The following is a 56,471-nucleotide window of genomic DNA, read 5'->3' as shown; positions in this document are numbered from 1 at the left end:
AGGTCGAAGGGGTCTGTCTTTGGCCATCGAGATCCGGCGAATCGATCGCCTCCCGAAACTGCCCTCACCCCGCCCTTCGGGCCGCCGCCAGGGCCAGGTAGATGAAGGGGGTGTCCAGGGCGGCTATCAGGATCTTTATGACGTACTGGCCTGCCATCATCTGGAGGAGGACGGAGTTTGGTACAAGGCCGTAGAAGGCGAGGGTGATGAAGATCAGGGTATCGATCGCCTGGGAGGCCATCGTCGAGGCGTTGTTCCGAAGCCAGAGGCGTCTGCCCCCTGTCCTATCCTTCCAGAAGCCATAAGCCCAGACGTCGTGATGCTGGCTCGCCAGATAGGCTATCATGGATGCGGCTATAACGCGAGGAGCGAACCCGAATACGGCATCAAAGGAGCTGGCGAGCGCCGGGTCCATGACTGGAGAGGCAGACCACCGTACGGCGATCAGGACCGAGAGGAGCATCACCATGTTGGCGAGAAACCCCGTCCAGACGGCGAGCCTCGCCTTCTCCTTTCCGAAGAGCTCGCTCAATATGTCCGTCAGGAGGAATGTGGAGGCGTAGACGAGGACCGCCGCCGGGGCGATGAAGGGGCCGAAGGCGATCGTCTTTGCTGCCAGGAGGTTGGCGAGGACCGTCAGGGAGGCGAAGACTCCGACGGCGATCTCGACCCCGAACCTCGCTGCTAAGATGGCGGTGATGGTCACCGTCGCCAGGGTCGCTGCGGCCCAGAGGGCGGAGGTGGGGTCCACGACCTACCTCTCGGAGCCTGCCAGGGCGAAGTAGGCGAGGAGAGCCTCCAGCTGGATTCGCTCGTTGGCGCCTTCCGTCATCCGGAAGTCTATCTCTCCGATCCTGTCCATCAGCCTCACCGACGTGGTGGCGGAGAGGTCGTCGGAGTCCATGAGGCTCATCATCTGCCGGTGGATCTGGATTATGACATCCTCTCCCGAGAGCCCCTGGACCAGGAGGAGGTCGTCGAGGAGGCTTCGGGCCTGGGTGAACTTCCCGGCTAAGGCCGCAGCCAGAAGCTCTCTGATCTCCTCGGGCCTGGCGGTGGCGGTGATCTGGTAGATCGTCTCCTCCGTCACCGTCCCCTCCATCAGGGAAGCCGCCTGGAGGGCGTTGATCGCCTTTCTCATATCGCCCCTGGCGACGTAGACTATCGCTCCCATCCCGCCTTCCGTCACCTCTACCCCCTCCGCCTCTGCGATCTTCTTCATCCTCTCGCCGACGGCCTCGTCGGATAAAGAACGAAACCGATAGACAGCGCACCTCGACTGGATCGGCTCGATGATCTTGGAGGAGTAGTTGCAGGATAGGACGAACCTGCAGATGGAGCTGTACCTTTCCATCGTCCTCCGCAGGGCGGACTGGGCGTCGCTCGTCAGGGCGTCGGCCTCGTCGAGGAATATCACCTTGAACTCGGCGCCGCCGAGGGGGGCCGTCCGCGCGAAGTCCTTGACCTTGTGGCGGACGACGTCGATACCCCGCTCGTCGCTGGCGTTAAGCTCGATGAAGTTTCCCCGCCACTCTTGGCCGTAGAGCTCCCTCACCATGCTGATGGCGGCGGCGGTCTTGCCGACGCCAGGGGGGCCCGAGAAGAGGAGGTGGGGGACGTTTCGGCTCCTGACGTAGGATTTGAGCCTCTTGACTATCTCCTCCTGGCCGACCACGTCCTCCAGGCTCACTGGCCTGTACTTCTCGATCCAGATCTCCTCTTTGATCCCGCATCCCTCCTTCATGACGACCTGGCCCCTATCTCTATATCAAATTTCCCGCCACGCCGGAAAACAGAACCGACAAAGCCTAAATAGGACGTTATCAATGCCCTACCCGTTGTTGGAGGACTAGGATGATCTCTGAGGTGGCAAGCCAATACGACGCAAAAGAGGTAGAGGGAAGGGTTCGGAAGTTCTGGGAAGACCGCGGCATCTACGCCCTAGCCAGGACGATGAGGACCGGCGGCAGAAAGTTCTTCTTCGTCGACGGGCCGCCCTACACCACCGGGAGAATCCACCTCGGGACCGCCTGGAACAAGATCATCAAGGACTCCATCCTCCGCTACCGTTCGATGAACGGCTTCGAGATCAAGGATAGGGCTGGCTGGGATATGCACGGCCTTCCCATAGAGGTGAAGGTGGAAGAGCACCTTGGCTTCAAGAGCAAGAAGGATATCGAGACCTACGGCGTCGACCGGTTCATCGATAAGTGCAAGGAGTTCGCCCTCAGCCAGAAAGACCAGATGACCGAGCAGTTCAGGACCCTGGGGGCCTGGCTCAACTGGGAGGACCCCTACATGACCCTCAAGGACGAGTACCTGGAGGCCGCCTGGTGGACCCTCAAGAGGGCGAACGAGAGGAACCTTCTGGAGCGGGGATTCCGGGTCGTCAACTGGTGTCCCCGGTGCGAGACCGCCATCGCCGACGCCGAGGTGGAGTACTGGGAGGAGACCGACCCCTCCATCTACGTCAAGTTTCCGATCATTGGCGAAGAGAATACCTTCATGATGATCTGGACGACGACCCCCTGGACGATCCCCGCCAACGTCGGCGTAGCCGTCCACCCCGACTTCGAGTACTCTCGGGTCCGGGCGTGGAAGGACGACCCCGAGGAGGCCGAGATCCTGATCATGGCTTCGCCCCTGGTTGAAAATGTCCTCCGGGAGGGGCGGTACAAAGATTATGAGGTACTGGAGAGGTTCGCAGGGACGCAGCTTGAGGGGCTCCGTTACCAGCACCCCCTCGCCGACCTGATCCCGGCCCAGAGAGATATCGAGCACACCGTCCACCTCGCTGACTTCGTCACCGCCGAGAATACCGGGTCGGTTCACATAGCCCCGGGCCACGGCCTCGAGGACTTCGAGCTGGGGGTCGCCGAGGGGATGGCCATCTTCTGCCCCGTCGGCGAGGACGGCCGCTATACAAAAGAGGCGGGGGAGAAGTACGCCGGAAAGTACGTCCGGGCGGCGAATAGAGAGGTGGACGAGGACCTCGCCGACCGGGGCCTCCTCCTCGCCGAGGGCGAGATCGTCCACAGGTACGGCCACTGTTGGAGGTGCAAGACCCCCATCATCTACATCGCCACCCCCCAGTGGTTCCTCAAGATCTCAGAGATCAGAGACGATATGCTCGATGAGATCGCTAAGGTGAAGTGGTACCCCGACTGGGCCGGGTCCGCCCGGTTCAGGGACTGGGTCAGCGGCGCCCGGGACTGGTGCATCTCCCGGCAGAGGTACTGGGGGATACCGCTTCCCATCTGGATCTGCCCCGAATGTGAAAAGATGGAGGTGATGGGCTCCATGGAGGAGCTGAGCCAGCGGAGCGGCACCGTCGTATCCGACCTCCACCGGCCCGCCGTCGACTTCGTCACCCTCAAATGCCCCTGCGGCGGCGTTATGCGCCGGGTCCCCGACGTCTTCGACGTCTGGTTTGACAGCGCCGTCGCCTCCTGGGCGACCCTCGACTACCCCAGGGACAAAGATCAGATCAAAGAGTGGTGGCCCGCCGACTTCATCACCGAGGGGCACGACCAGACCCGGGGCTGGTTCTACTCCCAGCTGGGGGCGAGCATGGTCTCCTTCGGCGTCGCCCCTTACAGGTCCGTCCTGATGCACGGCTTCACCCTGGACGATAAAGGCAAGAAGATGAGCAAGAGCATAGGAAACGTCGTCTCCCCCGAAGAGGTCGTCGGGAAGTACGGGGCCGACACCCTCCGGCTCTACGTCCTATCCTCCAACGCCCCCTGGGAGGACATCCACTTCAGCTGGGAGGAGGTGGCGAACACCCACAGGATGCTGAACATCCTCTGGAACGCCTATCGCTTCCCCCTCCCCTACATGATCCTGGACGGCTTCGACCCGGCGAAGACCCCCCTCGATAAATTCCGAAATGGCCTCAGGCCCGAGGACCGGTGGATCCTCTCCAGGGCGAACACCCTCGCCGTCGAGGTCGAGACGAGCATGGGTTCCTACCAGCTCCAGAGGGCTACCAGGGCCATCGCCGACTTCGTCCTGGAGGACCTATCACGGTGGTACATCCAGCTCGTCCGGCCCCGGACCTGGATCGAGACCGACGACCCCGACAAGCTCGCCGCCTACGCCGCCATCTTCGAGGTGATGGCGACCCTGGCGAAGGTCCTCGCCCCCTTCGCCCCCTTCACTGCGGAGACGATCTACCAGAACCTGGTGAGGGGGACCGACCCTGGGGCACCGGAGTCGGTCCACCTCTGCGACTGGCATAGGCCGCGCGACGACCTCATCGACCCCGGACTCGAAGAGGAGATGGCCCTGGTGCGAGAGGTGGTGGAGGCGGTATCCAACGCCCGCCAGAAGGGAGGGCGCAAGCTGAGGTGGCCGGTCTCGGAGGTGATGATCTCCCCATCGAAGGAGATTCCGGATCTCGAAGATCTCCTGGGAGTTCTCAAGAGCCAGACCAACTGCAAGAGGGTGACGGTCATGAACGTCGGCGAAAAGCCGCCGATGGAGATCGCCACAAACCCCGTCCCCAAGAAGATCGGACCCGCCTTCAAGGGCGAGGCCCAGAAGGTCATTCAGGCGATCAAAGAGGCGGACCCGACGAAGGTGAAAGAGGCGATAGATCTCGCAGGCTGCTCCCTGGGACCCTATGCCATCGCTCCCGATATGGTGGAGTTCATCGAGAAGATCCCCGAGAACCTGGTGGCAGCCGACTTCTCCAGGGGGAACGTCTACGTCGACATCACCCTCACCGAGGAGCTGAAGGCCGAAGGGTACGCGAGAGAGATCGTGAGAAGGATCCAGGACATGAGAAAGGAGCTGGACCTCCGGGTCGAGGAGAAGATCGAGGCCTCCGTCAGGGTGGAGGACGATGGAGTTTTGAAGCTCGTCGAGGCGATGAAAGATCACATAGCGGGCGAAGTTCGGGCGATCCGTCTTGAGATGGGTTGCGCCCTGGAGGTCGGAGGGTCCCTCGTCAAGGACTGGTCTGTTGAAGATGTGGAGATGGCGATAGGCATCTCCCGCGGATAATAAATATATAAGATCAGATTCATTGGTGGTAGTATGGATGAAGAAGTGCTCTCGCCTCCCCTGATGGTCAAGGTGAAGGGCGTCTACGCCGTCCACGCTGGGGGCGACATGGTCGCCCCAGTCGTCCTTCTGGAGGACGAGGCTTCGAGGCTCGTTCCGGTCTTCGTGGGCCTCGCAGAGGCGATCTCTATACACCAGGCCCTATCAGGGCAGGTCTCCCCCCGCCCCACCACCCATGATCTCTTCGTCTCCACCCTGGAGAGCCTGGGGGCGAGGATCGGGGGGGTTCTCATCGACGACCTCGACGGTGGCGTCTATTACGCCCGCCTCTCGGTATCCATCGACTCCGTAGAGAGGGAGGTGGACGCCAGGCCCAGCGACGGCATGGCCCTCGCCCTCCGCTCGGGGGCGCCCATAACCATCCGGGAGAAGGTCATAATCGAATCTTCGATGGAGAGAAAGGACCTCGACGACCTGAAGGGGATCGAGGACTATCTCTGAGCCACTGTCTTCTTCATCAGCCGTCTGCTTTTTTTTGGAGACCCTCATCCTCAAAATAAAACCATGGGAAAACGTTTAATACCTTCCTTCTACAAGAATTATCAGTCCTCATCAGGGGGAGGGCATACAGTTTAATCCGAAAAATCACGATGGTTCGCACGTCCGGACTCGAAATACTGGCATAGATGCATATCGCGACCTATGCGAAGGGGGTACATCTTGCCGAAGAATAAGGGAGAGGATCGTGTATGGCCGTATTTGAGGTAAGACCATGAGGCGTCAATCGACCATCTATCTGACCTGCACGTTGCTGGTCTTGAGCGCAAGCTTCGTTCTACCCTTCTCATCCGCTTTGGCCCAGGGTTACGGCCAGGACGAAACGGTAATAAGGTGGCAATATCGTCCGGAGGAGCCGATAATCCAGGTGGGCTTCGGAGGCGAGATCCTTCCTATGGGAGCCCAGAACGCCACAAAATCCATCAAGATTCCGGGGCTTGAAAACAGGATCATACCTGGGGAGCCGGTCGTCCCCTTCAGAACCGCTAGGATACTGATCCCCTTCGGAGAGGTGGTCCAGGATATAAAGGTCCTCCCCGGAGAGAAGAAGAACCTGGGCAAAATCCTTATCGAGCCAGGCCAGGATCCTCTTCCCATCAGCTTTTCGGGAGATCATGCTTACACCCCCATAAACGAGACGACCTATGGATCGATGGAGCCTTACCCCAGAGACGTCTACTCTGTGATCGGGGTCCAGGAGAAGAAAGGTTATAAAATTCTTTTTATAAATATATACCCCATCATGTACATCCCCAAGACCAAGGATACCTATTACTTCGGCACCTTCGACCTGGAGGTGAAGACGAGGCCTCAAGAGACCCTGGACCGGGGGCTCTATAGAGGCCTTCCGGGGGACTCTGAGCAGATAACGAGGATGGTGGACAACCCCGGCGAGGTCTCTACCTACTCCCGGGATCTGGCGCCGACGGGGTCGTCTCCCCTCCTGGACGGAGCTTACGATTACGTCATAATAACAAGCAGGGCCCTTAAGAACGCCCCCGTTTCCCACAATTTCACAGACCTCGTCAGTTGGAAGAGCTCCAAGGGCGTCGTCTCGACGATCGTCGCCGTCGAGGACATATACGCCACTTACCCCGGCTCCGACGAGCAGGAGAAGATCAGAAGCTTCATACGGGACGCCTATCTCAACAACGGTATCACCTACGTACTTCTGGGCGGCGACGCCGACGGCGGCAGATCCGGCGGCGGAGGCTGGAACAACATCGTCCCCGCCAGGGGTCTTTGGGCCTGGGATTACGAGGCGAGCCCTCCCCACATCCCCTCGGACCTCTACTACGCCTGCCTCGACGGAAATTACGACTACAACGGCAACGGCATCTACGGCGAGCCCGGAGACGGTCCCGGAGGCGGAGAGGTGGATCTCTTGGCCGAGGTCTACGTCGGAAGGGCTCCCGTCGACTCTTATGCCGAGCTGTCCAACTTCGTCCGAAAGACGATCGCCTACGAATCGAGCGTAAGAGATCCTTACCTTCAGGAGGTCTGGATGGTAGGCGAGTATCTGGGGTTCGGAGGGGTCAGCGACTGGGGCGGAAACTGCCTCGACGAGATAAAAGACGGGTCCGGATCCAGCGGATACGATACGAAGGGGTTCACCGACGACTACCGGAGGTCCACCCTCTACGAAAGGGACGGCTCATGGGATAAGTCGGAGCTGATGGAGATAATCGACGGCAACGTCCACATCATAAACCATCTCGGCCACGCCAACGTGGGAAACGCCATGAAGATGAAGGCTGGGGACGTGGGCGGCCTAAAGAACGATCGTTACTTCTTCGGCTACAGCCAGGGATGTTACGCCGGGTCCTTCGACAATCGAGACCCCGATTCCATATACTCGCCCACCGACTCCATTCTGGAGCACTTCGTTACAGAGCCTCACGGGGCCTTCGCCTTCATCGGCAACTCTCGGTATGGCTGGGGGAGGAGATCCACCACCGATGGGCCGTCCCAGAGGTATCACCGGCAGTTTTGGGATGGGGTGTTCGCAGAGGGGATCGAGAATATAGGCCGGGCTCTCCAGTACTCCAAAGAGGCAAACCTCGGTTCCATCGACAGTACGAGCGACGGAAACGTCATGAGGTTCTGCTATTATCAGTTGAACCTCCTGGGAGACCCCGAGACCTCCTTCCATAAGCCCGTCAGAACCGAGCGTAAGATTGAGATCTCGGAGATGGATCTGCCCAGTTACGCGAAGCCTGATGAGCCGATAGAGGCGACTGTAGTCGTCGAGAACAGGGGCGTTGCTGGTGAAGAGAACGTCGTGGTCCAGCTCCTGGAGGGAGGGATCGTCCGGGACTCAGGAACGATCCCGTACCTCGACAGCGGCTCATCCGCACCCGTCGGCCTTAGATGGTCTGGGTCTCTACAGGGTAGGTACACCCTGGAGGCGCGGGCTCTGATCCCCGAGGTCGAGGAGGGTGAGGACGCGAAGGGATGGGAGAGGGATATCGAGGTGATCGAGGGGAGGACCCCTATACTCCTGGTCGATGACGATGAGGGGGCAGAGTACGAGACATATTACGAGAGGTCGCTGCAAGCAGCTGGTTACAGCTACGTGAAGGTCGAGGGTCCGCCGACCAAGAGCGGGCTATTATCCTTCGACTGCGTCGTATGGCTGACGGGCCGGGACTTTACGACCACCCTCACCAGGGATGACCAGGCGAACCTCGCCGCCTACCTCGACGCCGGAGGAAGCCTCTTTTTGTCCGGCCAGGATATCGGCTTCAACATCCACGACACCGACTTCTTCAGGGATTACCTCCATGTAGAGTACGTTAAGGACAATACTGGAATTTACGACCTGGAGGGCGTCCCCGGTGACCCCATATCCGACGGGATGACCATCGAGATCGTGGGAGGGGGCGGAGGCGACAATCAGTACTGGCCGAGCGAGATCGTCCCGGTCACAGCTTTTGCGAGGGAGGTCTTCACCTACAAAAATGACGGGTGCGCTGCTGTGATGGTCGATGCCGGCACCTACAGGGTGGTCTACTTCGCCTTCGGGTTTGAGGCGATAAACACCTCCTCGGATCGGGACGAGGTCATGAGCCGGGTCTTATCGGCGCTGATGGGGCCGATGGTAACCTCGTCCGGGATATCCGAGACCGGCGAAGATAAACCGGGCAAGAGAGCTGGACCTGCCAGCCTTCATGAATTTAGCGGCATGGCTGAAGCCATCCCCCCCTTCCAGGGGGTGGACTTCGAGATGGAGATGCCCTTTGAGGATATCTCCCTCAAATTCGACGAGTTGGAGCCGCTTGAATATCCGGAGTTTGTTGAAGGCGGTTTCGATCTCCCGGAGATGGGATCTGGGGTTAAGAGGAGGTGAGCGATATGGTGGAAAAAAGGGGGAAGGCCGATATGATATGCAGGCTCCTTCCGGCATTGATCTTGACGGCGGCGATATCCATCGCCGGGGCTCTTGCGGCCACCGTCACCGTTGGCGGCGAAGGCTGCGACTATGCCAGCGTTCAGAAGGCCGTCGAAGAGGCGAATCCAGGGGATACCATCACCGTCCTGAGCGGGACGTATAAAGGGAACGTTCTTGTGGACAAGAGCATAGTCATCCGCGGAAGGGATACTGGGTCAGGAAAGCCGGTCATCGAAGGGACGGGGGCGGGAAGCACCATGACCGTCTCGGCAGATCGGGTCACCCTCGAGGGGCTGGTTGTAAAGAACGGCGGGTTTGGGAAGGCGGGGATCGAGGTGATCTCGAATAAGAACTTCATAAGGAACAACGTCATTTCAGATAATCGGTGGTACGGTATATACCTTTCCAACTCCGGCGAGAACGTCATATCCGGAAACTCCGTCACAAAGAACAAGTACGGGATCTGGATCCCGGCAGGGTCTGACGGGAACAGGATATCAGAGAATGATCTGTCGAAGAACGCCAACGCCAACGCCGTCGATGCCGGGGTCAACCGATGGGAGAAGAACGGCTACGATGACCTCGGCGAGGCGGAGACGAGCTACAGGATCTCCGGCGGGTCCAACGTGGACCCCGCTCCAAGAGCCGTGAGGCCGGAACCTGCGGAGGAGACGAAGACCTCGACTATTACAGTGAAGATCACCATACCCAGGCCGATAATCGGATCTTAGATGCTGAGGGCGGGGTAGCGCTAGCTCTCTTTCAAACCATCCAGAAAGCTTACTACCCTCCTCCGGATCATCCTCCACCCCACCCCGAACCCGGTCTCCACACCAAACGTCACTTGCACTTCAGACATCGCCTCCACCCCCCAAATATCAAAGATATCGGGTCGATCCCACCCCCACCTCCAACGCACCTTTTTATAATCCTCCCGCCTAGAGTTTCGACCCTGAGCTGGAGATGATGCCAAGGATGCTTACCGTCACCTTTCTCGGAACCGCAGGTTCCCTTCCCACCCCCAACAGAAGCCCCTCTGCAGTTCTGATCAACCGCGAGGGGGAGCTGATCCTCTTCGACTGCGGCGAGGGGACCCAGCGGCAGATGATGCGGGCGAAGACGGGGATGATGAACCTGGACTACATCTTCATAACCCACCTTCACGCCGACCACATCCTGGGGATACCGGGGCTTCTGGAGACGATGGCCTTCCAGGGGAGAAGAGAGCCGGTAACCATCGCCGGACCCGTCCGGACCGCCGAGGCGGTGGAGCTCTTCGGCAGGCTCTGCTACTACTCTCGGAGGCTTCCTGTGAGGGCTCTGGAGCTGGAGGCGGGGGATATCGTGAGGATGGATGGATACGAGGTTGAGGCGGTCAGGACCGCCCACAGCGTCCCAAGCCTCGGTTACTGCCTTCGGGAAGACGCGAGGCCGGGGAGGTTCCGCCGCGATAGGGCCGTCGACCTCGGCGTTCCGCCGGGCCCTCTATTCGGGAGGCTCCAGAGGGGCGATACAGTGGGGGTGGGAGGACGGATCGTAAGGCCTGAAGAGGTTATGGGCCCCGCCAGGCCGGGAAGAAAGATCGTCTACACCGGGGATACGAGGCCAGTCCCTGAAATCGAGGAGGCGAGCAGGGGGGCGGACCTTCTCATCCACGACGGGTCTCTCGACGACGGTATGGCCGACTGGGCTCTTGAGACGATGCACTCCACCGCCGGCGAGGCGGCGCTTCTGGCCAAAAGGGCAGAAGCTAAGATGCTCGTCATCACCCACATCAGCTCCCGATACTCCGATGAACCGGGGCCCCTCCTCGGCGACGCCCGGCGTCACTATCCTGATGCTCTGGTGGCCGAGGACCTCATGAAGATAGATGTGAAGCTGAGAGATCGATGATCCAGGGGATGAAAACCAGCCCGGACTTCACCTTTCTTGATCCCCGGCTGACCGCCTCATCGCCCTCAACCTCTCCTCGCTCATAGCCTCCCGGAGCCCCTCTGCCGTCTCGTCGTCTCTCCCAGCAAGGGCGCTCTCCAGGGATGAGGCCAGGTTATCCAGGGCGTAGCGGACCCGTCCGACGTCCATATTCCTCCTCTCGGAGTTCACCCCGGCCTCAAAGAGGCGCTCGATCTGGTCGCCGGGGAGGCCCAGGGCCTCCGCAGCGCTGACGGCCCGGCCGTACATCTCACTGGATACATAATAGTCGAGCCCCTCCCTGTATAGCCTCTCAGAATCCTCTCGACGCCCGGCCTTCCTGGCGATGAGGGCTGCCCAGAGGAAGTCTCCCTCTTCGATGGCGATCTTCACCGCCCTATCTACCCTCCCCGAGTCTTTAGCAAGGGAGATGGCGAGCTCCGTCTCACCGGCGCCGATCAATATCTCAATGCCCCGCTCCACCAGCTCGTCATCGAGGTCCCTGAGGTTCTCGGTGAGGTAGTGGACCTGGTCGTCCCTGCTCATCTTCTCAAAATCTTCTATTGGAATCTTGCTCAAAGTCATCACCAGATCAGCGTTCTCTTCACTCTACCAGGTCGAAGATCTTCGCGAAGTCAACCCTTGCGGTGTTGTCGATGGTGAGAGGGGTGATTGAGATCTTTCCATCCTGGTAGACTGCCCGGACGTCGGTCCCCTTCCGCTCGGTGCAGACGAGGTCGCCGTCGATCCAGTAGTAGGGCCTCCCCCTAGGGTCTGCCCTCTCCTGCACCCTCGTCTTGAAGATCTTTCTCGCGAGCCTTGTCACCACCACCTCCGTATCCTCGGTGGCGTCGACGGGGACGTTTATGTTCAGTATGTCCACCCCTTCAGGAAGCCCCCTATCCAGGACGTTCTTCGCCACCTTGCGGACCATCATCGCTGCCACGTCGAACTGGTAGGCGTGATCGTTTCTGCTATCGAACTTGTCCCCCTGGTCTACGACCTGGACCGAGGCTGTGATCGCCGGAACACCGTAGCTCGCCGCCTCCAGGGCCGCCCCGATCGTCCCGCTGGTGGTGACGGTGTCGGTGCTGATGTTCTCGCCGATGTTTATCCCCGAAACGGCGAGGTCGGGGAGCTCTCCTTTCATCAACCAGAAGATTCCCATGATCACCGAGTCGGTGGGCGTCCCGGAGACCTCGTACGCCTCGACGCCGTCCAGGTTTATCTTGTTGTACCTCAGGGGCTCGAAGATCGATATCGACCTTCCGACGCCGGACCTCTGGCCAGAGGGGGCAGCGACCAGGATCTTCCCCAGCCCCGCCACCCCCCGGATCGCGGCCCTGATCCCCGAGGAGTGGACGCCGTCGTCGTTGGTAACCAGAATGCGGTTCATCGATAGGATATCTGGGACCGGAGGTATAAAAATAGAGCGACTTCGCAGCGGCTCTCAGAAAATCACCCACAAAGGTTCAAAGCTGCTCATCGGGGGGGTCAGATCGTCGAAGGTAGATGGTTACCTGGGTAATTGGGACCGAGTCGAAAGTATGGGGCTTTCTGGCCACCACCTCCATCCTGAAATTTTATCTCGACTCATGATTTAAGTGGCTACAGGGCTTGCCCATAATATCGATCTGTCCAGTCTCTTCGCTTATGAGATGCGATTTAATTTTGACGATCATATTCACACGCTCTTGACCCTCACTTTTGTTTGAACCTGAAAGGGGCATTTTTAATATATAAGTCCTATTAGTAATCTAAAAATTAATTTTTTAATTTTTAATTAATTATATTAAATAATTATATATAAATTTTATAAAAAATTTTAATATTAAATATAAAAGTTTTTTTATTAACTATACAGTTAAGGTTATGTTATAACAAATACTTAACGCTATAATTAATTTTAATATTATTATTAATATTTGCAATTTAACAAAATCTGGGTTAGAATGTTCAATTTATAAGATATACTTTATATTGATTTGAGAATTCAGCCATCGAGAAATTGTTAATTGTAATTTTATAAATTACTAAATCGGACAGAAAATATGGGGTTTCTATCCTGATTATCTATTTATAAAAATGACTCTAATTAGGAAGCATCTCAGAATAGTTCTTACAAACTATAGGTTTAATTCTGTTTTAGGCTTGATCTCCGTTTCAAAGACATATTTTTCCCCGTTAACCATCATGGTACGCGACGAGGGGGATAAATTCACATAAACTATGTAACGAGGCAGTTTTCAAAGATGGTTCAAAATCGCGGCCGATAAGCATATACACATACTATCTACGAATCAATCACCCCATCGTTGAATCCCGACAGCTTACAGCCCGGCTGACAATTTCTAATGATCCATTTCACCTAGGGCCGCATCTTATAACTCGGGACGAAACAATCTTGTATCAATAAACTGTTATATAAATGATTAAATTTTATGAATTCGTGTTAATTTCAGAGTACAAAATTTCATTACAATTTATAAAAATACATTTATATCTTTTATTGTTTATTTTATATATATAATTTATACTGATTAGTTAATTTAATAATTTATTTTAATTTTTAAAGATAATTTTATAAATTTATACCTAATCTAAATTAAAAAATGTTAATTAAAAATATAAAAATTTCAATAAGAAAATCTAGAAAACTTACACATCGCGATGTTTATATACTATAAAAACCATCACAATATTTATATACTATAAAAATTATATATTACTATAAGTTCTTATTGGTCTGGGCTTTCCGCGAGGCCTATCGTACGCAGATGATCGACATCATAGATCGGGCGTCCATAAGCGGCCTTGGCCATGGCTGGCAAATGATGGATATGGACGATGATGGATATAACGGGCTTGAAATCCGGAAGAGGCCGGTCGAGGGACTTGGCTAAGAGGTGCCAGGTCTCGATCTGAAGCTGGCGCTTCTTGCGGAGGGGAAAGACCGGCTACTCCGGCCCTGATGCAGTGGTCTCGGGGATGTTGGGCCACCGGGATCGACGAAAATTTCGGGGGCGTCACCGGGAAGGCCATCTTTGCGGCCTTCGTCTGGGGACCAGCGGGACTGGGCAGGGCGGCGGTGAAGCTGGGCCGGCAAAGCTCCCATCCTCCCCTCCGCACCGCCGCGAGCGCCGGGGGTGGCCGCAGTGGCCGGATTGGACGCGGGCGGAAAGGAGGCGAAGAGATGTATAATCTCTCGGAGAAATTTATGAGCCATGAACCTCCTCAGCTGGGCCAACCAAAAGATTGGAAAGTTTACATGTGTCGACATGGCGCTGACTAAGTTGAGCGTCGCCCGCCTTCACGCTGATGATCGCAAAGCTTTGGCCGCCTCTCCTGAGCCTCGAGTGGCACTGGTACGCCCTCGTCTTCGCCATACTGGCGATAGTCCCGTTGTGGAACTTCTGGAGAGCTTAGAGTCTGGCTCAACAGGAAGAAAATGGTATGGAGTCGAAAAGAGTATGAAGTCTCAAGGCGTATGGAGTCTCCCATGAGCGCTGAGCTGAAACGAGCCCTCCTGGAACGGTGCCGGACTATGGAGATCCCTCTGGTGGGGGTCGCCCCCATCGACCGGTGGGAGGAGCCTCCCTTCGAGCCCTGGATTCCCGAGGAGTTCTGGCCCCAGGCCGTATACCCCGAGGCGAGGTCCGTCGTCGTCATCGGCCTACCCATCACCCTGCCGGCCCTGGAGACCACCCCCTCTATATGGTATCGGGAGCTCTATCGGACCGTCAACATCCTCCTCGATCAGTACACCTACCGGATCTCAAACTTCCTCAACGACCGGGGGTTCCCATCGGTCTTCGTACCCCGGGACGGGTACGCCGACGTTCAGGCTCTGCTGAAGAACCCGGTCGCCTTCTTCTCCCACCGGCACGCTGCATACCTCGCTGGCCTGGGAACCTTCGGGGTGAACAACGTCCTTCTGACTAAGGAGTACGGCCCCCGGGTCCGCTTCGGCTCCCTCTTCACCGCGGCGGAGCTTCCGGCCGACCCCCTCCTGGATGACGACCTCTGCACCCGGTGCATGAGGTGCGTTCAGATCTGTCCCGCTCAGGCGATTGACGACCGGGACTACCCGGCAGGCATCACAAATAGAAGTGCCTGCACCGCCTACAGCGCTGTGCTCGCCAAGAGGGGGCTCTCTCCCTGCGGAGTCTGCATCAAGGTATGCCCCGTCGGCGAGGATCGGAAGCTCTTCGACAGGATGGACCCCTCTATCTACTCCAGAGGCGAAGGGGCCACGAATGAGGAGCTTCACCGATCCTGGGAGCACGTCCGAAGCTACGGAAGGAAGTGAAAGGCCTTTTGAAAGGCCTTTATAGTTTCGCCGAGCCATTTAAGGATGCAAAATCAATTGAGAGGATCTACTTATGCAGACATTCCTCCCCTATCCCGACTTCCGGAGGTCCGCCGAGGTCCTGGACAGACAGCGGCTTGGAAAGCAGAGGTCTGAAGCCCTCGTCCTCCTCCGGATCTGCCGTGACGGCAAAAGCCGGTGGAAAAACCACCCCATCTGGAAGATGTGGGCGAAGAACCCTGAAGCTCTCGCCCTCTACGGCGTCGTCATCTGCGAGGAGTGGACGAGACGGGGTTATCGGGACACCTGCAAGGAGAAGATCCTCGCCGCCAACCGCGAGATGGGGGGCGCGCAGCTCCCGGAGCTGCGCCGGAGGTACGAATCGAGGGAGGAGGGCTTCCTACCCTCGTGGTTTGGGTCCGAGGAGTTTCACGCCTCCCACCGGTCCAACCTCCTCCGGAAAGACCCCGACCACTACTCCGCCTTCGGCTGGACTGAGCCGGACGACCTCTGCTACCGCTGGCCTGTACCGGAGGAAGAGGAGGGCGATTGAAGAGGGGGCGGGCTTCGCCCCGCCCCCGAACCCCATCAGCATCTGACGATCCTCTGAGTATCTGATGATACTCCAAGTATCTGTCGATCCTCCCAGTACCTTATGATCTTCTCATCATCTGACGATCCTATCAAACTCCTCCTGGCTGAGGATCGCAGGGGTGTACTCTCCCCCCCGCTCTTCCAGGGCTCTGACGAAGGTCCGAAGGTGCTTCTCCGACCCCACCATGAGACCTCCATAGACCGACATCAGATCGGGCTCGAGAGTCCCCTCGATCTCCATCGAGAGGTCGTGGACGGAGGCCTCCTCCACTTGGGCAGCTGCCCTGAGGGCTGCCTCGGGGCTGTCGGCTCCGGCGAGGAGGTCTTCATACATCCTCTGGAGGGCCTCGTCGGCGTAGACGCCGGGGTCCTCCTGCGGGGCGGGAATGCCGCGCCTATTCATGAGGGTCAGTATCGAGGCGATGTGGATCTTCTCGGAGCCGGCGACGTTTAAAAAGACAGGAAGTCTCGTCATCTTATAAAACTCCATGTAGAGGTCCCTTGCCATCCTCTCCTCCTCCAGGATGAACGCCATCCCATCGAGTTCCGCGACGGAGAGGGGGGCGATGGCGGACGGCCCCGCCGTCTCATCTCCGAGGCGTAGGATCCCTTCGGCCCGGGCGACGTCGTGGATCTCGTTTAAGTCTTCCGACCTTGAGATCGACCAGATTATAGGGAGATCCTCACCGGGGGTTATCGCCCTGTCGAATTCGTCGCCGGTGTCGAGCCTCCTCTTGAACTCTATCACCGTCACCCCATCCCTCTCCAGGCCGCCGAACTGGAGGATGTCGTCGGTTCCGCCGAGATCTACATCAGGGAAGTGGGGGCCGAAGAAGTCGATGATGTACTGGTCCTCGACGACCGCGTCCTTACCGTCGACGCGGCCGATGACGACGTCAGCGCCCTTCTTCCACTCCTGGGGATCAAAACCTACGGCCATCCAGCCCGTAGTCTCCCCCCGGAGGGCCATGTAGAGGTTTTCTTTGTCGGCCCTCCAGAAGACCTCCAGGTCTCCCCCCGGATAGCCGAGCCCCACGGGGCCTATGAGGAGGGCGTATCCGGAGTACTCGCCTTCGGCGATGATCCCGTCGGGGTTCCACGCCCCCGGCTCCGCCGGGACCTCTGCCTCCTCCACCGCCTCCGTGCCGGGCCCCTCTCTCTCCACGCACCCGGAGAGGATGAGGAGGGCGGTCAAGAGAATTAATGGCAATAGCTTCATTGTACCGGCATTTCGCATTAACGGTTTGAACGCTCATTAATTTTCCTGCTATCGATTTTTTGAGAATAGATATCAATCGACTCTGTATAGAGATCAAATAAGGCCAGCTTCATAAAGACTAAGAATATAATTATTAAATTTTTATAATATACTGAATTGTTAATATCGTGTTGACAAATTCTAGTAAAATTATTTTAAACAAAATTTAAGTTAAACGTTTGAATTTATGCACATTTTGGCAAGCAATAAATTCTTAATTTTGCATAGCCTTACTGCGGAATGCCGGATTGTAAACACCCATCATTATTTCATGATAGAACCCATATCAAGATGTCGATCTACATCTCTTTATTGATCGTTCTCCCCGAAAAGATGTTTAAATATCCTCTGATCTAAAAGAGAGGATATGGACTCCGAGGAGATCGCCGAAAAGTACCCGACGAAGGATCTGAGGCCGATAGCCGAGAAGTACGGAGTCAAAACCCTCTGCGCAAAGAAGATAGGTAACTATTCAGCTATACCGAATCGCCCGCATGATGCTGACTTTGATTATAACGGTATGCCGATCAACAACTTGCACCAAAATGAAAAACGATATCCAATGCCGAGGTTACTTGAAGTTAGCTTTCTGGAACTGGCCACACGAGATCTCTAAGAGCGGGTCTGATGATGCTGTTTGCGGTGGGCTGAATAGTTACGAAGATAGATCTGGTCGGTGCCCTCCCGCCGGAGGCGGTGGCGGAGCTGGAGGGACGGTGATGATGGGCCGAGGACTTATCTCATCCATATTTTTGCCGAGTTCACCTCCCCGCCCCGCTTCTCACGACGATCAGCTCTCTTGCAGCCTCCTTTCGGCCCACCCACCGGCGGCATCCGGGGCATAGCTCCATCCAGGAGACGGCACAGTTCTGGGCTCTGAGATCTTCTGGGATGCGTTCTCTGATGTACTTCACCTCCTCCTCGGTGGCGAAGGGGGTCTTGCACCTCCGGCACCGGATCATATTGAAGGCGAGATCGATCCCCTCCTCCAAAGGTCTCTCATCTGCCAAGGTAACGGATATCGCCCCTGTGGGGCATACCTCCGCCAGGGATTCAGCGACCTTCGCCTCGAACTCCTCGAAGACCCTCGGAAACCTCATCCATCGCTGAGGACCCTTCTCCGAGAGGGCGGGGGCGAGGGATATCTCGTCCCAGAGGCTGGAGCAGGCCCGACAGCCGATGCACCTCTCGACGTCGACGTCGAGGACCCTCCAGGGGCCGGCCTTCGCATCTTTCATATCCGTCCCCTCCCGATGGCCTCCGCGCAGGATTGAGCCATCCTTGCTGCAGCCCTCCTCCTCAGCCTCTTCGCTCCGTCCTCCCCGTCCCCCCAGATCAGCGCCTCCGTGGGGCAGGTGAGGACGCAGGCCGGGGCCTCCCTCTCGGAACATAGGTCGCACTTCTGGAGGGGCGCTGTCTCTCCGATATAAACGGCTCCGAAGGGGCAGGATATGGCGCACAGGCCACACCTGGTGCACTTTTCAGCCTCGAAGGAGACGGCGGCCTCCCCCTGGACGAGGGCTCCGGCTGGACATGCGAGGGCGCAGGGCGCGACATCGCACTGGTGGCAGAATAAGGGGACTGAGGCCCTCTCCTCCACCGCCCCCACCGATATCCTCGCCTCGCCGTGGACCCTCTCGCAGGCGACCTCACATGCGTGACAATAGATGCATCTATCGATATCGACGTAAACCTCCAACCTATCAGACCCCCTTCATCTTTCCTATCCTGCAGGCAGCGACTTTGAACTCCGGGATCCTCGCCTCCGGGTCGATGACGTCGCTGGTGAGCAGGTTCGTCTCGGGGAAGTGGAAGGGCATGAAGATGACCCCCTCCTCCTGCCGGGGGGTGACCCGAGCCCTGGCCCAGGCCTCGCCCCGCCGGGTCTCCACCTCCACCAGGTCTCCGTCGATGACGCTCCACCGGTCTGCATCCTGGGGGTTCACCTCCACGAAGAGCTCCGGAGACCTCTTCATCAGGGAGAAGCTCCGCCGGGTCATGGAGCCGGCGTTGTGATGGAGCGCCACCCTCCCGGTGGTGAGGAGGAGCGGGTAGTCGAGGCTCGTCTCCTCGGCGGGGGGCAGGTACTCCATCGGAACGATCCTGCCCCTCCCCTCGGGAGCGGAGAACCCTTCCTGGTGGAGGATGGGGGTTCCCGGATGCTCCGGGTGCGGACAGGGCCAGATCACCCCGCCCCGTTCCTCGGCCCTCTCTTTTGATATCCCAGCGTAGCTAGAAACGACCCTCCCGATCTCCGTCAGGACATCCTCGGGGCCGGCGTAATCGAAGTCGAGTCCCAGAAGGCTCGCGAGCTTCAGGATCGTCGATAGGTCGGACCTTGCCTCTCCGGGAGGATCGAAGGCCCTGGGGATCCACTGGACCCGCCGTTCCGAGCTGGTGAACGTCCCCTCCTTCTCCGCCCAGGCCGCCGCCGGGAGGACCAGGTCCGCCATCTCGGCGGTATCTGTCATGAAGATATCCTGGACGACCATGAAGTCGAGGTTCTCCAGCTCCCTTCTGCCCCTGGACGAGCTGGAGTCTGAGTTGACCAGGTCCTCGCCCATGATGTACAAAAAGCGCAGGTCCCCTGCCGCCGCCGCCACCGGCATCGCCTCGGCGGTCATCCCCATGCCTATCGGCAACGCGCTCGTACCCCAGGCCTCTTCGATGAACCGGATCGCTCCCGGGTCGTGGACGGATACAGAGCCGGGATAAAAGTCCGCGAGGACCCCCATGTCGCAGGCTCCCTGGACGTTGTTCTGACCCCGAAGGGGATATAGACCCGCCCCGGACCTCCCCAGCTGGCCGCATAGGAGGGCGAGGTCGGCGCAGGCGGATACGTTGTTTGTGCCATGAGAGTGCTGGGTGATCCCCATGGAGTAGACGATCGCCGATGACGGTGACTTGGCGTAGACCCTCGCCGCCTTGACGATCGCCTCCGGCGGAGCGTCGATGATCTCGGAGACCTTCTCCAGGGTATAACCCGACACCTTCTCGGCGAGCTCCTCAAATCCGGTGGTCCTCTCGGCGACGAACTTCCTATCCCATAGCTCCTCATCGATGATCACCTTCATCATACCGTTGAGGAGGGCGACGTCCGTCCCCAGCCTTATCTGGAGGTGGAGGTCGGCGAGCCACGTGGTGGGGGTGAGCCTAGGATCGGCGACGACGATCCTTCCGCCCCGGTCTTTCGTCCTCATCGCCCACCTTGCGACGATGGGATGGTTCTCAGCGAAGTTTGAGCCGATGACGAAGATGCAGTCGGAGTTGGCGAGGTCGGGGATGGGGTTTGTCATGCAGGCGGATCCGAAGGCCCTCTTCAGGGCAGGGATCGTCGGCGAGTGGCACCTCCTCGCGCAGCAGTCGACGTTCTTTGAGCCGAGGGTCCGGGCCATCTTCTGGAAGAGGTAGTTCTCCTCGTTTGTGGACTTGGCGGATCCGAGAAAGCCCAGGGCATCGGGACCGTGGCGTTTAATCGTCTCTTCGATCTTCCCGGCGACGATCGAAAGAGCCTCATCCCAGGTGATCCGCGACCAGCCGCCTTCGGTCTTTTTGAGAGGGTGGCGGAGCCGATCGGGATGGTTTATGACCTCCAGGGAGGCGTTCCCCTTGGCGCATAAAGATCCCTCGTTTGTGGGATGGTCGAGCATATACTCGATCTCTGGGCCGTCCTCTTTTAACTTAATGTAAAATCCGCATCCCAGGGCGCAGTAAGGGCAGACCGTGGGGACCAATTTTTCTTCAGCCATTTGGTTTTCTCCTCGATCTTCTCATAAAAAAGGCGGGGAGGGATACCCCTCACCGGCTCTCGCCTGCGGTCACCCCCTGGGCCAGCTTCAGAGCTGCAACGGCACGTTTCGACCCCGAGAACTCATCCACATCTTTGTACACCAGAGCCCCGGTGGGACAGGCGGAAACGCAGGCGGGAACCTCTCGGTCCGGGCACCAGTCGCATTTGATGGCGACCCTCTGATCCTTGTTTCTGCCGATGACCCCGTAGTTGCAGACGGAGGCGCAGGTCCAGCATCCTATGCAGGCCTCGAGATCGTGGGTCACCACCCTGACGATCTCGTCCTGGCTGAGGGCGCCGGTGGGACAGACAGAAACGCACGATGCGTCCTCGCAGTGATGGCACACCATGGGAACGGAGATGGCGCACTCGGGCACGAACTCGACGTAGATCCTCTTTTTAGGAAGCGGCTTTTCGGCCACGGCTCCAAAGAGGCTCTTGGAGCGTGAGTGCTCGACGGTGCAGGCTATCTCGCAGGAGCGACACCCCATACACCTTTCAGGCCTTATCAATATCTCTTTCATCTGATCTCAACTCCTGGACAAAAGGGGTATCGGACTTCAGCTCTTCAGCCCGAGACCCTTCCTCTTCTCCTGGATGTGATCGATCATCAGGTCCGCCGCCTTGAAGGGGTCCGGCTCCACGGCGAAGGTGGCGCCTACGACGCCTCCGACACCCTTCGTGAGGACATTGGTGACCTCAGAGCTTCCCAGGACCGGGGGGACCGTCCCCAGGACGGTGTACACCCCTGAGGCTACTACGTAGGCGCCGATGCTGACTGCCTTCTCGCTCATCCATTCTGGGGCGGCGCCTGCGGCCGGAAGGTCGCTGATGTCCACCCCCAGGTGGTTTGCGAGGGCCGCTGCCAGGACGAGGATCCGGCTGATGTCGACGCAGGAGCCCATGTGGAGGACCGGCGGGACTCCGAGAGACTCACAGACGGCCCGCAGGCCTGAGCCAGCCTCCTTCGCCGCCTCGGGCCTGAGGAGGCCAGCCTTGGCGCAAGCGATGGCGTTACAGCCTGTTGTGACCACGAGAACGTCATTTTTGATCAGCTCCCGGACCAGATTAACGTGGCCATAGTCGTGCTGGACCTTCGGATTGTTGCAGCCTACGACGGCGCCGACGCCCTTGACGGCCCCTGAGACGATGGCATCTATGAGGGGCTGGGGCGTTCCTCCCAGGGCTCCCAGGATCGCCTCGGCGCTGAATCCCACCATGCAAGCGCTCTTCTCCTTAGGTATGTTCACCCTGGCCCGGTCCCTGTTCGGGTAGTTCTCGACGGCGGTCTTGATGATCTCCCTGGCGGTCTCCAGGGCCTTCTCCTCGTGATACTCCATCCGGACCGCCCCGGGGAAGTCGGCCTTGGGGGATGTGGAGATGAACTTGGTGTGGTAGCAGCCGGAGAGGTTTCCCAGGGCCGGCATGATACACTGGACGTCCACCACCATCGCCTCGACGGCTCCGGTGATGACGGCGAGCTCCTGCTGGAGGAAATTTCCTGCCGTAGCAACCCCGTGGCGCATCAGAACCTCGTTTCCGGTGCAGCACATTCCAGCGACGCTGATACCCTTCGCTCCCATCTTCTTTGCGAGGGCGATCATATCGGGATCCTCGGCGGCGGCGACGATCATCTCCGAGAGGATAGGCTCGTGGCCGTGGACTATTATGTTCACCTCATCCTCCTTCAGGACGCCGAGGTTAGACTCCGAGACGACGGGGGTTGGGGTTCCGAAGAGGACGTCCTGGACGTCGGTGGCGATCATCGATCCCCCCCAGCCGTCGGAGATGCTCGTCCGAAGGCCGTGGAGGAGGATGTGGACAGGATCGTTGTCGACGCCGATGTGGGTTCTGTGCATGCACTCGACGATCTCCCGGTCGACTCCTCTGGGGTCGATCCCGGCGGCCTCCCATACCTTCTGCCTCTTGGCGGGGGCTCTCCTGGTGAACTGAATCGGACCCGTCTGCTTTCCAAACTCCGAGAGGAGTATGTTGGCGAGGTCGAAGGCCACCTCTTCAGGGCTGCGATCTTCAGTGGATATGTTGTACTCGGAGGCGAGGGCGTTGAGCTTCGCCTCGTCCTTTATCTGATAGCTTTGGGCCTTCCCCTCGGCCATCTTCTTGAAGGCCAAGACTGCGTCTCGAGCGTGGTCGGAGTGGGCTGCTGCTCCGGCGGCTATCATCCGGAGGAGATTTCTCGCCACGATGATGTCCGCGGTGGCGCCGCAGACTCCCTTATCAGCCCCCTCGCCGAAGGGGTCTATCCTGCACGGCCCCATATTGCAGTTTCTGCAGCAGACCCCCAGCTGGCCGAAGCCGCATTGGGGCTGCTGTTTTTCGAAACGGTCCCAGGCGGTCTCGATCCCAGCCCGGTCTGCCTCAAGGAGCATCGCCCGGGTGGCGGGATCGACGCTCTTTTCGTAGACGTTCTTCCCCATTTTCATGACCTCTCTCGCCTTTTGGAGATTTAAAGTGGTATGACAAACCCTATCCCTATCAACTATTTATCCTTGACGCATCTAATGTTATTTATAACGCAGCATATCTCTTTGATGTGATGTAAAAAGTGCCATTAGAAGATGTAAAATGTAACAGTTAGGTATATGAGTTTCGCTTTTTATGCATTGTTGATCCATTTTAAAGCTCCAATGCTCTCGCTCAAAAGAAGATGGCAGCTTAAAAATGTTACATGGAGGGATCGTGGTAGTTTTCGATGAGACCAGAGCTTCGGGCCAAATGACCCTTCTAAACCTCCTTCAATTGATGCCGGCAGAAGCTTAGAAACCGCCCGACCGACTTATATCAATTATTATACAGTTTTTGCTGGGATCCCTTCGATGGTGATGAGAATCGCCGGATGCGGGATGTAATTCATTCGAGAGCTGATGCAGTTCATCCAGAGATTGATTGTAGCTCATCAGGAGGCAGATGGTGGGAATCTCTCTTCTGAGGTTCTTTTGGCATATTGATGTAATATTTAATAATAAATCCTTATTTTATGCAAGATAATATCTATATATATCTCAATGTAAACAGTAATTCTCTCAATATTTCACATTGTGAAGAGAGAAATCTATATATGGAATTACCTCGTCACTTAATTCCGATGGCCCTGAACAAGGCGATATTACTCTGCATAAACGTCCGCTCTGGCTTGTAGTGCACTCTTTTTCCGCCGTTGTAGCTCTGCTCATACGCCCCGATCTTCGCATCTTCGGCCCACCCGGTCGTTTCGACTGATCGGTCATCCTCGACGTCTTGGGCATCGCTCTTTATTATATTACTTTCAAAATTCAAACTCGAAAATAGGAGGTGAAAAATATGAATCGCACCATTAAGCTCCTCATGATATCGGACGTCTTCGTCCTCACCGGCTTCGGCCTGATCCAGCCCATCCTGGCCATCTTCATAAACGAGGGGGTGGCAGGGGGGACTATCTTCACCGCAGGGGTGGCCAGCACCCTATTCCTGGTGACGAAGTCCCTGGTCCAGCTCCCCTTCTCCCGGTACATAGACGAGAACGGAAATAAGACGAGATGGCTGATAATAGGGACCGCCCTCATCGCCACAGTTCCGGTGATGTACATCTTCATCGACAACATATACCAGGTCTACCTGGCGGAGATCCTCTACGGAATCGGAAGCGGCCTCGCCTACCCCACCTGGGTCGCCCTCTGGACCATGAACCTGAAACCCGGAAAGGAGGGGTTCGAGTGGTCGGTCTATTCCACCTCTACGGGCCTTGGGACCGCCGCCACCGCCGCTGCCGGCGCCGCCATCGCGAGCATCGCAGGGTTCGTCGCCACCTTCATCCTCACGGGTTTTATGTGCCTGGTGGGCTGCGGCATCCTCCTGATGCTCGATCGGGAGAGCGCTGAGAAGAGGAGGATCGTAGTCCCGTCAAGGTGAAAGAAGAGGATACCCGGACTCGATCTTCCCGGTCGCGGACCGAAGTTGGGACCGCCCTCCCGATACTCTTCCTCTTCCCGATCCTCAGAAAGCGAGCCCCTTCCCCGATGGGTATTTAGCCCCGGGATCTTCTAGGCAATACCATGGCAGGAGATCTCTTGGACCGGTTCTGCGGCTGCCTCCTGGGCCTCGCCGTCGGCGACGCCCTGGGAATGCCCGTCGAGGGGCTGACGAGAGATGAGATCAGAGCGTCCGCCGGCGAGGTCCGGGAGATGTTAGCCCCCGCAGCCGACCACTTTCACTCTGGCCTCGCGCCCGGCCAGTACACCGACGATACCGAGCAGACCCTCATCCTCGCTGATTCGATCATCGATGCCGGGTTCTTCGACGTCGAGAGGTTCGCGGCAAAGCTCGCCGAATGGGGGCGGTGCTGGACCGCCGATCCAGGTCAGAACAGGGGCGTCGGATGGACGAGCATGACGGCGATAGGGGAACTATTGAGGGATCGGCCCTGGCGGGAGGCGGGCCTTGCGACCCCCACCTGCGGCTCTGCCATGAGGGCAGCCCCCATCGGCCTCGTCTACCACTGCAACCTCGACCTCGTCGCCAGGTATGCAGACCTCCAGAGCCTCCCCACCCACTCCGCTGCCGCCGCCCGGGCCGGGGCGGTAGCCGTCGCCGCCGGCGTCGCCCTCTCCCTCCTCGGCTTTGCCCCCGTCAAGGTCCTGGAGATGGCCGCCACCTTAACCGAACGGATCGACCGCGACTTCGCCCGCCGCCTCCTAGTCGTCGAAGAGCTCCTGGACCTCGATCCCGCGGAGGCGCTGGGGGAGATAGGGACGTCCCCCATGGTGAGCGAGACCGTACCCGCCGCCTTCTTCTGCCACCTCAAGCTCGAGCCTGAGGAGGCGCTGATAGCGGCGGCCTCCAATGGGGGGGACACAGACTCCATCGCCTCCATCGCCGGGGCCCTGGCGGGGGCTTCCCGGGGGTCGGGCTGGATCCCGGAGAGGTGGCTATTCCATCTTGAAGATAGGGAGAGGATCGAGAGAGTGGCGAGAGATCTGGCAGCCGTGGCTTCGAGGATCTGTCCTGGGATCTGATGGGAAGATCCTCAGCCATAGACCTTGTGGCAGACCAGATGCCAGCGTGTCGTTTTTATGCCAGCCGGTATTCGTCTTCTGCCATGATTAAGGTTGGAATAGTAGGCGGGTCCGGCTATACCGGCGGAGAGCTCCTCCGCCTATTGAGCCTCCACCCCGGAGCCGAGGCGGTCTGCATCACCTCCAGAAAGCTGGAGGGTAGGCCCGTAGGGGACGTTCACACTCACCTGCGGGGGATCTACTCCCTCAAGTTCGAATCGCCTTCTCCGGCCGAGGTCGCCGAGAGGTGCGACGTAGTCTTCACCGCCGTCCCCCACGGGACGGCGATGGACTGGGTGCCGGGACTCCTCGACGAGGGGACAAAGGTCGTCGACCTCTCCGCCGACTACAGGCTGCCCCTGGAGGTCTTCGAGAAGACCTACGGGATGAAGCACAGGGCCTTTCGGGAGGGGGTCTTCGGGATGCCGGAGCTCCACCCGGAGGTGAGGGGCGCGGAGTTCGTCGCCAACCCCGGCTGCTATCCCACGGGGGCGAGCCTCGCGGTGGCCCCCCTCGTCGGAGCCGGGTTTGCCGAGAGGGTCGTCTTCGACTCCAAGTCCGGGATCTCCGGGGCTGGGATCGCCCCCTCAGAGACGAGCCACTACCCTAACATGGCGGAGAACGTCATCGCCTACAAGCTTTCGACCCACCGCCACAGGGTGGAGATAGACCAGGAGCTGGGCCGCCTATCCCCTGAAATCAAAGTGAGCTTCACCCCCCACGTCGTCCCCGCGGTCCGAGGGATCTTCACCACCGCCCACCTCCTGGTGAAGGAAGAGCTCGTCGGCGACATCCCCGATAAGTCCGAGATCGAGAGGATATACCGGGATTTCTACCGGGACTCGCCTTTCATCAGGCTGGTACCGGGGGTACCCTCCCTGGGGGCGGTCCGGGGATCGAACTTCTGCGACATAGGATTTGAGGTGGACGGGTACGGCGACCGGATCGTCGTCGTTTCGGCGATAGACAACCTGGTGAAGGGAGCCTCCGGCCAGGCTATCCAGAATATGAACCTGATGACGGGGATCGCGGAGACCGAAGGTCTCTGGTTCCCCGGCGGTGCCCCCTGATGAGAAGATGAGGCGGAGGGCGAGAGGCTGAAAGGGTAAATAAAAAGAGAGGTGAGGTGGTATATGATGCAGGTCAGGGATGTAATGAACGAAGAGCCGGTCGCCGTCCAGGCGACGGCCGCCGTCAGCGACGCCGTAAGGCTTCTCAAGGAGAACGAGATCAGCGGGATGCCGGTTCTTGAAGGGGAACGGCTGGTGGGGGTCGTCTCCGAGTCCGACCTCCTCAAGATGCTCTCCGCCGAGAGGGAGGGGGGGCTTTGGCTCCCAAGCCCCCTTGAGATCCTGGAGATTCCCATCCGGGACCTGATCCGGTGGGAGAGGCTCCAGGCCGCCGCCGAGGAGGCGGGTACGACGAGGGTATCCGAGGTTATGACAAAGAAGGTATTCACCGTCGGACCTGAGGACTCCATCCAGCGGGCGGCCTCGATGATGGTCCGCCACCGGATCAACCGCCTCCCGGTCCTGGAGGGGGAGAGGCTCGTGGGTATCGTGACGAGGGGGGATATCATAGCGGGGCTGGGGATGGAGGCGTCGGAAGTTGAAGAGAATTGAAGGGGGGATATGCGCCGTCGGTGGAGTCAGGGCCGCCGGGGCCAAGCGGGGCAAGTACGGCGTCGCCCTCATCGCCGCTTCAGGTACTGCGGCCGGGGTCTTCACCAAGAACAGGATCAGGGCAGCTCCCCTGGACGTCACCGCCAAGAATCTCGCCGTCTCGGAGGGTCGGCTTGAGGGGGTGATCGCCAACAGCGGCTGCGCCAACGCCTATACCGGGACAACGGGGATCGAAGACGCCCGGTGGATGGCGGGCCTCCTGGCAGACCACCTGGGGGTCGGGGCCGAGGAGATCGGCGTCGCCTCCACGGGGGTGATAGGGCGGCATCTCGATAGGGACGTCATCGCCGGGCTCTTCGACGAGGCTAAGGGGAGGCTCCGTTCCGACCCCGAGGCGAGCGCAGAGGCGGCGCGGGCGATCATGACCACGGACACGAGGGTCAAAGAGATCGCCGTCGAGCACCGGGGCTTCAGGGTGGCGGGGATCACCAAGGGCGCCGGGATGATCGAGCCGAATATGGCGACGATGCTCGCCTTCCTCTACACCGACGCCAGAATCTCGCCGGAGGCGCTCAGAGAGACCCTCCTGGCGGCGGCGGACGAGAGCTTCAACATGCTGATCGTCGACGGAGATACCAGCACCAACGACCTGGTCCTGGTGACGGCGACGGGGAAGGTCGAAGCCGATATAGACGACTTCCGAGAGGCCCTCAATTATGTCTGTGTGGAGCTGGCGAAGATGATGGCCAAAGACGGCGAGGGGGCGACGAAGCTGGTGGAGATGGAGGTCACTGGAGCTCGGAACCGAGAAGACGCCCGTCTAGCAGCCAAGACGGTCATGAGGAGCAGCCTCGTCAAGACCGCCATCTTCGGGTGCGATCCCAACTGGGGCAGGATCGTGGCAGCGGCGGGAAGGTCCGGGGCGGAGCTGGACCCGGAGAAGATCACCCTCTCGATCTCCGCCGCCGGCAGGGATGAAGAGGTATTCCTCGTCAGGGACGGCAAGATCGTCGACGGCATCCTGGCGACGGCGGAGGAGGCGATGAGGGCCCAGGAGCTTCTGATCACCCTCGATCTGGGCCTTGGGGATGGGAGGGCCCGGGCCTTCGGCTGCGATCTCTCTTACGACTACGTCAAGATCAACGCGGATTATACAACCTGAGGACGAGGAGGGCGAAAACATTGCTTTTGAGAGGAGAGCGGCTCGGCGAGATCTCCGGGGATGTCCTGGAGTTCATATCATCGAGGGAGGCGGACCAGTGGATCTTCGAGGCGGACCTCCTGGTGGACAGGGCCCACCTGGTGATGCTGAAGGAGCGGGACCTGATATCCAAGGACGAGTTTACAGAGATCGTGGAGGCGCTAGATGGGATCGATCTCGACCGCCTCGGCGAGGGCGAAGACGTCCACGAGGCGATCGAGGCGGAGCTGATAGCGAGGGTGGGAGCCGTCGGCGGCCGGATGCACACCGGCAGATCGAGGAACGACGAGGTGGCGACCTGCATCCGGATCGTCCTCAGGGAAGAGGTCCTATCCCTCATGGCCGAGGGGAACGCCCTCTGCAAAGCACTAGTCGAGAGGGCGGCCGAGAACGCCGATTCTATAATTCCAGGGTTCACCCACCTGCAGCACGCCCAGCCCACGACCCTCGCCCACCACCTCCTCGCCCACGCCGACGCTCTTTTGCGGGACTTCGAGAGGCTCCGGGACTCCTACCCGCGGATCAACAGGAGCCCTCTCGGCGCCGCAGCCTTCGCCTCCACCGGCTTTGATATCGACCGAAAGAGGACCGCCGAGCTCCTCGGCTTCGACGGGCTCGTCGAGAACAGCATGGACGCGGTATCGACGAGGGACTCTCTCCTGGAGGCGTTATCCGCTTCCGCCATCCTGATGGTGAACGCAAGCCGCCTCGCCGAGGAGTTGATCCTCTGGTCTACGTCGGAGTTCGGCTACGTCGAGCTCGACGACCTCTTCACCTCGACGAGCTCCATCATGCCCCAGAAGAAGAACCCCGACACCGCAGAGCTCGTCCGGGGGAAGACCGGTACGGTCTTTGGGTCCCTCGTAGCCGCCCTGGCCATCAATAAGGCGCTGCCCATGAGCTACAACCGGGACATGCAGGAGGCGACGCCGAACCTCTGGCGGGGGATCGCCGCCACCAGGGGCGCCGTGCGGATCATGGCCGGGGCCGTCTCGTCGGCGAAGTTCAGGACCGACAGGCTGGAGGCCGCCTCCGGCGCGGGCTTCTCGACGGCGACGGAGCTCGCCGACTCCCTCGTCCGGAAGACAAAGATCCCCTTCCGGACCGCCCACCAGATCGTGGGGGCTTTGGCCGCGAAGGGCGAGAGCCCGACGATAGAAGACCTGGACGCGGCGGCCGAGAGGATCGCTGGTTTCAGGCCGAGCGAGAGGGGTTTCGGCAAAGAAGAGCTCGCGGCGGCCCTGGACCCGAGGAAGAACGTGGCGGCAAGGTCGAGGACCGGGGGGCCAGCGCCGGCGGAGACGGGGAGGATGGCCTCCGACCGGCTTCAGAAAATAGAGGAAAATGAGCGGCTCGTCGCAGAGTTGAAAGGAAGGGTCGACCGGGCCATCGCCGCCCTGCGGGAGATGAGGTGACGGTATCGATCTGACGGCATCGATCCGGGCGCTTTCAAGGTTGATGATATGACGACGGCTTCGAGGGGACCGGAAACGTCGGGGTACGCACCAGGCAGCCCTTCGGCGGCGGCGCCAGCACCACCGGAGGACGGCATCGTCGCCTTTCTCAAGGGGGGTGGCTGGAGGCGGCGGCTCGGCTTCGGCCTGGTCGTCCTATCCTGTCTACTATACGGCTGCCTCCTCTTCGTCCCATCGGCGCCCCTATCCTCCGCAGGAAAGGTCGCCCTCTCGTCCCTTCTGGTGATATCCGGGGAGGCTTCTTTTTGGATCGGCGGCTTCATCCTCGGCCGCGACGTCGTCGCACGGTGGCGGGGTGCCCTCGATCCGCTGAGGTGGATTAGGGGGAGGGCGTGAGGGTGATGGAAGCTGCACTGAGGTTTTTTTTGGAGATTCTCGCGCCGCTGGGCCGATTGCCACTGAATAGATCCCAACGGCTCAGGCCCGGTTCTTTACGACACTGCCCCTCTTAGATGCATTGAGGAAGGTCATCCTCCGTCGTATCCTTCGGCATTCCATTTTCGGATCCAAACATAACCTGTCGACATACTTAGTCCACAAATATCACTTGCTTTCTCATAGCTAATGCCGTGATTGGCCATAGCATTGAGAAATATCAATCTGGGCCTGATACGCCCATCAGTCTCTGCACGAAGCTTTTCCGGTAGCTCCTCAGTATTTTGTATACTTACAATATCTCCCTTCATAAGATCTATTTTGTCTGTTCTATTATATCAATTTAGTCGTAAGACTATAAACTACTCGTGCTTCAAGAGATGTTCGGTCTCTCGGACCCACAGTTAGAGCTTCAAGTAGCGGATAGAATTTCTTTTCGGGTCTTCTTGGGGACGACTGAGGTTATTCCTGATTATACTACAGTTTGGCTGTTTCGCAAGAGATTGGAAGAAACCGGCAAGTGCGACGACATCTGGTACGAGTTCACCAATCAACTCCGAGCTAAAGGCTACGATGTGAGGAAAGGTGTGATCCAAGATGCTTCGTTCATAACATCAGATCCGGGTCATGCGAAGAAAGATGTCCCTCGTGGAGATGAAGCCAAGACAAGGAGAAGCAAGGACGGTACTTGGGCGACAAAGGGCAAGAAATCCAATTTCGGTTACAAGGCCCATGTCAAAGTCGACGCCGAACAGCAGTTCATCTGGGCAGTTAAGACTACCACCGCATCCCTCCATGATAGCCAGGTAGATTTGGCAGAAGTAGGAGAAGTCCGATATGGTGACAAAGCCTATTCCGGAGCCAAAACCAAAGGATATGACGCATCGATGAAGAGGGCAGCCAGAGGACATCCACTCGGCATTTCCGATATCTTGCGAAACGAGAGAATCAGTAAGAAGCGATCTCCGGTTGAGAGATGTTTCAGTGTCATAAAGACTGTATTCAGGTCGGGTCATATCATGGTTACGACAGTAGAAAAAGCAACTGTAAAAGTGATGTTCAAAGCTATTGGTTATAATTTATATAATCTTCACGGTCTTGTCAACAAAGAGGTGGTTTAGCGTTAGCTGTCGAAAAATCCTGAAAAGTATTAAGATTAGAGGACAGAACAGAAAAAATTGGTCGTAATTTGGAGGGAAAACCGACATAAGGAACGTTCAGATCGAAAATGTTGAGGTAAAGTACTTCACAGAACGCCAATTGCAGGATAATCGAAGTCCTCAAATATCAATCTGGGCCTGATACGCCCATCAGTCTCTGCACGAAGCTTTTCCGGTAGCTCCTCAGCATTTTGTATACTTACAATATCTCCCTTCATAAGATCTATTTTGTCTGTTCTATTATATCAATTTAGTCGTAAGACTATAATTCAATAAAAACTCCCTACTCCTCGAGGTGGATTCGGGGGTTTACATATCTCATCGCCACCCCTTCTCCAACCCCTGGAGCATAGAATTCCGCGCAGGTTTTAACTACCTACAGCCCACTATTATCGCTATAAATCGCTAAAATAAGGTGGAGGCGTCTAGCTTGAGAGAGTTCGCAAAGCCCAGGGTCGTCGTCAGCAGATGCATCGAGTTCGACCACTGCCGGTATAACGGTCAGATGATCGCCAGCGACTTCGTCGCGAGCCTCGCCCCTTACGTCGAGTTCCTGCCGGTCTGCCCCGAGGTGGAGATCGGCCTCGGCGTCCCCCGAGATTCGGTCCGGCTCGTCTCTTCGACCTCAAAGAGAGGAGAAGGTGGAAAGGGAGGTGAGGGGGTAGGAGGAGATGGTGGAAAGGGAGCAAGAGGAGAATGTGAAGAGGGTGAAGGAGGAGATGGTGGAAGTGGAAAGGTTGGATTGGCAAAGATCAGCCTCATCCAGCCGACTACGGGCCGGGACGTCACAGCCGATATGACCTCCTTCGCCACGGGTTATCTCGACTCCGTCGGCGACGTCGACGGCTTCATCCTCAAGGCGAGCTCCCCCTCCTGCGGGATCAAGAATACGAAGGTCTATCCCACCGCCGGAAAGTCGGCGGCCCTATCGAGGAGCGAAAGCGGCCTCTTCGGCGCTGCCGTCATGGCCCGATATCCCGATCTCGCCGTGGAGGACGAGGGGAGGCTTAGAAACCCCCGGATAAAAGAGCACTTCCTCTCAAAGCTCTTCGCCCTGGCTCGGTTTCGGGAGGTGAAGAGGTCGGGGTCGATGAGGGAGCTGGTCGGCTTCCAGACGGAGAACAAGATGCTCCTTCTGGCCTACCACCAGGCGGAGACGAGGGCTCTGGGTAAGATCGCCGCAAACCACGACCATCGTCCCTTCCCCGAGGTCGCAGCCTCATACGAGCTCCATCTGAAGAGGGCGTTCTGCAGGCCCCGGAGGTACACTTCCAACATAAACGTCCTGATGCACATATTGGGCCACTTTTCAGACCGGATTTCGGCGGGGGAGCGAGAACTGTTCCTTGATAACGTCCAGAGGTACCGGGACGGGAAGATCACCATCTGCCCCAACACCACCATCCTCAAGTCCTGGATCGCGCGGTTCGATGACGACTATCTATCGAGCCAGACCTTCTTTGAGCCATACCCCCAGGACCTGGTGGAGGTGGACCCCATCGTCTCCCATCGGGGCAGAGACCTCTGGAGATAAAATAGACCCTGAAAGAGAGGGCAGGGAGGGCAGGGCGGAAGAGGGGGGCGGACCTTCAGGCCTCCGCCATCCTCTGGGCCTTATCCTTCTCCGTCACTAGGACGTTCTCGTTCAAGATCTGGATCGCCGAGTCGTCCTCCCACCAGGCGAGCCTTTTCATGCCCAGTCCATCTATGGCCTCGTATACGTCCATGAACTCCCGGTCGTACCTGGCGTACGCCGGGTCGAGGGGAACCATCGACCTGCCACCTACCGCGGAGAAGGAGGGGTCGACCTCGATCACCTCCCCCTTCTGGTTCTTTACGAGGAGCCAGAGGTGATCGTTCCCCGTCTCGTCGAAATCATCGGCGTAGGCGAAGGTGACGTCAAAGCCGTGGCTCTTGAAGTACCACTCGTAAAAGGCGGCCCTCTCGAAGACCGATAGGTCTGCAGCATATCCCTTGATGGAGCTGCTGTACCTTATGACGTCGTCGGGGTTGTGGACGTCGGCGGGCTTCAGCTCCAGATAGTAGGGGTCGGGTACGCCCCTGGACATATCGCCTCCGAGGATGCCGTCCCTCGCGCCGTCCAGGAGGATGTAAGCCCCCACCAGAGCGAGAGCGACCACGACGACGATCTGCCATCTCGCCATATCTCAGCCCTCCTGTAAAGTCCTCTTGGGATCGCCACCAGCTCCAAAGCCCCTTTCGGCTAGAGCCCTTCTCACTTCCTCCTCCACGATCTTTCGGACCTCATCCTCGTCGACCTTTCGGCCGGTCTGCTGGATCTGTTGAGGATGGGATTCCCGGATAGACCTCTCGAAGATGTTCCTCTCTTCTAGGAAGAACGGCCTCTCGCCGTTCTCGATCTTGAGGAGGGCATCTTCAAACCGCTTTCGGATACCATCCTCCCCGTAGAAGTAATCCTCGATCGCTTTTTTCGTCAGCTCCGGCATACCTTGCGAGACGAGATTTGTTTCGGGGTCGTCCATGTACCTGAGCGCCATCCTGATGACCCTGTGGAGACGGTGCTCAAGGGTTCCCTTCACCTCGCATCCTCTCTCCTCGCCGTAGGGGTTTCGGAGGAGGATCAGGATCTCGTTGGCATGGTTCTCCCCCAGCTTCCTCCAGGGCTCGATCCGACCTGCTGGAATCCCTGAATGCCTGGCGACCGCGGAGACGATCCCCTTCTGGTCGACAAACCCTCGAGTGAAGACATAAGCCCTATCGGCCTTTCCCGGATCGCACCCAAAGAGCCTCCCCTCCGTCAGGGCTCTTTTTGCCAGATCATCTTCAGGATCCTTTTTCCTCTTCTCCCGCCAGCAGCACGGAACCAGGATGGGGGGTCGGTCCAGTCCTTCTATGAACTTCTCCCGCATCGCAAGGGAAGGGGGGTCCTCCCCAGGATAGTGGCGACCGGCGACGAAAGGCCTCATGGCCTGGTGGATGAAATCGTCGATGGCGGAGTAGTCCTGGCCGAACTTCTCCACCATGATCTGGTTGTCGACTAGGACGATCCCGTCCACTCCGACCCCGACCTTCTTGGTCATGAGGTCGTAAAGAGAGATCGTCGCTCCCATGGCCCTCTTAGGCTCCTTCGCCCTCTGCTGAGGGTCCGTCCCCTCTTCGGTGAGAACCCCCAGGACGAAGACGGGATAGGCGGGCCTCTCTCCCCGGATGTACCTGGTGATCGGGTTGACGAAACCCGTCCCCGTCCCTCCGCCGAGAGAGACTATGAAGAGGATACCGTCGCACATCTCCGACCCGCTGTTCCCCTTGAGGGCAGCGAGGGTCGTATAGCCCCTTATCTTATCCCATGCTCCCCTCAGGATGGGGTTTTCCGAGTCGTACTCACTGAGGGCGGCCCTCTTTACTTCTCCATCACTCCCAAAGATCTCGAAGACGGCCTTGAGAAACTCGGCCTGCCTCATGAACCCCTGTTTTTTGACGTCGTACCCATAACGGTCGACGATAAGCTTAGAGGTCTTCGATTCTGTCCCGATGACGTCATGGGGTATGAAAAAGCCGGGATAGCATCCATTATCCAGGGAGCCGAAGAATTTCTGGTTCTGGGTCTCCTGGACGTCGGCCTCAAGCCAGAGCCCCTTCACCCCACCAAAGGATACGTGCTCCCCCAGAGACCTGTTGAGGAGGGCGACGTCTTGGTTTTGGAGGAACCGCTCCGCCAGATGCCCACCACAGCCTCCGATTCCGACGATGCATAATCTCATCTCATCCCTCCGAGGGCATCGGCGTATACTGGCCAAAGGAGCGCCGCCTCCGAGGCGAAGAGGGCGAGGAAGGCAAACGACCTCGATAAAAGATCGGTCTCGGGATATATCGTCCCCTGCTGGACGGAGAGGAAGATGGAGACGGCGAGGAGGGGCACCGCGAACATTATGGCGACCTTCGTGCCTCTGGAGATCTCGTAATAGCCGTAAACCTTCCCCGGGACGAAGGCGGCAGCCACCAGGCTAAAAAGGAGAACCAGAAGGCCGAAGGCACCAAAACCCAGGGGGCCTGAAGCTAGAGCTGAAACCTGGAAGTAGTTATGCCGGGGGAATATCTCCGGCGTCAGGAAGTAGAAGTAGGCGAAGGCGGCAAAGAGGAGCATCCAGGCCGCCACGGCGGCAGCGTTGAAGTTCGAACCCTGCCGGGTGAACATCTCTTTCATGATCTCCTCTTTGAGTTTGTCTTTGGAGATCTTCCCGCCGTTGTCGTTGGCCCCTCCGTTATCAACCACCCTCGCCTTGGATGTGGCCGCTACCCTCCGGTAAGTCCTCTCAATATTAAGCCTGTGGAGCGCTGCGCCTCCTGCCAACAGCAGAAGGAATAGCCCTACGCCGAAGATGCCGTTCAAAAAGAGGCTGGTCATCGGTAAAACCTCCTCTCTATCATGATCCCGCCGATGAGCGCCGCCAGCAGAACGGCTAGGATATTTGCGACCGTCACCGCCGAGTATATCGGGTATTTGACGATCTTCGGGTTGATCGCGCCTCCCGAGATCGCCCCCGTCTCCTCCCTGGAGTTTTGGTCCGTCGCTGAATACCTGAAATGATAGCTGAAGCTCTGGCCCGCGTCGGATACGTCGAAGGGCGCCAGATCAAAGAGGACGTCCTGGACCTCCTCCGATGCGTTGATGACCACTGTATCCTGGCGCCTGTTCGGATGAGACGGAGTGCTGGTATACAGATCGATCCGAAGGTTATTCACCTCCGGGTTCTTCACCTTGAGGCTGAACCTGTAGTTCTGCCACCAGTGCCGGTTCTCGTCGGCGGGGGAAGCGTCCGGGTCCGAGACGAATATCTTGGGGCTTGGAAGGAGGCAAGGTCCTGAATGGATCGCCGTCCTGTTGGAGTTGAGGCCGTCGCCGAAGGTGTAGAAGTAAGTGAAGTTCTTCCCCGCTTCCCCCTCCCCGAAGAAGCCGTACTCGCTGGCGATGAAGCTGACGTTAGTTCCAGACCTCACGATCTGGGTCCCGTTCCACAGCTCCTTCTCCTGGTCGTCTAAGATGTGGAGGGTAACGCTGATGGCATCCCCGTCGGTGTCGACGAACCGGGCTTCGTACCGGATGGGATCGTTGTACCTGGCCCTGAATGGGTTGACCCTTATGCTATCTTCGTCCACCTTTGGGGGGCTGTTGACCAGGTCCAGCCGGAGGACGCTGTAATAGTCATCCTGCTGGTAGGGCTTGGCGTACATGGCGTCTGTATAGTAGGTGTTGTGCATGTCGTTGAACCATATCCGGAAGGTGGCATTCCCCACCTCTTTGGAGTCGACGAAGGGGGTGATAGAAGACCAGTCCCTGGTGGTGGCGTTGGTCTTTTCGGAGTACTCGTTGGCGAGGATCACCCTCTGAGATCCTATCCTGGTGAACTCCTCTTCTCCGGGGCCCTTCGCCTCCAGCCAGAGGTAAACGTCCGAACGGACCTCTATGGGGTTGTCGTTCTTCACCCAGGCGTAGATATCCATCTTGTCGTTTCTTGTGATCTCGCCCTTACCCAGTGGGTACCAAATGAGGACCGTGGGAGGGGCGTACTCCTTGGGCGGGACGAAGGGTATGTGAAGGAGCTTTTTGAGGTACTCGAACTTGGTCGGATCATCCTGCTTCCACTTCTCCATGTTTCCTACCATGCTGTCCAGGTCCAGCTGTACTACCCTCCTCCCTCCGCTGGAGCTGCTGGACTCCCCGCCACTGCTCCCTCCCGAGGAGGATGGTGTGGATTTGGGCGGCGATGGGCTCACCCCCTGGGCCTGGGCCGCCAGGGGGAGGAGGAGCAGAATTATGATGATGCATGCTGCGAGTCTCTTCATATCAAACCCCGATAGGCGTGAAGTCTACCTCCAGATAGTATGGGTAACCCCTCCACTCCAGCCTCTTCCATTCCGCGGCATCAGAGGCGTAGACCTTCGGATCGTTTGCCAGGGTCCATGCCGTCCGGTCCATGGTGGTGACGAGATCGAAGGATAAACTGCTCAAAGATGAGCGGACCTCAACGCCGTAGGTGTAGACGTACTCGCCCCGGACGTTGTCGTAGGTCACGTTCCAGGTCTTGTTTCTGAAGTTTGCCACCATATTGGGGCCCGAGTATCCCTCCTCGCCGTCCAGGAACCTGGTCCCAGAGAGGAACCTGAACCTGGACTCCCCGAGGAACGGCTCGGCGAAGGGGAGCTGATCTATCGTGAAGTTCGTGGAGATCTCCGTGGCGTTCAGGCTTTGAGGTCTGCCCGCCTCGATCCAGGCCTTTCGGACGGGATCGTAAACCTCCAGCTTCACCACCAGGGGCTCTGTCCTCTCTGGAGCGTCCATCTCCATGGTGTAGACGAATGGTGATCTGATCAATCTCTCCCCAGGCTGGTGGAAGGCGGCGTCCCAGGAGCCGAGAGATCCGTTGATGGGCGACGCCATCCCTCTGATCGACTCCTTGAAGAGATTTGGTCCCTGGTAAATCGATGGGGGTGAAGCCACCCTGATGAACCTGTAGCTGACGTTCCCGGCGGCGTCACCGTCGAAGGAGACGTCCCTCCAGCTGATCCGAGGGTCTCCGTTGTAGGTGGCGATCCCCTGAGATCTCCAGATTGACGATCCCGGCTCACTGGTCTGAAGCTCGATGTCGCAGACCGGAAGGGCGGTTTCTACGTCCACAGAGTAGGTGTACCGGGAGACGGTCGATCCCCTCTCGGGAGAGACGGAGACGTTCTCATACCTTATCAAGACGATCTCGGGACCGAGATACACCTTCCCCTCCTCCTCCCGACTGGTGGCCAGGGGGCTCTCAGAACCGGGGTAGTAGAAGCTGAAGTAGTATGAAGAAGTCCCCACCGAGCCTATCGTCTCGCTGGGCATGGCACCGGTCCACTCCAACCTCTGCCATCGGTTGGCGTCGGTGTACCTCTTCTTCTCGACGAGCCTGAAGATGTTCTGATCTATGTCCCAGATGTTGAGGCCCACGTCCAGGTTCTTTGATCCGTTGAAGTCCAGAGAGTAGGTGAAGGGCGAACCTGAAAATCCGTCGACGGGATCGACGCTGGCGTTACCATATTCGTAATCTATCGGCCAGAAGGGTCCTTCGAAGGCCTCCGTCTGCTTCCTTCCGGAAAACCTATAGTGGGCACGTATGAAATCGAACTCCAGGGATACCTCGTCCCACCTCAAAGTCTGCCAGGCGCCCACGTTGGTGTAGTTTTGGCCCCCCAGATCTTCCCACGGGCCGATCAATTCTGGGGCGACCTGGAGAGAGACGGAGTCCTCGGCGCTGGAGAAGAGGTCGATCCTATAGCTGTAGAGGGTATCGTCCGTCCCCATCTTGGGAGAGACCTCGGGGTTCCTGTATAAGGTGATCGGGTTGATGAGAGGGGGCTGGCCGTCGTACCCATCCAAGGTCACCGGATCTCCGACGAGGGGGGTGATGATGACCCTGTACCAGCTCTTCTCCCAGGTGCCGGTCTCGTTATCGTCGGAGGCCCATCTTCCAAAACTTCCACGGCTCAACTCCGGCGCCCTGAAGTTGACGTCGAAGTTGACGTCTTGGGAGGAGCGGGCTGTGAGGCTGATGTCAGTGGTGTATTTTTTGGATGCTGAATAATCGGTGTAGTCGGGCCCCACCTCCAGCTCCAGAGAGTAGCGCATGGGGCTGCTCATGCTGTTGGTGAGGTGGACCTTATAGACGATGGGCTGATTTACGTTGAATGGCGTCTTGTCGGTGCCAACCTGCAGAAAACTGATAGAGGCCTCCAGCTGGCCCAGAGCTGGCCCGAGGGCGATGACGGCAACGATGAAGAACGCCGCCGCCCTCGTCGTCCATTTTAAAGATCTCAAGCTTCTACAAACCCCCTAGATTTATGATAGCCCGACGACCGGAGATGACTTTTGAAATTGTATCTGATCCAAATAAGAGATTTCTCTATTAAATGTTAACGGATGGACTTTTTGAGGGGCTCTTTGCCAGGAGGAAAAAAAGGTGGCGAGGGCTTCACCCGTCGATCGCCCTGCTCGCCGCCCCGACCCCTGCGCCCAGGGAGGATATCACGCCCTCCTTAGCCAGGACCAGCTCCAGGGTCTGGATCGTCCTGAGGACGTCGGCCTCGGTGCAGGCGCCCATGGTCCCTATCCTGAAGATCTTACCTTTCAGGGCCGACTGGCCCCCCGATACGACGACGCCGCGCTTCCTCATCCCTCCTCGAAGCTGGCCGTCGGTTACCCCTTCAGGCATCTTCATGGCGGTGACGGTATTGGAGTAGGTGGAGTGCTCGTTCACCTGGGGGAAGAGCTCGATATTCAGGGCCAATGCCGCCTCTCTCACCCCCTTCGCGAGGCCGGCCATCCGAGCCCGCCTCTCAGGGAACCCCTCTTCTGCTGCCATGGTGAGAGCCTCCTGGAGGGCGTAGAAGAGGGAGACCGCCGGGGTGTAAGGCGTCTGGTTCTTCCTCGACTTATTGAGGTGGGCCTTGAGGTCGGTGTAGTAGCCTCCTTTCCCGTCCTCCAGCATCTCCTCGGCCCTCTTGCTGACGGTCACCATGGAAAGCCCCGGCGGGACCGCGAGGCATTTCTGAGATCCGGTGATGGCGATGTCGATCCCCCACTCGTCGGTGAGAAACTCGTTTCCGCCGATGGAAGATATCCCGTCGACGATGAATATGGCATCGTATCTTCTCGCCAGCTTCCCCACCTCTTTGGCCGGGTTGACGATCCCGACGGAGGTCTCGTTGTGGACGATGGAGATGGCCTTCGCTCCATCTTCGAGGGCAGCCTCTATCCGGTCCAGATCGAAGGGCGTGCCCCAGGGGAACTCCAGGAGGACGGCGGTTCCGTACCGGTCGCCGAGCTCGGTGAATCTCTCGCCGAACTTCCCGTTGGTGACGGTAATGATCTTATCCTCTTTGCCGATGATCCCGCCGACGGCCGCCTCCATGCCGGCGGTACCGCTGCCGCTGAGGACGACGGCGTCGTTCTTCGTCTCGAAGAGCTCTTTGAGCCTCGACCTGCAGTCTTCGTAGATCGTCTCAAAGTCGGCGCTCCTGTGGCTGATCATAGGCTTCGACATGGCCCGGAGGACCCTCTGGGGCACCTTGACCGGTCCAGGGATCATGAGCAGCGTATCCTCGATATCCAAATATTATCCCTCAACCCAACAACACCGGGAAGTCTATATAAATCTAGCTTTTATCCTCTCCGCCGTCTTCCAGCTCTTTCTTGTGAAGGGCGGAAGGTCGCCGTGCTCTTTCGCCCATTCTTCCAGGAAACGGATGGTGGCCGGGTCTGATGGGTAGCCGCTCCCGATCACCTTTCCGACGGCCGCCTCGATCTCCCTCACCGACCTGTCCCTATTCACCTTGGCGAGGATCGAGGCTGCGGCCACTACGGTGTGGTTTTTATCTGCCCGGTGCTCGGCGACGACCTCCATCCCGGTTCTGCTCCCCTCCTTCACCCTTCTGGCGAATCGTTCCGGGTCGACGTCGGCGGCGTCCAGGATCGCCCTGTCCGCCGAGAGCTTCTCCAGCACTTTTGAGAAGCTCTTTACCATGATCTCGTTCATCGTCATGAGCTGGCGGAGCTCGTCGATCACCTCCGGCCTCACCTCCAGGACGTACCGGTCCCGGGCGATCTTCTCGATACTCGCGGCGAGCTGTTCCCTCCTCGATGGGGCGAGGAGCTTTGAGTCCTTCACCCCCAGCGCTGCCAGATCGAAGAGCCTCTCCTCGTCGACGACGACGCCGACTACGAACATCGAGCCGATCACCGGACCCTTCCCCGCCTCATCGGCGCCCAAAAGTCGCATCATTCACCGTTGGGGGCTCGGCCTATTTGAATCGATCGAAAAATGACGGTAGAGATGAACCGGGATCCCAAATAGATCTCCAAGTCCCGGGATCATCCTCCGCCAGTTCCTTGAGATAGCTATATCTAAACCGGCCTCGATAAACCTCCACCGATGAATATCGATCTCGACCAGATCCTCGCCCTGACAGGCGACCTCTCCGGGGATGAGCCAAGAGAGAGGCTTCGAGCCTTTCTCCTCCAGTCGGCGAAAGACCCCGACGCCATCGGGGAGCTTCTAGCCTCGGCCCTGAAGGGGCAGGGGCACGAATACCGCCTCGCCCTCGAAGACATCGTCGTCAGCCTGGGGGCGTCCCTCGGATTTGAGCTGAGGTTCCCGGAGGGCGGGGGCTGGGCCTCCCCTTCGGGGGTCAGCTTCCTCCTGGAAGTCGTCGGCGAGGGGGAGGAGGCTGACCTGGGACCCATCGTCGAGAGGATCGAGAGCAACGTTTCCATCTCCTCCGCCCCTCCAGAGACGGAGGAGGGTGAGGTGGCAGCGGAGAAGGGCGAAGGATCGTCGGACCCAGAGGGAAGGATGACCGCCCTGGGTCTCCTCGTCGCCTTCGATTCTGAGATCCTTCGGGTCGAGGGGGCGATCGCCCAGGGGGACGAGGCGGGGCTCGTCCGGGGCATCTCCATCTCCGCCCTCCTCACCCTATCGAAGATGGCGAAGGACTACCACTTCACCCACGGGGACGTCCTCCTTCTCCTCCTCACCTCAGGCCCCTCCGTCGACCCCCTCATCGGCCTCATATCCCGGATCATATCCCAGTGCGAGGCGGAGACCCCGACCCTGGAGGAGATCGCCCAGATCCTCTCTCCCGTCGGCCGGGGCGGCGAGGGGACCTCCGAGGAGGCGCTGGCGGAGCTCATCGACCAGAGCCGGTACTACGCCTTCGGGAGCCGGTCCGAGGACCGGAAGCATAGAAGGCTTTAGGATATTCGTCAAATAACTCTACTTTACAAGTTTTCCCTCGGCCGAGCCCAGTTTATAAACTACCCCTGCGCATCACATAATACGGAGGATTTCGATTAACCTCTGGCTAAGCGCCCTCATTTAAATACTCTCTAAATAGGGGTGGCCCAAATTTTGCAATTTTGGTGGGTTTTTCGAAATCCTCTACGGAAGTTCTGCGAAGTCAAATGTGGTGCACATATCCAGATGAAAGTAGCACATATCCTGCATATAATTTAGAAAACATATGCTGAAGTCAAAACTTGTAAAGTAGAGAAGTAGAGTAAATTATTTAGCGTCAAGCCCTTAATGTTCATTCCTTTCCTTGATACAGGATAATAGATTTTTAATATAAAAATCTGCAACAATATCAATTGATTAGCCTAAGCCATACGATTCTAAATTAATTTAGTAAATTTTATTGTTTTATTGATTAACTATATTGTGCGATAATTTAGATTTCACCCAATTCTCGCGAAAACTTTAGAGATATGGAGATAAAGTAAAACGGCATTTTGTTCCCGAAAGCTGAATATCACTCGATTTCTAGATAGTGCCACCGGATGTATAAAAATGTTAGAAATTGATGTCAAGAAAAAGCTGAGGGATTTCGATCTTGAATTGAATATCAAGATTTCCAGGGGGGAAATACTCATGCTGGTGGGAGAGAACGGCTGCGGAAAGACCACCCTGCTGAACATGATAGCCGGCCTCATCGAACCCGATGAAGGAACGATAGCGTTAGACGGAAGACCGCTCTTTGATTCAAGCATCGAAATAGATATCGCCCCGGAGAGAAGGAGGATCGGGTATGTCTTTCAAAGCTATGCGCTCTTCCCCCACATGAGCGTCTACGAGAACGTTGCCTTTGGCCTGCGGACCCGTAATTTATCGAGAAGAGAGATCGAACTCCTGGTGAGGGACCACCTTACAGATACCGGCCTCTGGGAGATCAGGAACGCCCGAGCCATGAAGATCTCTGGTGGCCAAAAGCAGCGTGTAGCCCTGGCGAGGGCGCTGATAATCGAGCCAGATATCCTCCTGCTGGATGAACCGCTATCTTCCCTCGACATCAGAAAACAGGCCGAAATGAGAAAAGACCTTCGAGAAAAGCTCCTTTCCTACGGCGTTCCAAGCATCATGGTCACTCATGATCTCAGGGACGTGGCGTGCATCGGGGACAGGGCATGCCTCATGGAGCGGGGAAAGATTGCGATGGCGGGCAGAGCGGAGGGTGTTATGAGTTGGGCTTCGATCCATGCTGAAATAGATGGAGAGGATAGAGGCTCCCTCATGAAATGATCAAACCTAATCCTTCAGTATGAGTCTCGACGTTATTCGTTTCATCGTAGCAACCGAACTGGAGGATGACGAATGCAGAGATTGATGAGAGATATTACCTCCTACTCAGGTACGAGCCCCTCTCGGCCCTGGACCTGAAGAAGCGGCCTATTATGAGCAAGGAGCTGGGAAGGCTTATTCATGAGCAGCAGGTCTCGAGCATCATCGTCACCCACAACCACCGGGATATCGCCGAGGTCGGGGATCGGGTCTGCCTCCTTAAGAGGGGGGAAACTGCCCTGATCTGCGGCATCGCGGAAGATCCGGCCGCTGAGGGAAGTGGCCTCTTCGATGACGGCGATGATCTCTGAGACGGCTCCTTGAGACGATCGTATCCGAGGCGTTCAGTTTCACCCCGGTGGCCCTGCCAAGTCTATTCATTTATAGAGCATCAAATTTCTCCACAATCCACCGGTTCCTCACCTCGGGGTGGAATATGATCCCGTAGACGGGCCTTTCGGCGTCTTTGAAGGCCTCCACCTCTCCGGGCCGCCCCGCCACCAGGTCGAAGCCGGGCGGGAGGGTGACCCCGAAGTTATGGAGGTGGTAGCCCTCGATCCTCCGGGGGGGGCCGAGGAGGTCGGTCTCCTTCACGATATCGATGCCGTCGAGGCCGATCTTCGGCTGGGGGACGATCCCGCCTCCGAAGACGGCGGCCAAAACCTGCATCCCGGCGCAGATCCCGAGGATGGGCTTATCGAGATCTCTGATCCAGGAGAATAGGTCGATCCTCCGGGCGTAGAGGCCGTCCTTCAGGGCGGTGCCGCAGAGGATGATCCGGTCCGCCCTTTCGATCCCGTTTTCGGTCAGCTCGGAAAAGTGGACGACTTCGTATTCGGATCCCTTCCGCTTCGCGATTCCCGCGATGGGATCAACGAACTCATACTTCGATAGCGAGAGGGGCTTGAAGCAGAGGTCGACGACGAGGATCATTTTTCCACCAGCCTCGCCTCCCCGATGGAGAATCGGCCCCGGTAGTTCTCGTAGGTCTTCTCTGCCCGCAAAATCTCGATCCTCTTTTTAAAGATGGGACCGTCGAGGACGAAGGTCTCGATCTCGCCCCCCTCTCCCGAAGGGTTGATGGCGTACCGGTCCCGGAGGGCTTCGAGCTCTCCGATCAAGTCGAGGTCGATCCTGGCGCCGACGAAGGATTCGTCCAGGGGGTAGGCGAAGACCCCGGTGATGATCACCTCAAACCCCTCCGAGACGAGGAGGCGGAGGTACTCCAGCTGGTCGATCTGCCAGAGGGGGTTATAGCACCAGAGGTCCAGCTCTCTGCATATCCTCTGGACCCGCGCCGCCTGGTAGACCGACTCTATCGCCCCCGTCACCACCCCCTCGATCCCGTATCCATCGACGGCGGCGGCGATGGCGTCGGAGAGGTCGGAGAGCTCCTCCTCTTCTCTTCCTGCCGTCGGCCAGGTGAGCTGGGGGATGCCGACCGCCTCTGCGATGAGCTTCGCCCAGACGACGTTGGGGGTGTGGAACATGTAGCTATCGGGGTTCTGGGATACGACGGTTATCAGGCAGGAGACGGAGTCGGTCTCCATCGCCCTTCTGCATGCGTAGACCGAGTCCTTACCGCCGGAGAAGAGGACGCCGAGGAGCACGACCGAAGGGATCGGCTCAGCCGTCTAAATAGATGTTGGTGATGAGATATGGCATCACATACAGGATTAATCATTTATATCAAAGCCCCTTCTAATCGGGAGGCGAAGCGGGGCCGGATGCCGCACCATCCGCCTGTTATCGCGGAGGCTCCCGCGCCAGGAAGGTTCGATATGTCGTCACTATCGTCGAGGTTCGTATCGGGAACCGTTTTTGAGTCTTATGAAGATTTTAAAAAGAATTTGAAGATAATCGTCCCTGAGAGCTTCAACTTCGCCTTCGACGTCGTGGACGTCTACGCGCAAGAAGATCCGGAGAAGAGGGCTCTTGTCTGGTGCAACGATCGGGGGGACGAATTGGTCATCACCTTCGGGGATCTTTTGGAGAAGAGCAACAGGGCTGCCAACTTCTTTGCAGGTCACGGCGTAGGAAAGGGGGACGCCGTGATGCTCACCCTCAAAGGGAGGTACGACTTCTGGATAGCTATGGTGGGACTCCACAAGATCGGCGCCGTGGCGATCCCGGCGACCCATATGCTCAGGGCCAAGGATATCGCATACCGGATAGATAAGGCAAAATTGAAGATGATCGTCTCCATCGAGGAGGACGGCGTCCCCGACGAGATCGACGCAGCCTGCAGAAAGATCGTTGGAGAGGTCCCCGTCAGGGCCTTCGCCGGGGAGGGGGAAAGGGAAGGGTGGCTGAACTTCAGGGAGGAGATCGAGAGCTCCTCGCCCGTCTTCGAGAGGCCCGTCGGCGCCGGGGCGACGGAGAACTCCGACATCCTCCTCGCCTACTTCACCTCCGGGACGACCGGAAGCCCCAAGATGGTGAAGCACGACCACACCTACCCCCTGGGCCACATCCTGACGGCGCAGTTCTGGCAGAACGTCGTCGAGGACGGCCTCCACTACACCGTCGCCGACACCGGCTGGGCGAAATGCGTCTGGGGGCAGATCTACGGCCAGTGGATCGCGGGCTCCGCGGTCTTCGCCTACGACTACGACCGGTTCGACGCCGGAAGTATGATGGAGATGGCGACGAAGTTCGGCGTCACCACCTTCTGCGCCCCGCCGACGATCTATCGGTTCATGATCAAGGGGGATATGACCAAGTACGACTTCTCTCGGCTCAAGTACGCCGTCACCGCCGGAGAGCCCCTCAACCCCACCGTCTACAACATGTTCTTCGAGGCGACGGGCCTTCGACTGATGGAGGGTTACGGCCAGACGGAGACGGTGGTGGCGGTAGCCAACTTCTCCTGGATGGACCCGAGGCCCGGCTCCATGGGAAAGCCGTCGCCCGGCTACGACGTCGTCCTGGTCGACAGAGACGACCGGATCTGCGACGTCGGCGACGAGGGGGAGATCGTCATCAGAACCGACGGGGGAAAGCCTCCAGGCCTCTTCATAGACTACCACCTCGACCCCGAGAGGATGAGAAATACGTGGCATGACGACTACTACCACACCGGGGACACCGCCTGGATGGACGAGGACGGATACCTCTGGTTCATCGGGAGGACCGACGACATGATCAAGAGCTCCGGCTACCGGGTTGGCCCCTTCGAGGTGGAGAACGCCCTCATCTCCCATCCGGCGGTGATGGAGTGCGCCGTCACGGGGGTCGCCGACCCCCTGAGGGGGCAGGTGGTGAAGGCGACGGTCGTCCTCACATCTGACAATAAGCCTTCCGACGACCTAAAGATCGAACTGCAGAACCACGTCAAGAAGGTGACAGCCCCCTACAAGTACCCGCGGATCATCGAGTTCGTCGATGCCCTCCCCAAGACCATCAGCGGCAAGATAAGGAGGGTCGAGATCAGGGAGAAGGACGAATCCGTCGGCGAATGACAGACCATAAGTATATATTTAGGATAGAATGAATTGGGTCTAAGGTGGAGAGATGGGATACTCGGTGAAGATCATATCGATGGAGGAGAGGGACTCCATGGCGGAGAGGTACGCGAGGGAGATCAGCCACGAGGTGAAGTCGGACGTCTACGGCTGCTGCATCAAGCTCCTCACCGGGTCGGCGGAGGTGAGAGATCGGTGGGAGGAGAACTTCTACTTCATCTCCTCGAGCATAAGGTCCCACGCCCGGCTCTACGTCGTCTGCGATCCGGATCTCGGTGCCGACGAGATCTTTTACGATCCCAGGTCCAAGACCGCCTTCCTCGTCAACGTCGGCTACTACGGATGGATAAAGTCCCTCGCCCTCAGCGCCGCAGGGGACGTCCTGGAGGACCAGCACGGAATCTACTCCGTTCACGGAGCCTGCCTCGACCTGCTGGGGCGGGGTATATGCCTCCTGGGAGGGTCGGGTGCAGGAAAGACGACCCACACCTACGGCCTCCTGAGAAGGCCCGAGACCCGGGTCGTCTCCGATGACTGGTTCTTCGCTCGGATCTACGGCGACGACGTCCTAGCCTACGGTTCGGAGAAGAACTTCTACATCAGGGCGGAGCTCTCGGAGATCTGGAAGGAGTTCTCGGGGCTCATCGATCGGGCCTCCTTCGACGACGAGGGTAGGGGGGTCGTCGACCTCCGCCTCGCCATCGGAAAAGGCCGGATCCTCCCCCTAACCACCCTCGCAGGGGTCGTCATCCTGAAGCGCGACCCCGAGGATGAGGCGATCAAAAGGAGGCTGGATCCGGAGGAGGCGCTGGCGATCCTGGAGGAGAACGGCTACTATAACCCCCACCTCCTGGTGAAGAGCGAGTACAAGCGGAGGCTTAGGTCCGGCTTCTTCGTATCCCTCTTCTCCCGGGCCCCCGTCTATCTAGTCAACACCGTCAGGACCCCCGAGGAGAGCCAGGGGACGATTCAAGAGGCGATCTCCGAAAGCCTCCGGCGGGGATAGGCGGATCGAAGGGTCCTCGTTCTAAGGTCTGACGTAAGCCCAGCCTTCGGTCTGCCTCTTCACCAGCTCACCGGTCCCGCTGGGGACGACCTCGACCTCTTCGATGAATTCATCCCTCTCCATCCTCATGGCTCTGAGGCTCCTCGCGCATACGACGAACTTCGTCCCCCTCGCGGCCAGCTCTCCTATCCTCTCGGCGAAGGGTCCGGCTCCGAGGAGCGCCCTCACCCCCTCGGAGTTGGCGACGACCTCCACCTCCGTCTCGTCCTCCCCCAGGTCAGAGATGAGGTTGGCCACGTTGTTCAGGGCGAGGTTTGCCCTATCGATCTCGGCGAGATGAATTACGGCTCGATATCTCTTCATGGAAGACTCCCCTTCGGTCTCTTTTGGACGGAATCCGATGCCAGTCTGTCAACGGCGATCGTTTCCACCGATAGGTTGATCTTCATATCTATTTAACCTGGTGACGATGGCCCGGAACTTAGCGGTGATATTCGACGTCGCCGGAACCATGCTGGAGATGTACCGGGTCGCCAAAGACATCTCAAGAGACCTCCTGATGGAGGGGATATTCACCATGGAGCTGGTCATGGAGAAGGGGGGCAGGGCCCTGGTGATACCTCACCTCGATCCGGAGGAGGTGATGAAGACGCCGGCAGAGACGACCCTCGCCGAATTCTTCCGGGGGAGGGAGAGGAACGTCACCATAAGCTGCTCCAGCACCCCGGTCTCTGATGATGAGGCGCGCAGCCTCTTGCTCAACTCCGAGGTGGAGGTGGCGAGCCTCCAGGAGACCCTGGCGGCGGTCTCTGCCCGCTGTCCGGGGTTCTACTACACCTCGGGGCTGATCGTCGATGTGGAGGCGGGTGGGGTGAGCCACTCCGTCAGCACAGGAGGGAGGCCCTTTCCCGAGGTGGAGGCGGTCCTGGAGGAGATGGAGGAGATGGGCGCCGATATCTACGTCGCCTCCGGAGACAGCAGACGGAGCCTCTCAAGCCTCACCGGATGGGGGGGCATAAGCGAGGAGCGGATATATCCGGCCTCACGGCCACGACGGAAGGAGGAGATCGTAACCGACCTCAAGAGAGATTACGGCATGGTCGTCATGGTGGGAGACGGCCTCAACGACCGGTACGCTCTGAAGGCCGCAGACCTGGGGGTCCTGACGGTCCAGCAGGATAGCCGCCCACCTAAGGAGCTACTGGAGGCGGCGGACGAGGTCATATACGACATAAGGGAGCTTCCGGATCTGGTGAGGGGCCGGATCCTGGACCATCGAAAAGATCTCCGATCGTAAATCTGCAAAAGCCAATTTGCGGTCGTCCACCGGCGATGATCTCAATTATTGATGAAATTGCCGTCCGATGCCCAGGAGACGCGCCTTACTGGATCAATTTTTAAGATAAACTATTTATACACGGATCCATATCACGATACGTAGCAGCCTTTTAGATACCTCAACATAGGGGGATGAGATATCAGATGGGCCGCTGAGATTGAGATAAGGAGCACGGAGCTAATGTTTGAAGATCTTTTGGAAATTTATAAAATGAAGGTTTCCGAGAGTGAGCGGGAACTCGAAGAGAACCAGGCTATGATCGGTCTCATCATGGCCGTTGAAAATATATCCAACATGCTGAGCATGAAGCAGCAAGACGTCGATCTTCTTGGAAGGCTCATCGACCAGGTAGACCACCTCTCAAAGGACGTTGCGGATCTCAAAAGCCAGATGAAGGCCAGACAGACGAGATCGTCCGCCGCCAGGATCCAGAAGGTCGGAGAGGGCAACGCCATGGAGAACCACACCTCCGCCCTGATCGATCTCTTGAAGGAGAGGCCCGGAAGATATACCACAAACGAGCTGGTGGACATGATGGGGCTGAACAAGACGACGGTGATAACCGTGATGAAGCGCGCCGCAGAGAAGGACCCGTCTCACGTCAAGCTGACCCAGGGCAAGAGGCGAAAGCTATACCTATCCTACATCCCGGAAGATCAGGATCAGGTCGATAAGAAGGAGACGGACTCCGAGGCCGAAGATTCTGACAGGATGCGCATCGAGCTGATGTCCATGACCTGAATCCCTCCGGTCCCCTCGTCATCGACCGTCCATCAGCCTTCCATCAGCTCGAACCGCTGATCCATCCTCGGATCCGGCATTTCGGCGGATGGCGCCGACCGTCCGTTCCATCTACGTCATTCCAGTCGCCTCTTTTAATGGCGATATCAGTCCGGGTCGCGTACCCAGATTACTGAATAGCGCTAACGGGTGACGTAATGGCTGTTTGGCGGAAAATACGTCCCTTGAATTCGATTCGAGTGGCGATTTTCAGTAGATCGAGTACGCGACCTCAGTCCGTTCCTCCATCATAATCCAGACGCAATCTTCTGGTCCAGCCCTGGACGATCGCTGGAGCTGCCGCGTGTTCGAGGATTTTCGTCGACGATGAACCCATCGGGTAAATTTAAAACCGAAGAGATCGTACCTCCTCCATCGCCAAGGAGGGGATGAAACGATGGACTCAAAAGCCTTTCTCATCGACCTCGACGGGGTCCTCTACGTGGACAGGACTCCGATCGAGGGGGCGAGGGAGACGGTGGCCATGCTGGAGGAGATGGGATACCGGTATCGGTTCGTCTCCAACACCACGTCGAAGTGCAGGAAGAGCCTCGCAAAGTTCCTCGACGAGATGGGGTTTTCAATACCAGAAGAGCGGATATTCACCCCGGCCATCGCCGCCGTCGAGAGGATCCGGTCCGAGAGGGATAACAGGTGCTTCCTCCTCACAAGGCCGGACGTCCGAAAGGACTTCGAGGAGGCGGGCGTTCCCGTCGCCGAGGATGAGGCGGACTTCGTAGTGGTGGGGGGCGCCGAGACCGACTTCACCTTCGACCGGCTGAACAGGGCCTTCCGGCTGGTGATGGACGGGGCGGAGATCGTCGCCCTGGAGAAGGACAGGTACTGGATGGGGGCCGACGGCCTCTGCCTCTCAGCAGGCCCCTTCGTTGCAGCCCTCGAGTACGCCACCGGGACCGTGGCCGAGGTGGTGGGAAAGCCCTCCCCAGACTTCTTCGAGATGGCCCTCGCCGATCTTCGGGCCCTGCCCGAGGAGACGGCGATGATCGGAGACGACATAAACACCGACGTTGGGGGGGCCCAGAACGCTGAGATGAAGGGGATCCTGGTAAAGACGGGAAAGTACAGGGAGGATCTGGTGGAGTACTCCAACGTCATCCCGGACCTCATCCTCGAATCGATCTCAGAGCTGAGTGAGCATCTTTGAAGAGATCGCCCAGATCCGGCCCGAAGAAGGATGAGAAGACCGTAGCTTGGCCCCTCCCCGGGGACCGGATTCGGCGGGTTCCTCCGCCGGGATCGCCCGGCTCATTCGGTGAGGACCGGGGAGACCGGCGCCACTGTGGCGTCGATATCCGCGCAACCTTCGGATCGGAGGTCGTCTCCATAGACGACGGCCTCGTCTCGGAGGTGGGAAGCTTCACGGAGGCAGATGTGGTACCATACTGGAACGAGACCTTCTACGTCATCGTCGAAGAGGACGGCGGCCAATTCGTCAAGTTCGCAGAGCTGGGGGAGGTGGAGGTCAGAGCGGGTGACCGGATCAGATCCGGCCAGAGGTTGGGCAGAGTGGGATCGGTCCTCGACCCCGAGAAGATAGACGACGGATCCCCTTCCTACATCAGGAGGCTGAAGGATGAAGGGCAGGTCTCCATGCTCCACCTGGAGATCTACCGTTCCCGCCCCGAGCCTTCGGATCTATACCGGGGCGGGAACTGGTTTGGGACCGGAAAGCCAAAAGGTCTCATCGACCCCACCAGCCGCCTCGACGCCCTCTCAATCCAGCAAGACGAGGCCGAATAGGGCGAAACCTTCCGAATAGGAGTCTAGGACGGAGAGACCGAGCCCCGCCACTTCGAGGGTCTTGAAGACGTCTATGCCGCAGGCCTCCATCGAGGGCCTCACCTTCTCTTTGTGCCTGCAGTTCCGGGCGTCGAGGGGGTCGGCCATCTCCTTCTCCTCGGGGATGCAGGTGGCGCAGAAGGTGCATGGGAGGGCGTTGAACCCGAAGGCCTTATAGTAGCCGGCGAGGAAAGCCCTCCTCTCCAGCTGGAATATCATCTCGTGAACCCTGTTGATCGACTCCCAGAGGTGGTGGTGGAGGTGTTGGGGCGCGACCTCGGGGTCTGGTGAGGCCTCGAACCTCGCGATGATCCCGACTCTGTACTCCGATAGGATCTTTCTCGTCTCCTCCGGCGTAGGCGAGTAGGGGGGACACCCCAGGTGCTTTCCGTACGCCTTGCACCCGTACCTGCACTTCAGCCTCACCCAGTCGGCGACGACCACGTCCCTCGCAGAGATGGGCGAAAGGTCGGGGTGGACCTCCTTGAGCATAGAGAGGAGGTCGTCAAGACCCGTTCTCTCAAGGGTCATTATAGCTATCTCTGAAGATATTCCGGTTTTATCGTATCTCTGATGCTTTTCGGCAGATCGTCGAGGTTCGTTCTGATCACCCTGCCGTAGTGCTGGGCGAGGATCCACGGATCATCTGAGTAGAAGGGGTACATGAAATCCGGAGATGTCTTCGGATAATTTAGCTGAGACGGGGGGCCGAAGGGCTCTGATCCCAGCCACGTGAGGCCGGAAAGGGCCGTTTCATTCGCACCCGCCTCCACCAGCTCCAGGGTGTCGTTTACCACCTCTCTGCCCCTGGGGACGCCACCCCAGCTCCAGAGGCCGCTACCGTCATCAGTTGTGGTGGGCTGGTATGGCAGGTTCTCAAGCCAAGCCATTCCGAAATCTCCGCCGACGCTCATGGGCTCTGCACCAGACGCAGCTGTTGCTCCGGCGAGAAGCGCCAGAATTGATAATATGACGACCGTTCTCATAAACAAACCCCACTTATACCCTTCAGTAGGGTTTTGTTATTCACCCCAATGATAAAAGTCTTTCCGGATCTTGCGGCTCTTCTGCCCTATCCGCTTCATCCTCGATCGCAAGGCCCTCACTCGATCTTCCTCGCCGCCACCTCGATCGCCCGGACGAGGCTCTCCCTCGGGATTATGGTGGCGACGGGTATCGATAGGAGCTTCTCCACCGTCGGGCTGACGATGGGAGCGCAGACGAGGGCCGCTGCCCCGTCCCTCTCGGCCCGGACGGCGGCGACGATCGCCTCCTCGATGTTCGTCGCCGAGTACTCCCGCAGTACCAGTAGCCTGTCGCCGATCTTCATCCTCTTCTCCTTGATCTCGTCGAGGACCGGCCTTGCGGCTATGACGGCGATGAACCCCGTCTCGCCCCCCTCTATATCCTTTATGGTCCTGACGATCTGCCGGAGGGTCGTTATATTCGGCTCCCGATGGCCGGACATGATCTTGTAAAGGGTGGACTGGGGCAAGGCTGAGACCTTGCTGAACTCCCTGGCGCTCATCCCCAGCTCCGATAGGACCTCCTTCAGGGATTCGCGGAGCTTCTCATCGGAGATGAAGGCCGCCCTCATCAACCTCTCGGCATATGTCATCTTATTGTAGAATATATTTTGAATATTAGTACTTTTGGGATTTTATATCGTCCCGGCCGGAAAATGCTTTATATTGACCGCCTCCCCTCTCAGGCAGGTGATGATATTTGAGGAGAGATTTTCTTATCGCAGCCCTGGCGGTCGGTCTTGTGGCGGTGATAGCCCTAGGCTGCCTCGGCACCGATGAGGATAAGAAGATAACGACCCTGCGGATCGGATACCAGCCCAGCACCCATCAGGTCGCAGAAATGGTGGCGATGGAGGAGGGCTGGTGGCTCGCGGACCTTGCGCCCTTCGGGATCGTGAAGGTGGAAGACTTCGAGTTCCCCTCGGGACCTCCTGAGATGCAGGCGATGCTCGGCGGAAACCTGGACATAGCCTACGTCGGAGCAGCTCCGCCCATCAGCGCCATAGCCCAGGGGCTCGACGCCAAGATCGTGGCGGCGGTCCAGATGAACGGCTCCGACCTGGTGGTCCGTCCTGAGGTGGATTACGAGGGGCCAAAGTCCCTGGTGGGGCTCGCCGTGGGGACGTTCCCGCCGGGATCGATCCAGGATACCGTCTTCAAGAAGTGGCTCCAGGATAACGGCATAGACCCCGCAGAGATCGACATAAAGTCGATGGGTCCCGGTGACGCGACGACAGCCATCTCAGCAAAGCGCCTCGACGCCGTCTTCCTCCCCCACCCAGCGCCGTCGATCATCGAGCTCGGCGGCAACGGCAGGACCGTCGTATCCTCCGGTGAGATGTGGCCGAACCACGCCTGCTGCTGCCTCGTCGTCAGCGGCAAGTTGATGAGAGAGGAGCCTGAGCTGGTGGAGCAGATCATCAAGACCCACATCAAGGCCACCGAATACATCAACGCGAACCCAGAGAGGGCGGCGGAGATCTACTCTGCCAAGACGAATCAGAACCTGGAGGTGGTCCGCCACTCCATCGAGAACTGGGACGGCGCCTGGATCAGCGATCCTCACGTCATCATCCCGTCGGTGGCCGAGTTTGCCAGGGTCAACTACGAGCTGGGATACACCGGAAGTAAGCTCCTGACCGAGGAGGACCTCTTCGATACATCGTTCTACGACAGGGTAAAGAGCTGAGATGAAGAGCTGAGATGAAGAGCTGAGACGAGGAGAGGGAAGGGTGACCAGAATAGGGAAGGGAGACGGAGAATAGGTGGAGAGGATCGGAGATGGCCCTGATCGATAAAGCGAGAGAGGAGCTAGCAGACCACGCCGTAGAGGCGCTATCGGTGGCGGGTCTGGTCGTCGTCTGGCAGCTTCTGGCCTTGGCCGTAGCAAACCCCCTGAAGCTTCCGAGCTTCCTCGAGGTTGCCGAAGCCCTCCTCCGCCAGTGGGAGACGATCCTCTGGGTGGACCTTCCGGTGAGCCTCATCCACTTCGCCATCGGCATGACGGCAGGGCTCCTTTTAGCCCTCCCTATAGGGATGGCGATGGGATGGTCCAGGATCGCGGACAGGATCTTCGACCCGATAGTGGAGCTGATAAGGCCGATCCCGCCCCTCGCCTGGATCCCCTTTGCCATCATCTGGTTCGGACTCACCCCCCAGGCGGCGGGGTTCATCGTCTTCGTAGGGGCGGTCTTCCCGATCCTGATCAACTCTTACGTCGGGTTTCGGTCCGTCCCCCGGGTCTACGTCGAGTCGGCGATGGTCCTGGGCGCCACCAGGAACCGCGACCTCCTCAGGTACGTCGCCTTCCCCTCGGCGCTGCCTTCGATAGCCGCCGGCATCAGGATCGCCATGGGGATCGCATGGATGTGCATCGTCGCCGCCGAGATGTTCGGGGCGTCGACGCGAAGCGGCCTGGGGTACCGGCTCTGGGAATACTACTCCCTCCACATGATGGAGATGGTATTCCTCTACATGATCGTCCTGGGCCTCCTGGGCCTTTTCATCGATCGGACCTTCCGCTACGTCGTCCAGGAGAAGCTGCTGCGCTGGCAGGAGGGGATACGGCAGAACTAGATGGGGCGGACCATCGCGGATCCCCCGACCCCAGAATACATTTTTCTATCAGCTCATAGTCCAGGGGAATCAAATGACGGAACGGAAGTGAGAACCTTTGTTGATATCGACGATACCCACCGTTGAGGGCAAACGCGTAGTAAAGTACTTCGGAACCTTAACTCCTCACTCAATGGGGAATATACCCAACCCAAGTTTTCCTTCTAGGTCTCGAACTTTCTTCGGAATCTCAGAGATTAAAGTCCGCTTTCCAATCTTAATGTGATACACTTTGCTGTACTGCAATAACAAATCTGTTGGAGAAATCTTCCTATTCAGCTTCGCGTTTTTAAGCATCGCTTCAAGCTTCCAGTAAGCGTAGAGGGAAAGGAAGGATATAAACACGTGACCGAACACACTTTCGTCATCCTGCAGGTATAGCCTATCCGCATCAAGAACATTCTTGTAAGCATCAAACAGCTTTTCTACTCGATCTCTTTTCTTATATAGTTCGTACATCTCCTGCACGGGCATATCTTTGCTGGACGTAACTATTCAGCCTCCTTTTCAGAATACCCGAAATAAGCGTGAAAAATGGATGACGATATATTCGTAGTCAATATCTAGATTTAACCGAAAAATTTATGATATATAAAAGCTTATTTTTTGGTGAA

General features: G+C 58.2%; 55 protein-coding genes and 1 pseudogene. 29 read left to right on the top strand and 27 right to left on the bottom strand.

Translation table 11 applies throughout. The features are described 5' to 3' along the window. Positions 1 to 64 precede the first annotated feature (64 nt). Entirely contained in the window at positions 65 to 751 is a 687-nt protein-coding gene (locus P0O24_RS04155) for a queuosine precursor transporter (RefSeq protein WP_316968477.1), read from the bottom strand. A gap of 3 nt (positions 752 to 754) precedes the next feature. Further along, positions 755 to 1,744: a replication factor C small subunit gene (locus P0O24_RS04150; RefSeq protein ID WP_316968476.1), complete on the bottom strand. Its 990-nt coding sequence runs from the start codon at positions 1,742 to 1,744 to the stop codon at positions 755 to 757. A 110-nt stretch (positions 1,745 to 1,854) separates the two neighbouring features. Between P0O24_RS04150 and ileS the strand changes: the two genes are divergently transcribed. The 5 genes from ileS (at position 1,855) to rnz (ending at position 10,849) form a co-directional block, all read left to right on the top strand. After that, positions 1,855 to 5,007 carry an isoleucine--tRNA ligase gene (gene ileS / locus P0O24_RS04145; RefSeq protein ID WP_316968475.1) on the top strand — a complete coding sequence of 1,051 codons (3,153 nt, stop codon included), beginning with the start codon at positions 1,855 to 1,857 and terminating at the stop codon, positions 5,005 to 5,007. A gap of 33 nt (positions 5,008 to 5,040) precedes the next feature. Further along, positions 5,041 to 5,508: a bifunctional nuclease family protein gene (locus P0O24_RS04140; protein ID WP_316968474.1), complete on the top strand. Its 468-nt coding sequence runs from the start codon at positions 5,041 to 5,043 to the stop codon at positions 5,506 to 5,508. Between the two features lie 271 nt (positions 5,509 to 5,779). Next, on the top strand, positions 5,780 to 8,914 hold the full coding sequence (locus P0O24_RS04135) for a C25 family cysteine peptidase (protein WP_316968473.1): 3,135 nt from the start codon (positions 5,780 to 5,782) through the stop codon (positions 8,912 to 8,914). Between the two features lie 5 nt (positions 8,915 to 8,919). Continuing rightward, complete coding sequence (locus tag P0O24_RS04130) at positions 8,920 to 9,687, top strand: right-handed parallel beta-helix repeat-containing protein (RefSeq protein ID WP_316968472.1); 768 nt, start codon at positions 8,920 to 8,922, stop codon at positions 9,685 to 9,687. Between the two features lie 244 nt (positions 9,688 to 9,931). Next, on the top strand, positions 9,932 to 10,849 hold the full coding sequence (gene rnz, locus P0O24_RS04125; RefSeq protein WP_316968471.1) for a ribonuclease Z: 918 nt from the start codon (positions 9,932 to 9,934) through the stop codon (positions 10,847 to 10,849). A 27-nt stretch (positions 10,850 to 10,876) separates the two neighbouring features. Here rnz and P0O24_RS04120 read toward each other — a convergent pair whose 3' ends face one another. Both P0O24_RS04120 and surE read right to left on the bottom strand, forming a co-directional pair. Further along, a complete protein-coding gene (locus P0O24_RS04120; RefSeq protein WP_316968470.1) occupies positions 10,877 to 11,446 on the bottom strand; it encodes a hypothetical protein in 570 nt (189 codons plus the stop codon). Positions 11,447 to 11,471: 25 nt separating this feature from the next. Beyond that, positions 11,472 to 12,263: a 5'/3'-nucleotidase SurE gene (surE, locus tag P0O24_RS04115; protein ID WP_316968469.1), complete on the bottom strand. Its 792-nt coding sequence runs from the start codon at positions 12,261 to 12,263 to the stop codon at positions 11,472 to 11,474. A 1,381-nt stretch (positions 12,264 to 13,644) separates the two neighbouring features. Between surE and P0O24_RS04110 the strand changes: the two genes are divergently transcribed. From P0O24_RS04110 to P0O24_RS04100, 3 genes are all read left to right on the top strand, one after another. Next, entirely contained in the window at positions 13,645 to 13,770 is a 126-nt protein-coding gene (locus tag P0O24_RS04110; protein ID WP_316968468.1) for a hypothetical protein, read from the top strand. Between the two features lie 596 nt (positions 13,771 to 14,366). Next, entirely contained in the window at positions 14,367 to 15,176 is an 810-nt protein-coding gene (locus P0O24_RS04105; protein WP_316968467.1) for a 4Fe-4S binding protein, read from the top strand. 73 nt (positions 15,177 to 15,249) lie between these two features. After that, the gene (locus P0O24_RS04100) at positions 15,250 to 15,729 is read left to right on the top strand and encodes an MSMEG_6728 family protein (protein ID WP_316968466.1); all 480 of its coding nucleotides are present in this window, start codon (positions 15,250 to 15,252) and stop codon (positions 15,727 to 15,729) included. Between the two features lie 114 nt (positions 15,730 to 15,843). On the opposite strand, the gene P0O24_RS04095 is transcribed toward P0O24_RS04100, so the two are convergent. Continuing rightward, entirely contained in the window at positions 15,844 to 16,989 is a 1,146-nt protein-coding gene (locus tag P0O24_RS04095; RefSeq protein WP_316968465.1) for a DUF2202 domain-containing protein, read from the bottom strand. A gap of 406 nt (positions 16,990 to 17,395) precedes the next feature. Between P0O24_RS04095 and P0O24_RS04090 the strand changes: the two genes are divergently transcribed. Beyond that, positions 17,396 to 17,644, top strand: coding sequence for a hypothetical protein (locus tag P0O24_RS04090; RefSeq protein ID WP_316968464.1), 249 nt, complete (start codon positions 17,396 to 17,398; stop codon positions 17,642 to 17,644). A 145-nt stretch (positions 17,645 to 17,789) separates the two neighbouring features. Here P0O24_RS04090 and P0O24_RS04085 read toward each other — a convergent pair whose 3' ends face one another. The 6 genes from P0O24_RS04085 to P0O24_RS04060 all read right to left on the bottom strand — a co-directional run bounded on the left by P0O24_RS04085 (position 17,790) and on the right by P0O24_RS04060 (position 24,115). Beyond that, positions 17,790 to 18,266: a hypothetical protein gene (locus tag P0O24_RS04085; RefSeq protein WP_316968463.1), complete on the bottom strand. Its 477-nt coding sequence runs from the start codon at positions 18,264 to 18,266 to the stop codon at positions 17,790 to 17,792. Continuing rightward, positions 18,263 to 18,727 (bottom strand): 4Fe-4S dicluster domain-containing protein, encoded by a 465-nt coding sequence (locus P0O24_RS04080; RefSeq protein WP_316968462.1) that lies wholly within the window; start codon positions 18,725 to 18,727, stop codon positions 18,263 to 18,265. The genes P0O24_RS04085 and P0O24_RS04080 overlap by 4 nt, the downstream gene beginning before the upstream one ends. A 4-nt stretch (positions 18,728 to 18,731) precedes the next feature. Then, positions 18,732 to 20,777 carry a formate dehydrogenase subunit alpha gene (gene fdhF / locus P0O24_RS04075; protein WP_316968461.1) on the bottom strand — a complete coding sequence of 682 codons (2,046 nt, stop codon included), beginning with the start codon at positions 20,775 to 20,777 and terminating at the stop codon, positions 18,732 to 18,734. A gap of 49 nt (positions 20,778 to 20,826) precedes the next feature. Further along, positions 20,827 to 21,342, bottom strand: coding sequence for a 4Fe-4S dicluster domain-containing protein (locus tag P0O24_RS04070; protein ID WP_316968460.1), 516 nt, complete (start codon positions 21,340 to 21,342; stop codon positions 20,827 to 20,829). Positions 21,343 to 21,378: 36 nt separating this feature from the next. Continuing rightward, positions 21,379 to 23,256, bottom strand: coding sequence for an anaerobic carbon-monoxide dehydrogenase catalytic subunit (gene cooS / locus P0O24_RS04065; protein WP_394356686.1), 1,878 nt, complete (start codon positions 23,254 to 23,256; stop codon positions 21,379 to 21,381). Positions 23,257 to 23,911: 655 nt separating this feature from the next. After that, positions 23,912 to 24,115, bottom strand: coding sequence for a hypothetical protein (locus P0O24_RS04060; protein ID WP_316968458.1), 204 nt, complete (start codon positions 24,113 to 24,115; stop codon positions 23,912 to 23,914). A gap of 24 nt (positions 24,116 to 24,139) precedes the next feature. Here P0O24_RS04060 and P0O24_RS04055 point away from each other — a divergent pair, with 24 nt between their 5' ends. From P0O24_RS04055 to P0O24_RS04025, 7 genes are all read left to right on the top strand, one after another. After that, positions 24,140 to 24,727 (top strand): MFS transporter, encoded by a 588-nt coding sequence (locus P0O24_RS04055; RefSeq protein WP_316968457.1) that lies wholly within the window; start codon positions 24,140 to 24,142, stop codon positions 24,725 to 24,727. A gap of 143 nt (positions 24,728 to 24,870) precedes the next feature. Beyond that, complete coding sequence (locus P0O24_RS04050; protein WP_316968456.1) at positions 24,871 to 25,830, top strand: ADP-ribosylglycohydrolase family protein; 960 nt, start codon at positions 24,871 to 24,873, stop codon at positions 25,828 to 25,830. An 83-nt stretch (positions 25,831 to 25,913) separates the two neighbouring features. Continuing rightward, a complete protein-coding gene (gene argC / locus P0O24_RS04045; protein WP_316968455.1) occupies positions 25,914 to 26,939 on the top strand; it encodes an N-acetyl-gamma-glutamyl-phosphate reductase in 1,026 nt (341 codons plus the stop codon). 66 nt (positions 26,940 to 27,005) lie between these two features. Continuing rightward, positions 27,006 to 27,491, top strand: a complete 486-nt coding sequence (locus P0O24_RS04040) for a CBS domain-containing protein (RefSeq protein ID WP_394356685.1) — start codon at positions 27,006 to 27,008, stop codon at positions 27,489 to 27,491. Further along, positions 27,478 to 28,653, top strand: a complete 1,176-nt coding sequence (argJ, locus tag P0O24_RS04035) for a bifunctional ornithine acetyltransferase/N-acetylglutamate synthase (RefSeq protein ID WP_316968453.1) — start codon at positions 27,478 to 27,480, stop codon at positions 28,651 to 28,653. Before P0O24_RS04040 ends, argJ begins: the two co-directional genes overlap by 14 nt. 20 nt (positions 28,654 to 28,673) lie before the next feature. After that, the gene (argH, locus tag P0O24_RS04030) at positions 28,674 to 30,107 is read left to right on the top strand and encodes an argininosuccinate lyase (protein ID WP_316968452.1); all 1,434 of its coding nucleotides are present in this window, start codon (positions 28,674 to 28,676) and stop codon (positions 30,105 to 30,107) included. A gap of 48 nt (positions 30,108 to 30,155) precedes the next feature. Continuing rightward, positions 30,156 to 30,503 (top strand): transporter suffix domain-containing protein, encoded by a 348-nt coding sequence (locus P0O24_RS04025; RefSeq protein WP_316968451.1) that lies wholly within the window; start codon positions 30,156 to 30,158, stop codon positions 30,501 to 30,503. Positions 30,504 to 30,634: 131 nt separating this feature from the next. On the opposite strand, the gene P0O24_RS04020 is transcribed toward P0O24_RS04025, so the two are convergent. Further along, positions 30,635 to 30,853, bottom strand: a complete 219-nt coding sequence (locus P0O24_RS04020; RefSeq protein WP_316968450.1) for a helix-turn-helix domain-containing protein — start codon at positions 30,851 to 30,853, stop codon at positions 30,635 to 30,637. Positions 30,854 to 30,901: 48 nt separating this feature from the next. Between P0O24_RS04020 and P0O24_RS04015 the strand changes: the two are divergent. Continuing rightward, a pseudogene (locus tag P0O24_RS04015) lies at positions 30,902 to 31,663 on the top strand (IS5 family transposase); the annotation flags it as partial. A 125-nt stretch (positions 31,664 to 31,788) separates the two neighbouring features. On the opposite strand, the gene P0O24_RS04010 reads toward P0O24_RS04015, so the two are convergent. Continuing rightward, entirely contained in the window at positions 31,789 to 31,920 is a 132-nt protein-coding gene (locus tag P0O24_RS04010) for a hypothetical protein (RefSeq protein ID WP_316968449.1), read from the bottom strand. 212 nt (positions 31,921 to 32,132) lie between these two features. On the opposite strand from P0O24_RS04010, the gene P0O24_RS04005 reads away from it, so the two are divergent. After that, complete coding sequence (locus P0O24_RS04005) at positions 32,133 to 33,236, top strand: YbgA family protein (protein WP_316968448.1); 1,104 nt, start codon at positions 32,133 to 32,135, stop codon at positions 33,234 to 33,236. A gap of 55 nt (positions 33,237 to 33,291) precedes the next feature. Here the strand turns inward: P0O24_RS04005 and P0O24_RS04000 are convergent, their stop codons facing one another. The 7 genes from P0O24_RS04000 to rnhB all read right to left on the bottom strand — a co-directional run bounded on the left by P0O24_RS04000 (position 33,292) and on the right by rnhB (position 41,493). Then, positions 33,292 to 33,867 (bottom strand): hypothetical protein, encoded by a 576-nt coding sequence (locus tag P0O24_RS04000; RefSeq protein WP_316968447.1) that lies wholly within the window; start codon positions 33,865 to 33,867, stop codon positions 33,292 to 33,294. Positions 33,868 to 33,870: 3 nt separating this feature from the next. Further along, a complete protein-coding gene (locus P0O24_RS03995) occupies positions 33,871 to 35,445 on the bottom strand; it encodes an FtsZ/tubulin family protein (protein ID WP_316968446.1) in 1,575 nt (524 codons plus the stop codon). After that, positions 35,442 to 36,089 carry a hypothetical protein gene (locus tag P0O24_RS03990; RefSeq protein ID WP_316968445.1) on the bottom strand — a complete coding sequence of 216 codons (648 nt, stop codon included), beginning with the start codon at positions 36,087 to 36,089 and terminating at the stop codon, positions 35,442 to 35,444. The genes P0O24_RS03995 and P0O24_RS03990 overlap by 4 nt, the downstream gene beginning before the upstream one ends. Beyond that, the gene (locus P0O24_RS03985) at positions 36,086 to 37,528 is read right to left on the bottom strand and encodes a hypothetical protein (protein ID WP_316968444.1); all 1,443 of its coding nucleotides are present in this window, start codon (positions 37,526 to 37,528) and stop codon (positions 36,086 to 36,088) included. Before P0O24_RS03985 ends, P0O24_RS03990 begins: the two co-directional genes overlap by 4 nt. A 1-nt stretch (position 37,529) precedes the next feature. After that, positions 37,530 to 39,533 (bottom strand): hypothetical protein, encoded by a 2,004-nt coding sequence (locus P0O24_RS03980; RefSeq protein WP_316968443.1) that lies wholly within the window; start codon positions 39,531 to 39,533, stop codon positions 37,530 to 37,532. 154 nt (positions 39,534 to 39,687) lie between these two features. After that, positions 39,688 to 40,827, bottom strand: coding sequence for a pyridoxal-phosphate-dependent aminotransferase family protein (locus P0O24_RS03975; RefSeq protein ID WP_316968442.1), 1,140 nt, complete (start codon positions 40,825 to 40,827; stop codon positions 39,688 to 39,690). Between the two features lie 33 nt (positions 40,828 to 40,860). Then, a complete protein-coding gene (gene rnhB, locus P0O24_RS03970; protein ID WP_394356684.1) occupies positions 40,861 to 41,493 on the bottom strand; it encodes a ribonuclease HII in 633 nt (210 codons plus the stop codon). 153 nt (positions 41,494 to 41,646) lie between these two features. On the opposite strand from rnhB, the gene P0O24_RS03965 reads away from it, so the two are divergent. The 3 genes from P0O24_RS03965 (at position 41,647) to P0O24_RS03955 (ending at position 44,138) form a co-directional block, all read left to right on the top strand. Then, entirely contained in the window at positions 41,647 to 42,468 is an 822-nt protein-coding gene (locus P0O24_RS03965) for a hypothetical protein (protein WP_316968440.1), read from the top strand. 591 nt (positions 42,469 to 43,059) lie between these two features. Next, positions 43,060 to 43,788, top strand: coding sequence for an ABC transporter ATP-binding protein (locus tag P0O24_RS03960; protein WP_316968439.1), 729 nt, complete (start codon positions 43,060 to 43,062; stop codon positions 43,786 to 43,788). Positions 43,789 to 43,853: 65 nt separating this feature from the next. Then, positions 43,854 to 44,138 (top strand): hypothetical protein, encoded by a 285-nt coding sequence (locus P0O24_RS03955; RefSeq protein ID WP_316968438.1) that lies wholly within the window; start codon positions 43,854 to 43,856, stop codon positions 44,136 to 44,138. 70 nt (positions 44,139 to 44,208) lie between these two features. Here P0O24_RS03955 and P0O24_RS03950 read toward each other — a convergent pair whose 3' ends face one another. Together P0O24_RS03950 and P0O24_RS03945 are read right to left on the bottom strand one after the other, a co-directional pair. Next, a complete protein-coding gene (locus P0O24_RS03950; protein ID WP_316968437.1) occupies positions 44,209 to 44,760 on the bottom strand; it encodes a type 1 glutamine amidotransferase in 552 nt (183 codons plus the stop codon). Further along, positions 44,757 to 45,437, bottom strand: a complete 681-nt coding sequence (locus tag P0O24_RS03945; RefSeq protein ID WP_316968436.1) for a diphthine--ammonia ligase — start codon at positions 45,435 to 45,437, stop codon at positions 44,757 to 44,759. The genes P0O24_RS03950 and P0O24_RS03945 overlap by 4 nt, the downstream gene beginning before the upstream one ends. A gap of 171 nt (positions 45,438 to 45,608) precedes the next feature. On the opposite strand from P0O24_RS03945, the gene P0O24_RS03940 reads away from it, so the two are divergent. Next, positions 45,609 to 47,288 carry an AMP-binding protein gene (locus P0O24_RS03940; protein WP_394356681.1) on the top strand — a complete coding sequence of 560 codons (1,680 nt, stop codon included), beginning with the start codon at positions 45,609 to 45,611 and terminating at the stop codon, positions 47,286 to 47,288. Between the two features lie 52 nt (positions 47,289 to 47,340). Then, positions 47,341 to 48,297 (top strand): HPr kinase/phosphorylase, encoded by a 957-nt coding sequence (locus P0O24_RS03935; RefSeq protein ID WP_316968434.1) that lies wholly within the window; start codon positions 47,341 to 47,343, stop codon positions 48,295 to 48,297. A 21-nt stretch (positions 48,298 to 48,318) separates the two neighbouring features. Here the strand turns inward: P0O24_RS03935 and P0O24_RS03930 are convergent, their stop codons facing one another. Continuing rightward, positions 48,319 to 48,660 (bottom strand): DsrE family protein, encoded by a 342-nt coding sequence (locus P0O24_RS03930; RefSeq protein WP_316968433.1) that lies wholly within the window; start codon positions 48,658 to 48,660, stop codon positions 48,319 to 48,321. Between the two features lie 106 nt (positions 48,661 to 48,766). Between P0O24_RS03930 and P0O24_RS03925 the strand changes: the two genes are divergently transcribed. From P0O24_RS03925 to P0O24_RS03910, 4 genes are all read left to right on the top strand, one after another. After that, positions 48,767 to 49,594, top strand: coding sequence for an HAD family hydrolase (locus P0O24_RS03925; RefSeq protein ID WP_316968432.1), 828 nt, complete (start codon positions 48,767 to 48,769; stop codon positions 49,592 to 49,594). A 252-nt stretch (positions 49,595 to 49,846) separates the two neighbouring features. Beyond that, positions 49,847 to 50,377 carry a hypothetical protein gene (locus P0O24_RS03920; RefSeq protein ID WP_316968431.1) on the top strand — a complete coding sequence of 177 codons (531 nt, stop codon included), beginning with the start codon at positions 49,847 to 49,849 and terminating at the stop codon, positions 50,375 to 50,377. A 436-nt stretch (positions 50,378 to 50,813) separates the two neighbouring features. Further along, on the top strand, positions 50,814 to 51,581 hold the full coding sequence (locus tag P0O24_RS03915; protein ID WP_316968430.1) for a TIGR01458 family HAD-type hydrolase: 768 nt from the start codon (positions 50,814 to 50,816) through the stop codon (positions 51,579 to 51,581). Then, positions 51,578 to 52,177, top strand: coding sequence for a M23 family metallopeptidase (locus P0O24_RS03910; RefSeq protein WP_316968429.1), 600 nt, complete (start codon positions 51,578 to 51,580; stop codon positions 52,175 to 52,177). The genes P0O24_RS03915 and P0O24_RS03910 overlap by 4 nt, the downstream gene beginning before the upstream one ends. On the opposite strand, the gene P0O24_RS03905 is transcribed toward P0O24_RS03910, so the two are convergent. From P0O24_RS03905 to P0O24_RS03895, 3 genes are all read right to left on the bottom strand, one after another. Next, positions 52,151 to 52,747, bottom strand: a complete 597-nt coding sequence (locus P0O24_RS03905) for a DUF2284 domain-containing protein (RefSeq protein ID WP_316968428.1) — start codon at positions 52,745 to 52,747, stop codon at positions 52,151 to 52,153. The genes P0O24_RS03910 and P0O24_RS03905 overlap by 27 nt on opposite strands. A gap of 5 nt (positions 52,748 to 52,752) precedes the next feature. Then, positions 52,753 to 53,202, bottom strand: coding sequence for a hypothetical protein (locus P0O24_RS03900; protein ID WP_316968427.1), 450 nt, complete (start codon positions 53,200 to 53,202; stop codon positions 52,753 to 52,755). Between the two features lie 116 nt (positions 53,203 to 53,318). Further along, the gene (locus P0O24_RS03895; protein ID WP_316968426.1) at positions 53,319 to 53,834 is read right to left on the bottom strand and encodes a helix-turn-helix domain-containing protein; all 516 of its coding nucleotides are present in this window, start codon (positions 53,832 to 53,834) and stop codon (positions 53,319 to 53,321) included. A 107-nt stretch (positions 53,835 to 53,941) separates the two neighbouring features. Between P0O24_RS03895 and P0O24_RS03890 the strand changes: the two genes are divergently transcribed. Together P0O24_RS03890 and P0O24_RS03885 are read left to right on the top strand one after the other, a co-directional pair. Further along, positions 53,942 to 54,931 carry an ABC transporter substrate-binding protein gene (locus P0O24_RS03890; RefSeq protein WP_316968425.1) on the top strand — a complete coding sequence of 330 codons (990 nt, stop codon included), beginning with the start codon at positions 53,942 to 53,944 and terminating at the stop codon, positions 54,929 to 54,931. Between the two features lie 92 nt (positions 54,932 to 55,023). After that, positions 55,024 to 55,818 carry an ABC transporter permease gene (locus P0O24_RS03885; RefSeq protein WP_316968424.1) on the top strand — a complete coding sequence of 265 codons (795 nt, stop codon included), beginning with the start codon at positions 55,024 to 55,026 and terminating at the stop codon, positions 55,816 to 55,818. Positions 55,819 to 55,983: 165 nt separating this feature from the next. Here P0O24_RS03885 and P0O24_RS03880 read toward each other — a convergent pair whose 3' ends face one another. Beyond that, positions 55,984 to 56,352, bottom strand: a complete 369-nt coding sequence (locus P0O24_RS03880) for a transposase (protein ID WP_316968498.1) — start codon at positions 56,350 to 56,352, stop codon at positions 55,984 to 55,986. Positions 56,353 to 56,471: the final 119 nt, after the last annotated feature.

It is taken from the genome of Candidatus Methanocrinis alkalitolerans (genome assembly GCF_029167205.1).
Lineage (GTDB): Archaea > Halobacteriota > Methanosarcinia > Methanotrichales > Methanotrichaceae > Methanocrinis > Methanocrinis alkalitolerans.
The sequence above is the reverse complement of the archived record's forward strand: the minus strand, read 5'-3'. Positions and strand labels throughout refer to the sequence as shown.

Bases quoted from the DNA above. Each gene is read 5' to 3' on its own strand.
- rnz (WP_316968471.1), top strand. From the start codon at position 9,932: ATGCTTACCGTCACCTTTCTCGGAACCGCAGGTTCCCTTCCCACCCCC.
- P0O24_RS03990 (WP_316968445.1), bottom strand. From the start codon at position 36,089: ATGACCAGCCTCTTTTTGAACGGCATCTTCGGCGTAGGGCTATTCCTT.
- P0O24_RS03955 (WP_316968438.1), top strand. From the start codon at position 43,854: ATGACGAATGCAGAGATTGATGAGAGATATTACCTCCTACTCAGGTAC.
- rnhB (WP_394356684.1), bottom strand. From the start codon at position 41,493: ATGCGACTTTTGGGCGCCGATGAGGCGGGGAAGGGTCCGGTGATCGGC.
- cooS (WP_394356686.1), bottom strand. From the start codon at position 23,256: ATGGGGAAGAACGTCTACGAAAAGAGCGTCGATCCCGCCACCCGGGCG.
- P0O24_RS04000 (WP_316968447.1), bottom strand. From the start codon at position 33,867: ATGGCGAGATGGCAGATCGTCGTCGTGGTCGCTCTCGCTCTGGTGGGG.
- ileS (WP_316968475.1), top strand. From the start codon at position 1,855: ATGATCTCTGAGGTGGCAAGCCAATACGACGCAAAAGAGGTAGAGGGA.
- P0O24_RS03985 (WP_316968444.1), bottom strand. From the start codon at position 37,528: ATGAAGAGACTCGCAGCATGCATCATCATAATTCTGCTCCTCCTCCCC.
- P0O24_RS03920 (WP_316968431.1), top strand. From the start codon at position 49,847: ATGAAGGTTTCCGAGAGTGAGCGGGAACTCGAAGAGAACCAGGCTATG.
- P0O24_RS04020 (WP_316968450.1), bottom strand. From the start codon at position 30,853: ATGAAGGGAGATATTGTAAGTATACAAAATACTGAGGAGCTACCGGAA.
- P0O24_RS04040 (WP_394356685.1), top strand. From the start codon at position 27,006: ATGCAGGTCAGGGATGTAATGAACGAAGAGCCGGTCGCCGTCCAGGCG.
- P0O24_RS04150 (WP_316968476.1), bottom strand. From the start codon at position 1,744: ATGAAGGAGGGATGCGGGATCAAAGAGGAGATCTGGATCGAGAAGTAC.
- P0O24_RS04050 (WP_316968456.1), top strand. From the start codon at position 24,871: ATGGCAGGAGATCTCTTGGACCGGTTCTGCGGCTGCCTCCTGGGCCTC.
- P0O24_RS03960 (WP_316968439.1), top strand. From the start codon at position 43,060: ATGTTAGAAATTGATGTCAAGAAAAAGCTGAGGGATTTCGATCTTGAA.
- P0O24_RS04055 (WP_316968457.1), top strand. From the start codon at position 24,140: ATGAATCGCACCATTAAGCTCCTCATGATATCGGACGTCTTCGTCCTC.
- P0O24_RS03900 (WP_316968427.1), bottom strand. From the start codon at position 53,202: ATGAGAACGGTCGTCATATTATCAATTCTGGCGCTTCTCGCCGGAGCA.
- P0O24_RS03930 (WP_316968433.1), bottom strand. From the start codon at position 48,660: ATGAAGAGATATCGAGCCGTAATTCATCTCGCCGAGATCGATAGGGCA.
- P0O24_RS03940 (WP_394356681.1), top strand. From the start codon at position 45,609: ATGTCGTCACTATCGTCGAGGTTCGTATCGGGAACCGTTTTTGAGTCT.
- P0O24_RS03925 (WP_316968432.1), top strand. From the start codon at position 48,767: ATGGCCCGGAACTTAGCGGTGATATTCGACGTCGCCGGAACCATGCTG.
- P0O24_RS04095 (WP_316968465.1), bottom strand. From the start codon at position 16,989: ATGAAGCTATTGCCATTAATTCTCTTGACCGCCCTCCTCATCCTCTCC.
- fdhF (WP_316968461.1), bottom strand. From the start codon at position 20,777: ATGGCTGAAGAAAAATTGGTCCCCACGGTCTGCCCTTACTGCGCCCTG.
- P0O24_RS04140 (WP_316968474.1), top strand. From the start codon at position 5,041: ATGGATGAAGAAGTGCTCTCGCCTCCCCTGATGGTCAAGGTGAAGGGC.
- P0O24_RS04105 (WP_316968467.1), top strand. From the start codon at position 14,367: ATGAGCGCTGAGCTGAAACGAGCCCTCCTGGAACGGTGCCGGACTATG.
- surE (WP_316968469.1), bottom strand. From the start codon at position 12,263: ATGAACCGCATTCTGGTTACCAACGACGACGGCGTCCACTCCTCGGGG.
- P0O24_RS04070 (WP_316968460.1), bottom strand. From the start codon at position 21,342: ATGAAAGAGATATTGATAAGGCCTGAAAGGTGTATGGGGTGTCGCTCC.
- P0O24_RS04130 (WP_316968472.1), top strand. From the start codon at position 8,920: ATGGTGGAAAAAAGGGGGAAGGCCGATATGATATGCAGGCTCCTTCCG.
- P0O24_RS04090 (WP_316968464.1), top strand. From the start codon at position 17,396: ATGGACTCCGAGGAGATCGCCGAAAAGTACCCGACGAAGGATCTGAGG.
- P0O24_RS03950 (WP_316968437.1), bottom strand. From the start codon at position 44,760: ATGATCCTCGTCGTCGACCTCTGCTTCAAGCCCCTCTCGCTATCGAAG.
- P0O24_RS04110 (WP_316968468.1), top strand. From the start codon at position 13,645: ATGATCGACATCATAGATCGGGCGTCCATAAGCGGCCTTGGCCATGGC.
- P0O24_RS03995 (WP_316968446.1), bottom strand. From the start codon at position 35,445: ATGAGATTATGCATCGTCGGAATCGGAGGCTGTGGTGGGCATCTGGCG.
- argC (WP_316968455.1), top strand. From the start codon at position 25,914: ATGATTAAGGTTGGAATAGTAGGCGGGTCCGGCTATACCGGCGGAGAG.
- P0O24_RS04025 (WP_316968451.1), top strand. From the start codon at position 30,156: ATGACGACGGCTTCGAGGGGACCGGAAACGTCGGGGTACGCACCAGGC.
- P0O24_RS04010 (WP_316968449.1), bottom strand. From the start codon at position 31,920: ATGAAGGGAGATATTGTAAGTATACAAAATGCTGAGGAGCTACCGGAA.
- P0O24_RS03885 (WP_316968424.1), top strand. From the start codon at position 55,024: ATGGCCCTGATCGATAAAGCGAGAGAGGAGCTAGCAGACCACGCCGTA.
- P0O24_RS04085 (WP_316968463.1), bottom strand. From the start codon at position 18,266: ATGAAAGATGCGAAGGCCGGCCCCTGGAGGGTCCTCGACGTCGACGTC.
- P0O24_RS03895 (WP_316968426.1), bottom strand. From the start codon at position 53,834: ATGACATATGCCGAGAGGTTGATGAGGGCGGCCTTCATCTCCGATGAG.
- P0O24_RS03915 (WP_316968430.1), top strand. From the start codon at position 50,814: ATGGACTCAAAAGCCTTTCTCATCGACCTCGACGGGGTCCTCTACGTG.
- P0O24_RS03905 (WP_316968428.1), bottom strand. From the start codon at position 52,747: ATGACCCTTGAGAGAACGGGTCTTGACGACCTCCTCTCTATGCTCAAG.
- P0O24_RS03935 (WP_316968434.1), top strand. From the start codon at position 47,341: ATGGGATACTCGGTGAAGATCATATCGATGGAGGAGAGGGACTCCATG.
- P0O24_RS04100 (WP_316968466.1), top strand. From the start codon at position 15,250: ATGCAGACATTCCTCCCCTATCCCGACTTCCGGAGGTCCGCCGAGGTC.
- P0O24_RS04135 (WP_316968473.1), top strand. From the start codon at position 5,780: ATGAGGCGTCAATCGACCATCTATCTGACCTGCACGTTGCTGGTCTTG.
- P0O24_RS03965 (WP_316968440.1), top strand. From the start codon at position 41,647: ATGAATATCGATCTCGACCAGATCCTCGCCCTGACAGGCGACCTCTCC.